This window comes from Olsenella profusa DSM 13989 (assembly GCF_030811115.1).
Classification (GTDB): Bacteria; Actinomycetota; Coriobacteriia; order Coriobacteriales; family Atopobiaceae; genus Olsenella_F; species Olsenella_F profusa.
Window position 1 is genome coordinate 2,291,426 of the sequence record NZ_JAUSQK010000001.1, and the last position, 57,301, is coordinate 2,348,726.

At 64.6% G+C, this 57,301-nt stretch carries 53 protein-coding genes and 1 pseudogene (2 of these 54 cut by a window edge); 14 read left to right on the top strand and 40 right to left on the bottom strand.

Translation table 11 applies throughout. The features are described 5' to 3' along the window. The 7 genes from araA to J2S71_RS10700 form a co-directional block, all read right to left on the bottom strand. On the bottom strand, positions 1–1,079 hold the 5' portion of the coding sequence (araA, locus tag J2S71_RS10670; RefSeq protein ID WP_307391706.1) for an L-arabinose isomerase. The gene continues 418 nt to the left of window position 1, outside the view; the window shows 1,079 of its 1,497 coding nt (coding positions 1–1,079); it begins with the start codon at positions 1,077–1,079; its stop codon lies beyond the left edge, outside the window. Positions 1,080–1,147: 68 nt separating this feature from the next. Next, positions 1,148–2,137 (bottom strand): ABC transporter permease, encoded by a 990-nt coding sequence (locus J2S71_RS10675; protein ID WP_307391708.1) that lies wholly within the window; start codon positions 2,135–2,137, stop codon positions 1,148–1,150. 12 nt (positions 2,138–2,149) lie between these two features. Continuing rightward, a complete protein-coding gene (locus J2S71_RS10680) occupies positions 2,150–3,643 on the bottom strand; it encodes a sugar ABC transporter ATP-binding protein (RefSeq protein WP_307391711.1) in 1,494 nt (497 codons plus the stop codon). A gap of 16 nt (positions 3,644–3,659) precedes the next feature. After that, on the bottom strand, positions 3,660–4,565 hold the full coding sequence (locus J2S71_RS10685) for an ABC transporter permease (RefSeq protein ID WP_232204470.1): 906 nt from the start codon (positions 4,563–4,565) through the stop codon (positions 3,660–3,662). A 147-nt stretch (positions 4,566–4,712) separates the two neighbouring features. Continuing rightward, complete coding sequence (locus tag J2S71_RS10690) at positions 4,713–5,897, bottom strand: sugar ABC transporter substrate-binding protein (RefSeq protein WP_307391715.1); 1,185 nt, start codon at positions 5,895–5,897, stop codon at positions 4,713–4,715. A gap of 394 nt (positions 5,898–6,291) precedes the next feature. Continuing rightward, the gene (argF, locus tag J2S71_RS10695; RefSeq protein WP_307391718.1) at positions 6,292–7,284 is read right to left on the bottom strand and encodes an ornithine carbamoyltransferase; all 993 of its coding nucleotides are present in this window, start codon (positions 7,282–7,284) and stop codon (positions 6,292–6,294) included. Positions 7,285–7,406: 122 nt separating this feature from the next. Continuing rightward, positions 7,407–8,657 (bottom strand): arginine deiminase, encoded by a 1,251-nt coding sequence (locus J2S71_RS10700; protein ID WP_307391721.1) that lies wholly within the window; start codon positions 8,655–8,657, stop codon positions 7,407–7,409. A 152-nt stretch (positions 8,658–8,809) separates the two neighbouring features. Here J2S71_RS10700 and rlmD point away from each other — a divergent pair, with 152 nt between their 5' ends. From rlmD to J2S71_RS10725, 5 genes are all read left to right on the top strand, one after another. Then, complete coding sequence (gene rlmD, locus J2S71_RS10705; protein WP_307391723.1) at positions 8,810–10,150, top strand: 23S rRNA (uracil(1939)-C(5))-methyltransferase RlmD; 1,341 nt, start codon at positions 8,810–8,812, stop codon at positions 10,148–10,150. Positions 10,151–10,291: 141 nt separating this feature from the next. After that, positions 10,292–10,477 carry a ferredoxin gene (locus tag J2S71_RS10710; RefSeq protein ID WP_021726252.1) on the top strand — a complete coding sequence of 62 codons (186 nt, stop codon included), beginning with the start codon at positions 10,292–10,294 and terminating at the stop codon, positions 10,475–10,477. A gap of 69 nt (positions 10,478–10,546) precedes the next feature. Further along, a complete protein-coding gene (locus J2S71_RS10715; protein ID WP_307391727.1) occupies positions 10,547–11,158 on the top strand; it encodes a Maf family protein in 612 nt (203 codons plus the stop codon). Beyond that, positions 11,151–12,122, top strand: a complete 972-nt coding sequence (locus J2S71_RS10720; protein ID WP_307391730.1) for a P1 family peptidase — start codon at positions 11,151–11,153, stop codon at positions 12,120–12,122. The genes J2S71_RS10715 and J2S71_RS10720 overlap by 8 nt, the downstream gene beginning before the upstream one ends. Positions 12,123–12,327: 205 nt before the next feature. Further along, positions 12,328–13,353 (top strand): glycosyltransferase family 8 protein, encoded by a 1,026-nt coding sequence (locus J2S71_RS10725; protein ID WP_307391733.1) that lies wholly within the window; start codon positions 12,328–12,330, stop codon positions 13,351–13,353. A 20-nt stretch (positions 13,354–13,373) separates the two neighbouring features. Here J2S71_RS10725 and J2S71_RS10730 read toward each other — a convergent pair whose 3' ends face one another. Beyond that, entirely contained in the window at positions 13,374–14,408 is a 1,035-nt protein-coding gene (locus tag J2S71_RS10730; protein WP_307391737.1) for a glycosyltransferase family 2 protein, read from the bottom strand. Between the two features lie 47 nt (positions 14,409–14,455). After that, complete coding sequence (gene glf, locus J2S71_RS10735; protein ID WP_307391740.1) at positions 14,456–15,655, bottom strand: UDP-galactopyranose mutase; 1,200 nt, start codon at positions 15,653–15,655, stop codon at positions 14,456–14,458. A 173-nt stretch (positions 15,656–15,828) separates the two neighbouring features. Between glf and pta the strand changes: the two genes are divergently transcribed. Further along, a complete protein-coding gene (gene pta, locus J2S71_RS10740) occupies positions 15,829–16,809 on the top strand; it encodes a phosphate acetyltransferase (protein ID WP_307391743.1) in 981 nt (326 codons plus the stop codon). 82 nt (positions 16,810–16,891) lie between these two features. On the opposite strand, the gene J2S71_RS10745 is transcribed toward pta, so the two are convergent. The 8 genes from J2S71_RS10745 to pckA all read right to left on the bottom strand — a co-directional run bounded on the left by J2S71_RS10745 (position 16,892) and on the right by pckA (position 27,706). Continuing rightward, positions 16,892–18,715: a [FeFe] hydrogenase, group A gene (locus tag J2S71_RS10745; RefSeq protein ID WP_307391746.1), complete on the bottom strand. Its 1,824-nt coding sequence runs from the start codon at positions 18,713–18,715 to the stop codon at positions 16,892–16,894. After that, complete coding sequence (locus J2S71_RS10750; RefSeq protein ID WP_307391749.1) at positions 18,709–20,532, bottom strand: NAD(P)-binding protein; 1,824 nt, start codon at positions 20,530–20,532, stop codon at positions 18,709–18,711. The genes J2S71_RS10745 and J2S71_RS10750 overlap by 7 nt, the downstream gene beginning before the upstream one ends. A gap of 184 nt (positions 20,533–20,716) precedes the next feature. Beyond that, on the bottom strand, positions 20,717–22,264 hold the full coding sequence (locus tag J2S71_RS10755) for a bifunctional metallophosphatase/5'-nucleotidase (RefSeq protein ID WP_307391753.1): 1,548 nt from the start codon (positions 22,262–22,264) through the stop codon (positions 20,717–20,719). 3 nt (positions 22,265–22,267) lie between these two features. After that, a complete protein-coding gene (gene phnE / locus J2S71_RS10760) occupies positions 22,268–23,080 on the bottom strand; it encodes a phosphonate ABC transporter, permease protein PhnE (RefSeq protein ID WP_307391756.1) in 813 nt (270 codons plus the stop codon). Between the two features lie 10 nt (positions 23,081–23,090). After that, positions 23,091–23,960, bottom strand: coding sequence for a phosphonate ABC transporter, permease protein PhnE (gene phnE / locus J2S71_RS10765; protein ID WP_021726053.1), 870 nt, complete (start codon positions 23,958–23,960; stop codon positions 23,091–23,093). After that, a complete protein-coding gene (gene phnC / locus J2S71_RS10770; RefSeq protein WP_021726068.1) occupies positions 23,947–24,747 on the bottom strand; it encodes a phosphonate ABC transporter ATP-binding protein in 801 nt (266 codons plus the stop codon). The genes phnE (J2S71_RS10765) and phnC overlap by 14 nt, the downstream gene beginning before the upstream one ends. A 93-nt stretch (positions 24,748–24,840) precedes the next feature. Next, positions 24,841–25,914, bottom strand: coding sequence for a phosphate/phosphite/phosphonate ABC transporter substrate-binding protein (locus J2S71_RS10775; protein ID WP_021726095.1), 1,074 nt, complete (start codon positions 25,912–25,914; stop codon positions 24,841–24,843). A gap of 178 nt (positions 25,915–26,092) precedes the next feature. After that, the gene (pckA, locus tag J2S71_RS10780; RefSeq protein ID WP_021726187.1) at positions 26,093–27,706 is read right to left on the bottom strand and encodes a phosphoenolpyruvate carboxykinase (ATP); all 1,614 of its coding nucleotides are present in this window, start codon (positions 27,704–27,706) and stop codon (positions 26,093–26,095) included. A gap of 147 nt (positions 27,707–27,853) precedes the next feature. Here pckA and J2S71_RS10785 point away from each other — a divergent pair, with 147 nt between their 5' ends. Further along, positions 27,854–28,735, top strand: coding sequence for an aldose 1-epimerase family protein (locus J2S71_RS10785; protein ID WP_307391762.1), 882 nt, complete (start codon positions 27,854–27,856; stop codon positions 28,733–28,735). A gap of 88 nt (positions 28,736–28,823) precedes the next feature. Here J2S71_RS10785 and J2S71_RS10790 read toward each other — a convergent pair whose 3' ends face one another. The 6 genes from J2S71_RS10790 to rnd form a co-directional block, all read right to left on the bottom strand. Then, positions 28,824–30,002, bottom strand: a complete 1,179-nt coding sequence (locus J2S71_RS10790) for an acetate/propionate family kinase (protein ID WP_021726022.1) — start codon at positions 30,000–30,002, stop codon at positions 28,824–28,826. Between the two features lie 68 nt (positions 30,003–30,070). Continuing rightward, positions 30,071–30,439, bottom strand: a complete 369-nt coding sequence (locus tag J2S71_RS10795; protein WP_021726103.1) for an HIT domain-containing protein — start codon at positions 30,437–30,439, stop codon at positions 30,071–30,073. Between the two features lie 11 nt (positions 30,440–30,450). Continuing rightward, positions 30,451–30,723: an exodeoxyribonuclease VII small subunit gene (xseB, locus tag J2S71_RS10800; protein WP_021726147.1), complete on the bottom strand. Its 273-nt coding sequence runs from the start codon at positions 30,721–30,723 to the stop codon at positions 30,451–30,453. Next, positions 30,716–32,095: an exodeoxyribonuclease VII large subunit gene (gene xseA / locus J2S71_RS10805; protein WP_307391764.1), complete on the bottom strand. Its 1,380-nt coding sequence runs from the start codon at positions 32,093–32,095 to the stop codon at positions 30,716–30,718. The genes xseB and xseA overlap by 8 nt, the downstream gene beginning before the upstream one ends. A 1-nt stretch (position 32,096) precedes the next feature. After that, positions 32,097–32,759: a zinc metallopeptidase gene (locus J2S71_RS10810; RefSeq protein WP_232204466.1), complete on the bottom strand. Its 663-nt coding sequence runs from the start codon at positions 32,757–32,759 to the stop codon at positions 32,097–32,099. Between the two features lie 140 nt (positions 32,760–32,899). Next, positions 32,900–34,084: a ribonuclease D gene (gene rnd / locus J2S71_RS10815; RefSeq protein WP_307391768.1), complete on the bottom strand. Its 1,185-nt coding sequence runs from the start codon at positions 34,082–34,084 to the stop codon at positions 32,900–32,902. A gap of 58 nt (positions 34,085–34,142) precedes the next feature. Between rnd and J2S71_RS10820 the strand changes: the two genes are divergently transcribed. From J2S71_RS10820 to J2S71_RS10840, 5 genes are read left to right on the top strand one after another with little or no spacing between them, the layout of a single operon-like run. Further along, positions 34,143–35,105 carry a diacylglycerol/lipid kinase family protein gene (locus tag J2S71_RS10820; RefSeq protein WP_307391771.1) on the top strand — a complete coding sequence of 321 codons (963 nt, stop codon included), beginning with the start codon at positions 34,143–34,145 and terminating at the stop codon, positions 35,103–35,105. A 2-nt stretch (positions 35,106–35,107) separates the two neighbouring features. Then, the gene (locus J2S71_RS10825) at positions 35,108–35,845 is read left to right on the top strand and encodes an acyl-[acyl-carrier-protein] thioesterase (protein ID WP_021726038.1); all 738 of its coding nucleotides are present in this window, start codon (positions 35,108–35,110) and stop codon (positions 35,843–35,845) included. 31 nt (positions 35,846–35,876) lie between these two features. Then, the gene (locus tag J2S71_RS10830; RefSeq protein ID WP_307391776.1) at positions 35,877–36,380 is read left to right on the top strand and encodes a hypothetical protein; all 504 of its coding nucleotides are present in this window, start codon (positions 35,877–35,879) and stop codon (positions 36,378–36,380) included. Then, entirely contained in the window at positions 36,373–37,221 is an 849-nt protein-coding gene (thyA, locus tag J2S71_RS10835; RefSeq protein ID WP_040651659.1) for a thymidylate synthase, read from the top strand. Before J2S71_RS10830 ends, thyA begins: the two co-directional genes overlap by 8 nt. A gap of 15 nt (positions 37,222–37,236) precedes the next feature. After that, positions 37,237–37,761, top strand: a complete 525-nt coding sequence (locus J2S71_RS10840; RefSeq protein ID WP_021726073.1) for a dihydrofolate reductase — start codon at positions 37,237–37,239, stop codon at positions 37,759–37,761. Between the two features lie 40 nt (positions 37,762–37,801). Here J2S71_RS10840 and J2S71_RS10845 read toward each other — a convergent pair whose 3' ends face one another. The 13 genes and pseudogenes from J2S71_RS10845 to J2S71_RS10900 form a co-directional block, all read right to left on the bottom strand. Next, positions 37,802–38,047, bottom strand: a complete 246-nt coding sequence (locus J2S71_RS10845; protein ID WP_307391783.1) for a hypothetical protein — start codon at positions 38,045–38,047, stop codon at positions 37,802–37,804. A 331-nt stretch (positions 38,048–38,378) separates the two neighbouring features. Then, complete coding sequence (locus J2S71_RS10850; protein ID WP_021726055.1) at positions 38,379–39,155, bottom strand: phosphotransferase family protein; 777 nt, start codon at positions 39,153–39,155, stop codon at positions 38,379–38,381. Positions 39,156–39,185: 30 nt separating this feature from the next. Continuing rightward, positions 39,186–41,804 carry a bifunctional acetaldehyde-CoA/alcohol dehydrogenase gene (gene adhE / locus J2S71_RS10855; protein ID WP_021726082.1) on the bottom strand — a complete coding sequence of 873 codons (2,619 nt, stop codon included), beginning with the start codon at positions 41,802–41,804 and terminating at the stop codon, positions 39,186–39,188. Between the two features lie 292 nt (positions 41,805–42,096). Continuing rightward, a complete protein-coding gene (locus tag J2S71_RS10860; RefSeq protein WP_021726165.1) occupies positions 42,097–42,846 on the bottom strand; it encodes a PLP-dependent transferase in 750 nt (249 codons plus the stop codon). A 33-nt stretch (positions 42,847–42,879) separates the two neighbouring features. Beyond that, positions 42,880–44,646: a threonine--tRNA ligase gene (gene thrS / locus J2S71_RS10865; protein ID WP_021726255.1), complete on the bottom strand. Its 1,767-nt coding sequence runs from the start codon at positions 44,644–44,646 to the stop codon at positions 42,880–42,882. Positions 44,647–44,832: 186 nt separating this feature from the next. Next, positions 44,833–45,528, bottom strand: coding sequence for a DUF4013 domain-containing protein (locus J2S71_RS10870; RefSeq protein ID WP_307391787.1), 696 nt, complete (start codon positions 45,526–45,528; stop codon positions 44,833–44,835). 225 nt (positions 45,529–45,753) lie between these two features. Further along, positions 45,754–45,819, bottom strand: a pseudogene (locus J2S71_RS12370) (zinc-ribbon domain-containing protein); the annotation flags it as partial. A gap of 395 nt (positions 45,820–46,214) precedes the next feature. Continuing rightward, positions 46,215–46,646: a zinc ribbon domain-containing protein gene (locus J2S71_RS10875; protein WP_021726019.1), complete on the bottom strand. Its 432-nt coding sequence runs from the start codon at positions 46,644–46,646 to the stop codon at positions 46,215–46,217. A gap of 81 nt (positions 46,647–46,727) precedes the next feature. Then, entirely contained in the window at positions 46,728–48,137 is a 1,410-nt protein-coding gene (locus J2S71_RS10880; RefSeq protein WP_307391791.1) for a bifunctional folylpolyglutamate synthase/dihydrofolate synthase, read from the bottom strand. Then, the gene (locus tag J2S71_RS10885) at positions 48,134–49,003 is read right to left on the bottom strand and encodes a bifunctional 5,10-methylenetetrahydrofolate dehydrogenase/5,10-methenyltetrahydrofolate cyclohydrolase (protein WP_307391794.1); all 870 of its coding nucleotides are present in this window, start codon (positions 49,001–49,003) and stop codon (positions 48,134–48,136) included. Before J2S71_RS10885 ends, J2S71_RS10880 begins: the two co-directional genes overlap by 4 nt. A 1-nt stretch (position 49,004) precedes the next feature. Continuing rightward, complete coding sequence (locus tag J2S71_RS10890) at positions 49,005–49,652, bottom strand: cyclodeaminase/cyclohydrolase family protein (RefSeq protein ID WP_232204460.1); 648 nt, start codon at positions 49,650–49,652, stop codon at positions 49,005–49,007. A 194-nt stretch (positions 49,653–49,846) separates the two neighbouring features. After that, the gene (locus J2S71_RS10895) at positions 49,847–51,514 is read right to left on the bottom strand and encodes a formate--tetrahydrofolate ligase (protein ID WP_021726030.1); all 1,668 of its coding nucleotides are present in this window, start codon (positions 51,512–51,514) and stop codon (positions 49,847–49,849) included. A gap of 258 nt (positions 51,515–51,772) precedes the next feature. Then, positions 51,773–52,543, bottom strand: a complete 771-nt coding sequence (locus J2S71_RS10900; RefSeq protein WP_021726061.1) for an alpha/beta hydrolase family protein — start codon at positions 52,541–52,543, stop codon at positions 51,773–51,775. A 206-nt stretch (positions 52,544–52,749) separates the two neighbouring features. Here J2S71_RS10900 and J2S71_RS10905 point away from each other — a divergent pair, with 206 nt between their 5' ends. Further along, complete coding sequence (locus tag J2S71_RS10905) at positions 52,750–52,968, top strand: hypothetical protein (protein ID WP_307391799.1); 219 nt, start codon at positions 52,750–52,752, stop codon at positions 52,966–52,968. On the opposite strand, the gene J2S71_RS10910 is transcribed toward J2S71_RS10905, so the two are convergent. Together J2S71_RS10910 and J2S71_RS10915 are read right to left on the bottom strand one after the other, a co-directional pair. Continuing rightward, positions 52,961–53,626: an NAD(P)/FAD-dependent oxidoreductase gene (locus J2S71_RS10910; RefSeq protein ID WP_307391802.1), complete on the bottom strand. Its 666-nt coding sequence runs from the start codon at positions 53,624–53,626 to the stop codon at positions 52,961–52,963. The genes J2S71_RS10905 and J2S71_RS10910 overlap by 8 nt on opposite strands. A gap of 40 nt (positions 53,627–53,666) precedes the next feature. Further along, positions 53,667–53,879, bottom strand: a complete 213-nt coding sequence (locus J2S71_RS10915; RefSeq protein ID WP_021726193.1) for an NADH oxidase — start codon at positions 53,877–53,879, stop codon at positions 53,667–53,669. 377 nt (positions 53,880–54,256) lie between these two features. On the opposite strand from J2S71_RS10915, the gene J2S71_RS10920 reads away from it, so the two are divergent. Continuing rightward, complete coding sequence (locus J2S71_RS10920; protein WP_307391805.1) at positions 54,257–55,114, top strand: radical SAM protein; 858 nt, start codon at positions 54,257–54,259, stop codon at positions 55,112–55,114. 69 nt (positions 55,115–55,183) lie between these two features. Here the strand turns inward: J2S71_RS10920 and J2S71_RS10925 are convergent, their stop codons facing one another. Beyond that, positions 55,184–55,759 (bottom strand): 5-formyltetrahydrofolate cyclo-ligase, encoded by a 576-nt coding sequence (locus J2S71_RS10925; RefSeq protein ID WP_307391808.1) that lies wholly within the window; start codon positions 55,757–55,759, stop codon positions 55,184–55,186. Positions 55,760–55,890: 131 nt separating this feature from the next. After that, positions 55,891–57,301 carry the 3' portion of a valine--tRNA ligase gene (locus J2S71_RS10930; RefSeq protein WP_307391812.1) on the bottom strand. Its footprint extends 1,295 nt past the window's final position, so the window shows 1,411 of its 2,706 coding nt (coding positions 1,296–2,706); its start codon lies off the right edge, out of view — the gene reads right to left on this strand; its stop codon occupies positions 55,891–55,893.

Consider the following 57,301-nt stretch of genomic DNA (forward strand, 5'->3'; position numbering starts at 1 on the left):
ACGGAGGGATCGACCTCTGCCATGTGGGACTCGAGGATGCCCTCCTTGCCTCTGACCAGGTTGTAGGTGTAGTCCTCCATCAACGCAGAGCCGCGCCCACCCTTCATGCCGGCCGTCATGACCTTCATGAGGCGAACCATGGCGGGCGTCTTCCAGTCGCCCTCGGGGCCAAAGCCAAACCCCTTCTGCATGAGACGCTGTATGGCCAGGGACGGGAGCTGCCTGAGGGCTCCAAGGTCACCGAAGTGATCGGAGAAGGCGTTGTAATCGTGCTCCGTCAGGAAGCGCTCGATGCCGATCTCCTGGGCCGCCTGCACCTCGACGTGACGGCGGAACTCCTTGAGGTCGCGACCATCGAGCACAAGGTCATAGGTCTCGTAGTACTCGTCGGCAAGGGCCCTTGCCTCGGCATCGGAGACGGATTCGACGTAGGGGGCGAGGTCGTTCACGGGCCAGGCGTCAACGGTCCATCCCAGCTTGACCTCGGCCTCGACCTTGTCGCCGTCGGTCACCGCCACGTTGCGCATGGTGTCCGCAAAGCGGCACACGCGGATGGCACGGCTCTCGTTGACGCCAACGGCGACGCGCATCCAGCGGCCCAGGTCCGCCTGGACGTCACGATCCCTCCAATGTCCAAAGACCACCTTGTGCGCCCAGCGCATGCGGGCAAAGATATGGCCCAGCTCGCGTTCGCCGTGAGCTGCCTGGTTCTCGTTCATGAAGTCCATGTCTATGGTGTCCCAGGGAATCTCCTCATTGTATTGGGTCGCAAACTGGCAGAGGGGCTTCCTCAGGTCCTGCAGGCCGTGGATGTAGGACTTTGCCGGCGAGAAGGTATGCGCCCAGGTGATGATGCCGGCACACGAGTCATCGGCGTTCGCAGCATCGAAGGTGGCCTGGATGACGTCGGAGGTCAGCAGGTTGGGCTTGAGCACGACCTCATAGGGAACCTCGTCGCTGGCATTGAGGGCACCGACGACCTCGGCGGAGTGCTCCGCGACGTGGGCGAGGACCTCATCGCCATAGAGATCCTGCGTGCAGGGGCAGAACCAGAACTGATACCTCTTGATGCCAAGCATGACAATACCTCCTGGTGACAGATGCATACGAGATGACATCACCCGTCTGGGCGATGGGCGACAGATGGCTACTTGATGACCTGGTTGGCCTCGCGATCGGAGAAGAGGGCAAGAAACACCAGAAAGACGATGCCCATGACGAGCTGCTTGGGAGCAGCCTCAAGCCCCATCATCGACAGGCCACGGTCGAGGATGCAGTATGTGAGGACACCGACGACGATGTTGGAGAAACGTACCTTCGCACCACCCGAGATGGGCAGGCCGCCCAGCACCAATGCCAGCATTATCTGCGTCTCCATCATGCTGCCGCCTGTGGCGGTCACCGAGCCGTTGCGAATGGCGAGGACGAACGCCGCGAAGCCGGTGATGGCACCCGCGGCGATGTAGACGAGGGCCTTGGTGCGCGGCACATTGACACTCGCAAAGCGTGCGGCGGTCTGTCCAGCACCGATGGCCTTGAGGCTGGCCCCCAGGGGGGTGAAGGTAAAGGCCAGGTAGAAGACCACGAGGCAGCCGATGGTGATTGCCAGGAGCAGCGTGGGGTCATTGAGTTGGCTCTGCAGGTAGCCAGCGCCCTGAGCGGGCGAGTTCGTCGTCAGGAAGGCGACCACGCCACGAAGCAGGAACATGGTGCAGATCGTGACGATAAACGATGCTATCTGGCGACGCACGTGGAAGTAGGCGTTGACGGCGCCGATGAGAGCACCGGTCGCCACGCCACCCACGACGGCAAGGATTGGGTTGACGTTGGACAGTGTGCACACCACGATGCAGGACACGCCGATCATGGAGCCCTGTGAGAAGTCGAGCGATCCCATGGACATGATCATGAACACGCCGATGGAGGCGATCATGAGCGCATAGGTCGAGTTGAGGATGAGCCTCACGTTCTTGGGATGAACGATGGAACCCCCCGTCGCCACGGCAAAGAATCCGAGGATGAGCAGAAAGCCCAACAGCGGCAGGACGGAACGGACGTTGATCCGCGAGAGGATGCCCCCCTTGCCGTCCTGGGGGTCCCCGGCGACGGTCACCGAGGCGGTCTTGGTGTCAGTCATCTCGTGTGCCTCCTAAACCATCAGGGAGATGAGGTCTTGCTCGGTCATGTCCTTGGAGCGTGCGAGCTCGCCGGCGACCCTGTGGTCCCTCATCACGAGAATGCGATCGCACATGCCGATGAGCTCCATGATCTCCTCGGAGATCACGAGGATGGCCTTGCCCTCCCTGCGCATCTGGTCGAGCAGGTCGTATATGTCGGCCTTGACCTTGATGTCTATGCCGCGCGTGGGAGAGTCGAGCAGGAGGACGTCGGACTCGGCGCCCAGCCAGCGGGCAAGGACCACCTTCTGCCTGTTGCCACCCGAGAGCGCCGAGACGAACTGGCTCACGTCCACCATCTTGACCGACATCTCCCTGGCATACCTCTCGGCGAACGCGCGCTGCCGCGTGCCAAGGAGGGGCAGCCCCATCTTGCGTAGGGAGGGCAGCGTGATGTTGTCCTGAATGGTGTCGGCGATGAGCAGAGACTCGTTGTCACGGTCCTTGGAGGCATAGGCGATGGAGTGGTCGATGGCAGTGTCGATGCCGTCGACCGGTGTGCCGTCTGCGAGCGTGACCTCGCCGCTGCGGTCATAGGAGGCACCAAAGAGCGCCTTGCCGACCTCGTGCATGCCGCACTCGGAGAGGCCGCCGATGCCCAGGATCTCTCCCCTGTGCAGATCGAGCGAGACGTCCTCGAGCTCGCCGGGGACGCTCACGTTGCGCATCGAGAGCGCCACGTCGCTCGCCAGGGACTCGCCATAGTCCTCTCGATAGTAATGAGCGCTCATCCGGCGACCGACCATGAGGGTCTTGAGATCGTCCTCGGTGACGTCCCTGGCCGACACGGTCTTGACGAACTCCCCATCGCGCAGGATGGAGATCGTGTCGGACATCGCCAGGACCTCGGTCATGTCATGGCTGATGAAGATGACCGTACGGCCATCGTCACGGATGGAGTTCACGATGTCGAAGAGCTTGTGGCGGCCGTTCTGGCTGAGGGCCGTCGTCGTCTCGTCCACGACGAGCACCTTGGGCTTGAACCAGGTGGACTTCACGATCTCGACGAGCTTGCGGTCCTCGAACGCATAGTGCTCGATGGGGTCGGCTGCCCGTATGTGGCTCAGCCCATAGTCGTCGAGCAGCTCCTGGGCCCTTTTGAGCATGGCGGCGGCGTTCTTGATGCCACCCTTCATGAACTGTCCCTCGTCGCCCAAGAACATGTTCTCGGCCACGGTCAGGCCGTCGAGGGTGCCCTGCTCCTGAACGATGACGGCGGCACCGTGATGGTTCGCGTCAACCTGGTTCTTGGGAGCGATCCTCTCCCCGTCCAGCTCGAAGCTGCCCTCCCCGATGGGGATGATGCCCGTGAGCATGTTCGTGAACGTGGACTTGCCGGAACCGTTCTCACCGATGAGCGCGTGGATCTCTCCCTTGTGGAAGTCAAGAGAGACGTGATCCACGGCATGGGTAGGGCCAAACCGCCTGTCGATGCCCACCGCACGAAGCATGACGTCGTGTGCCATGATGCGTCCTCCCCTCCTACTTGACGACGGCGCCGTTGCGACGCCTGGTGGTGAGCGTGACGATGACCAGGAGCGTGGCGCCGGTCACGATGTTGTTGACGGTGGTGGGCATGCCAAGCGCGACGAAGCCCGCAAAGATCATGGCCACGATGTACTCGCCGATGAGGATGGAGATCACGGGGTGCCCGTACTTCCTGAATGCGAGGCCGAAGAACGTGCCCATGAGCGGCTGGAAGTTGAGCGCCTGGGAGAGCATGCCCGTCAGTGGGGTCTGTGCCGTACCGTAGCCCAGGTACAGGATGGACATGATGCCCATGAAGGTACCGCACAGCATGAAGGCGATCGCCTTGTAGCGATCCACATCGACGCCCATGTTCCTTGCGACGAGCTCGTTGGCGCCGATGGCGTTGGTGTAGGTGCCCACCTTGGTGTACTTGAGGATGAACCAACACAGCAGATAGGCAGCGACGGCCACGATCAGGTTCCAGGGGTAGGCGCCAAAGAGCTTGAACGAGTCGGAAAGGCGGGTGCCGTTGATGTTGGCGACCCACACCGAGAGGCTCTCATAGATGAGCGAGAGGCCCGTCGTGACGATGATCGAGGGGATATGCATCTTGATGTATGCCAGCCCGTTGAGGGTGCCTAGGACGAGACCGGTCAGGATGGGGATGACGATGATGGCCACCCATCCCAGCTGGGGAATGAAGGCGATGGCCAGCAGCTCGGAGAGTACGAGCATCGAGCCGATCGAGAAGTCGAAGAGGCCCATGACGCAGATGAAGTACAGACCACAGCCACCGATGGCGTAGATGAGGGCCGACTGGAGGTATGACATGAGCTTGTCGGGCGCACCAAACGTATCCGGCGCGGCGACCTTGAAGACGACCCAAAGCAGAAGCGCAATGAGAAGCAGCAACCCCACGCCATGCCACTGGCTCTGCCGCGGCCTTTTGAGCAACGTTTGCATCAATAATCCTCTCACCTGGTGGATATGCGAGAGAGCGCCCAGACGGGAACCATGTGGACTCCCTCTCGCCCCGCATGCCCCCAAGGGAACGGCAGGGATGTGTCATGCGCTATGACGCTGCCTGACGTCATCGATGCTGAGGGTCGTGGCCCACTTGTTGAGGTCATCGAAGCCCATGTCTGCGAGCTGCTTGATCTCGTCGTCGGAGTAGGGCGCGGCGTCGACGAAGTACTTCTCGTACTCGTGGTACTCGTCAACGCTGGAGACGTACACATAGGGGAACTTGATCTCGGCACCAAACTCGCCCTCCTTTTTGGCGAGCTTACCCTTGCAGGCCTGGTATGTGAGCAAAAACGCATAGAGGGGATCACAGAAGTGGCCGCCGGACTCGGCGAAGATGCCACCGCTCTCGAGCTGGTCGGCGAGGTCGGAGAGGAAGTCCGTCGACACGACGGAGATCTGGCCGGTTCTGCCCATGTTGGCAAGCTGGCCGATGGAGCCAACCAGAGGATCCCCACCCCCGCCGGCGACGATGAGGCCGTCCATGGTGGGGTAGGTGTTGACGAACTGCTCGGTGACCTTGGCGCCCTCGGCGGAGGACGTGTTGGCGTAGACGGGCTCGGTCATCGTGGCCCGATCGTCGGGATGGGTGTCGTTCCACTCGTCGAGACCCTCCTTGTAGCCCTGCCAGCGCAGTTGGAACGTGGCGTCGCCAACCGTCCAGCCCTCGAGGCAGATGGTGCGGGCGCCGGTGCCGTTGGGGCCGCCCTTCTCGGTCAGGAGGCCCATGAGCGTCTTGCCATTGAGCACCTCGTCCTCATGGACGGCGCCCACATAGTACTTGGAGTCCTGTGCCGCCTTGTACACATCGGGAGAGGCATCCTTGGAGATCATGCGATAGAACTGCGTGACGTACATCTCGTTCTCGTTGCAGGTGTTGATGACGGAGGTCATCTCGGAGTCTGCGGAGTTGCAGATGACGATGCCGTCGCAGCCCGCCGCGGCAAGCGTCTCGGCGGAGGCGGTGACCTGCTCGGAGACGTGGCCCTGGTCGACGATCGTGGTCTCGACGCCCAAGACGTCGGCGGCCTTCTTGATGATGTCGACGGACAGGGAGCCAAGCGCATCCGTGGAGCTCCAGGTGGAGACGCCAATCTTGATCTTCCCGCCCTCGCCGGAGCCACCAGAGCCCGTGCCGCCGCAGGCGGTCAGCAACGATGCCACCCCGAGGCCGGCTCCCGCAACGCTCCAAAACTTGACGAAGTTGCGCCTAGACAGACTGCTCATGACGAGACCCCCTTCTATTCCCTGCTCGCGCAAGGCCCATTGGCGCATTGCCCGTATGACATCCGTCAGTGCGCCATCAATCCGACCCATGCCGGGACGCATTCCCTTGAGAGGATTCTCTTCTTATCGTCACTGGAGAAGTTGAACGAGTACTGTGAACGGTAATAAAACAGTTATGAACGGATTCAATCCGTTTAACAGGAGTTTTTCTAAACGCATTATCATATTGTTCAGTAAATGCCTGCTACATGATAATAAAATATTTATATCTTTGTTTATATATACGGCCATGCGCCGCCCAAGCAGGGAACACCTTGGGTGGGCGCGCATGGTCAGGCCCCCGTGCCCGCATCCGAGAGGAACCCGCAGGGCAGGCGCATGCCTTAGGCCGCGCCTACGTGAGCGTCGCACACATCACGGCCTTGATGGTGTGCATGCGATTCTCCGCCTCGTCGAAGACCTTGGACGCACGGGACTCGAAGACCTCGTCGGTGACCTCCATCTCGGTGATGCCAAACCTCTTGGCCACCTCGGCACCCTTCGTGGTCCTGGTGTCATGAAACGCCGGCAGGCAGTGCAGGAAGATGCACCCATCGTGCGCCTGCGCCATGACATCGGCGGTCACGCGGTAGGGCTCCATGAGGGGGATGCGCTCGGCATAGAGCTCGTCCGGCTCGCCCATGGACACCCAGATGTCAGTGTAGATGGCATCGGCATCGCGAACACCCTCATGGACGTCCTGCGTGAGCAGGATGGCGCTGCCCTGCTCCCGTGCGATCGCCTGGCAGGTGGCCACCAGCTCCGGTGTGGGCATGCTCTGCTGGGGACCACATGCCACGAAGTTCACGCCCAGCTTGGCACAGGCCACCATGAGCGAGTTGCCCACGTTGTTGCCCGCATCCCCCATGAAGGCGAGCGTGCGACCGCGCAGCTCGCCAAGGCTCTCGCGCATGGTGAGCATGTCCGCAAGCATCTGGGTTGGGTGGAACTCGTTCGTGAGGCCGTTCCACACGGGGACGCCGGCATATGCGGCCAGCTCCTCGACCGTCGCCTGCTCGAAGCCACGATACTCGATGCCATCAAACATGCGCCCCAGCACCCGGGCCGTGTCGGCGATGGACTCCTTGTGACCGATCTGCGATCCCGCGGGGTCAAGGCACACGCTGCCCATGCCAAGGTCATGGGCAGCGACCTCGAAGGAGCACCGCGTTCGTGTGGACGTCTTCTCGAAGATGAGGGCCACGTTCCTGCCCTCGAGACAGCGATGGGGCTCGCCCGCTCGCTTCATGCGCTTGAGGTCAGCAGAAAGGTCGAGCAGGTACTCTATCTCCGCCGTGGAGAAGTCCAGCAGCTTGAGGAAGCTGCGTCCCGTGAGTTTCACGCCCATATGATAGCCTCCCATCCTGTGAAGCGACCGCCGTCGCTCGCATGCCGATAGATGCTCAGTATGCACCCAAAAGGACGTTCCCTCCGCCTGAGGGTGACGTTCGGGTGGCCGTCCCCTGGTGCTCAGACGTCCGCGCGCGCCAGCGGCATGCTCATGCAGCGTGGGCCGCCCCTGCCCCGCGAGAGCTCGGCCGAGGGCACCTCGATCAGCTCGAGCCCGGCCCTGTACAGCGCCTCGTTCGTGACGGTGTTTCGCTGGTAGACGCAGATGCGCCCCGGTGCGACCGCCAGGGTGTTGGAGCCATCGTTCCACTGCTCGCGCGCCGCGGCCACCGGGTCTCCCCCACCGCATCTGATGAGCGTGACGCAGTCGAGCCCCAACGCGTGGGCGAGCACGCGCTCCAGGTGATCGTTCATCTCCTCGATGCGCACCTCGCCCCGGCGTACGCCACGCGTGAGCCTGAACACCTGGAGGTTGCCGAGAATCGCGGGATGAACCGTGAACTTGTCGACGTCTATCTGGGTGAACACGGTGTCCAGATGCATGAATGCGCGCGACACCGGAATGTTGAAGGCATAGATGGCCTCTATCTCGCAGTGCTCGGCAAGCGCCCAGAGCATATGCTGGGCGAGGTCGTCGATGGCCGCTGCCTCGGTGCGCTGGGAGATGCCGATGGCAAGCGTGCGAGGCCCCAGGTTGAGGATGTCACCACCCTCCATGTGGTATGTGGCGTCGCGGCGATACCACAGCGGGGCATCGCGATAGTCGGGGTGATCCCGGAAGACGAACCTGCCCAGCAGCGTCTCGCGACGCCGGGTCTTGGAGTACATGTGGTTGAGCGCAACGCCCCTCCCCACCACGGCGAAGGGATCGCGCGTGAAGTAGGCGTTGGGCATGGGCTCGATGAGGAGGTCCGTCTCGGTGTCCCGGTCGTACCCCACGATGCTCGCGAGCGTCGTGCCTGCATGGCCAGACAGGTCAAGCTCGTTCTTGCGCAGGCCGGCGATGCACCGGTCCACCAGGGCGCGCGTCGTGGGGAGGGCATCCAGGTACTCGTGCACGGCGGCGCGCACGCGCCCGCCCTTAAGACCCGACTCGTCGAGCCAGGCGTCGGTGAACTCGCCACGCGACCCCGCCGCATCAAGTGCCTCGGCGCACAGGTCCTCCAGGTAGACCACCTGTGCCCCCCCGGCACGCAGCAGCTCTACAAACTGGTCGTGCTCCTCGCGTGCCACCTCGAGGAAGGGAATGTCATCGAAGAGCAGCCTGTTGAGGTCGCGCGGCATGAGGTTGAGCAGCTCCCTGCCAGGCCTGTGCACAAGCACCCTCTGTAGACGCCCGATCTCGTTATGCACGTACAGCAGGTTGGCCATGCCCGTCCCCTCTCGCTTTCGTCGCAGACGCCTTGCTCGTTGCCCCATTGTATGTGTGTTTGCCCGGCCTCACCCATCATGCATACGGGGCGGGGGCGCGGCGCCTGTTAGAATCAAAGGCCGATCATGCCGGCCCGACAGGGAGGGGGCGTATGGACACCTCGAGGCTCACCATCGAGCGCGCCACCTATGGTGCGGACTGCATAGGGCACACCGAGGAGGGCAAGACCGTGTTCGTAGCGGGAGCGATCCCCGGTGACGTGGTGGAGGCGCGCCCCACGGACGATGGCAGGAGCTTCTCCAGGGCAGTCGCCGAGCGCATCCTCGAGCCCTCGCCCAGCCGCGTCGAGGCCCCCTGCCCCCTTGTGGACGTCTGCGGTGGATGCCCCTGGGGCCACATGGCCTATGGCGCCCAGCTTGAGGCCAAGCGTGCGAACGTGATGGACGCGCTCACGCGCATCGGGCACATGGACGCGGCGCGCGCGGAGAGGCTCGTCGCCCCCTGCGTCGCCCCGGCGGAGCCCTGGGGCTACCGCAACAAGGTCGAGCTGGCCTTCGCGCACAGGAACGGCAGGGCGCTCATGGGGATGCACGACCGCGCCGGCACGGACGTCGTCAAGGTGAGCGCATGTCCCCTGCTGCAGGGGGATTCCGCCAAGCTTGCCAAGGCGGTGTCCGGTGCCGTCTCCTACCTGGCCAACTCACACCGGCTCTCCTTCGAGCGCATCGGCATCCGCAGCTCCGCGCGCACGCGCGAGGTCGAGGTCGCGCTCTGGACCGAGCCCGGGCCCTTCCCGCGCGCACAGGTGGCAAAGGTGGTGCACGAAGGCACCGGGGCCACCTCCGTCGTGCGCGTGCTCACCAAGGGGTCGGCCAAGGCGCGACGCATCGTGGGCGTGGAGCGCCTCTGGGGCAAGGGCTCCTGGGGAGAGCTCGTGGGCGAGGAGCGCATGCGCGTAAGCGCACCTTCCTTCTTCCAGGTGAACACACGGGGGGCGGAGAGGCTCGTGGACCTCGTGCTCGCGGGTCTCTCCCCTCGCAAGGACGATGCGGCGATGGACCTCTATGCTGGTGCGGGCACGTTCACGCTGCCCCTGGCGCGTCGCGTGGGCTGGGTCGATGCCGTCGAGTCATACGGCCCCGCCATACGTGACCTCCGACGCAACCTCGAGGGTGCGCACCTTGGGAACGTGGACGCCGTGGGCGGTGACGTCGGGCGCGAGTTTCCCGACACCGATGCAGACGTCATCGTGGTCGATCCCCCACGGGCAGGCCTGGCCGCCGATGTCGTGGCCAAGCTCTCGAGCCAGCCCGCACGCGCCATCGCCTATGTGTCCTGCGACCCGGCAACGCTCGCACGTGACCTCGGGCGCTTCGAGCGGGCGGGCGCATTCGTGCCCCGCTCGGTGACGCCCGTCGACCTCTTCCCCCAGACCTTCCATGTGGAGACGGTCACGATACTCGGACGGATACGAGGCCGACGCTCCGCCTAGGCGTCTGCGCGGGTGGCGGGGGCGTCTCGAAAATGCGTCATCTGCCCAATTGCCACTAGCGTTTTGCACCCATTAATAGTAAAAAGGTTCAAGACAGGCTTGGGTAAGGGGCCCAAGTATCGTAAGTGAGAGGAAGCTATCATGAAGGCTACCGTGAGCGACGAGTGCATCGGCTGCGGTCTCTGCGAGTCCACGTGTCCTGAGGTCTTTGTCATCGGTGACGAGGGCATCGCCGAGGTCACCGTCGATGAGGTTCCCGAGGAGAACGAGGACGCCGCCCAGGAGGCATGCGACAACTGTCCCGTTGGCGCCATCGAGCTTGCATAGCTCATCCGAGCACAGACTGTCACCGGCGGGCCCGCATGCGGGCCCGCCGCCCTATGAAGGGACATGCCCATGATCCTGGCGTCACGGTCACCCCGGCGCAGCGAGCTGCTGGGGCGGATCGGCATCGCACCCATCGTGCGCCCAGTGGACATCGACGAGACGCGCCGGGAGGACGAGGCGCCACGTGAGCTCGTGGTGCGGCTGGCACGGGGCAAGGCGCACGCCTGTCGGGATGGCATGGCAGGACCCGTGAATGACGTGGTGCTTGCCGCCGACACCGTCGTCTGGACCGATGGCACCGTCCTCGGCAAGCCCCGGGACACCAAGGACGCCAGGGCCATGCTGCGCAGTCTCTCCGGCAGGAGCCACCACGTCTCGACCGGCGTCGCCCTCATAGCGCCAGACGGCCGCGAGACATCCTTCGTGGAGACCACGACGGTCACGTTCCATGAGCTCACCGAGGGAGAGATCGCCGCCTATGCCTCCTCGGGCGAGCCTCGGGACAAGGCGGGCGCCTATGGCATCCAGGGCCTGGGCTCGCTCCTCGTGAGGGGCATCGAGGGCGACTACGACAACGTCGTCGGTCTACCCCTGGCGCGCGTCGTGCGCGAGCTGGATCGGCTCTGTCCCACTGCACCTACGCTCTGCGAAACTGCCCTCACAGGAGGCCGCCATGCCTAGCGACGTCACCAACATCACCCAGATCCCGCACATCCATGCTGCCCATGCGACCAACGGACAGGCAGGTACCGGCTGCACGGTCATCCTCTGCCCCCAGGGTGCCATGGGTGGCGTGGACGTGCGGGGCGGTGCACCGGCCACGCGCGAGACCGACCTGCTGCGTCCCGAGGAGACCGTCCAGGAGCTTCACGCGATCGTGCTTGCGGGTGGCAGCGCCTTTGGCCTTGCGGCCTCCTGCGGTGTCGCCGAGGAGCTCGAGCGTCGGGGCATCGGCCTCGACGTGGGCGTGGGCAGGGTCCCCATCGTGAGCGGTGCCTGCGTGTTCGACCTCGCTTGCGGCAGTGCCACGGCATGGCCGACGGCTGCCATGGGCGCGGCGGCGACGGCGGCCGCGCTCGATGACACGGCACCCCTCGCCTCCGGCAACGTTGGTGCGGGCGCGGGCTGCACGGTCGGTAAGCTGGCGGGACCCCTGCGCGCCATGAAGGGCGGGCTGGGACAGTCCGTCCGACAGGCCGGCAGACTCGTCTGCGGAGCCGTGAGCGCCGTCAACGCCTGCGGGAGCATACGCGACCCCATCACGGGCGCGCCCATCGCAGGCATGCTTGACGAAGAGGGAGCGAGCGTACTCGCTCCGATGGACGCGTTGGCCACCGCGCTGGACGCCACCCCTCCCCTGCGCACGAACACGACCATCTCCTGCGTCATCACCAACGCCCGCCTCACCAAGGCCAAGGCCACCAAGGTCGCCCAGATCTCCGCCGATGCCTATGCACACACCATCTATCCCACCCACACCACCAACGACGGCGATGCCATTTTCGTCATGGCGACGGGTGAGGTGGAGGCAGGCGTGGACACCATTGGCATCCTCGCGACGCAGGCACTCGAGGGCGCCATTGCCGACGGGGTATGCAGCGCACGGGGGGCCTTTGGGCTCAAGGCGGCATGCGACCTTCCCTAAGGTGCGCTCCTGGCCTCTGGCACCCATGGGCTGTCTGGTAGAATGAGGGGCCGTGCGAGCCCGACCATCGGGCTCGTCCCCTGTTCCCGAAACGAGCAAACGAGGCGCATGCAATTGATGGAAGACGCCGCCACGGCAAGCATCCGGACACCCCCCCCCTGCCACCAGCGCCGATCAGCTTGGTCTGGGCTTTGAGGACGTCGTCGTGGTGTTTGCCAGCAACGAGTACTTTGCGCCCTACATGTCCGTCGCGCTTCAGTCGCTCGTTGAGAACGCAAGCCGTGAGCGTACCTATGACGTCATCGTCCTCACGCGCGACATCGTGCCCTCGACCATCGCCACGCTCCAGCGGCATCTTGAGGCATACGATAACGTCCATGTGGGATTCCTGGATGCGGAGGTCGCGCTCCGGGGGACACGGCTTCCCTGCCACGGCCACTTTCGCCCCGAGACGTTCTTCCGCCTACTCGCACCATGGCTGCTGCCCAACGTCGGCAAGGCCGTCTACCTTGACAGCGACCTGGTGGTGCTCGATGACATCGCCAAGCTCTACGACACGAACGTCGAGGGGTACCTGCTTGCCGCAACGCGCGACGCCGACATGATGGGACAGATCTGCGGCTACGACGGCACCGTGGAGCCCTACCTCTCCCAAGAGCTGGGCCTTGCGGACCCCACCCGCTATTTTCAGGCGGGGGTCGTGCTGCTCAACCTCGAGGCGTTCCGCTCCATCTTCGCCATCGCCGACATGCTCGAACTCTCCTGTCAGCGCATGTGGCGCTGGCTCGACCAGGACATTCTCAACATGCTGGCAGATGGCGAATACGTGCAGGTACCCATGAGATGGAACACGCTCATGGACTGGAAGCACCTCCGCCGCGAGCACATCATCGCCCAGGCGCCCGAGGATGTGCGTGCCCAGTACGAGGAGGCGCGTTCCAGCCCCGCCATCATTCACTACGCCGGGCCCGACGACCGCCCGTGGGACTATCCCGGCTGCGACATGGCAGATGTCTTCTGGGACTTTGCCACCAGGAGCGCCTTTGCGGCCGAGCTTGGCCTCCGCCTCGAGCACTCGCGCGAGAGCATGGAGGGACGCGCCAACCGGGCAAAGGTCAATGTCATCTTCAAGGGCGTCTTCCCAGCGTTTGACTACCTCTGTCCCCCGGGTACCAAGCGCCGCACCAGCCTCATCAAGGCCTACGTGGCCATCGGCGGAGACATCACCTAGCCAGGCACGGCGCCCGCGCCCTAGTTGAACTTCACGAGTCTCTGTGCCAGGCGGTACACGTTGACCGTCGCCCTCCTGCCTGCAGCGGTGGGCAGGTTGGTGACCGTACCCACGAAGCCATGGCGCGCACGGCGATACATGCGCCTGTCATAGGCCCTCAGCTCGTCCCACAGCCTCTGACATTCGTCCATGGCGTCAGGATGATCGGAGAGGCGCGAGAACACCGAGCAGATGGCCATGATGATGGTGAAGTAGCCCACCATGTAGCCCTTGAGCTTGGCACAGTCGATGTCATCATAGAGATGGTACGCATGCATCATGAGACGGGCAACGCGCCAGTAGTGGTCGATCCTGCTCGTGAGCACCTTCTCGTTGACCGACTGGTCCTCACGGCCGATGAAGTAGCGGTAGAGGTCGACGTCCAGATAGTACAAGGTCCTGCAGCGCGGCAGGGGGACGTAGGCATAGATGTTGTCCACATAGAACGTGTGGGCCGGCATGGGAATGCCCCCGTCCCGCAGGACGTCGGCACGGTAGCAGAGCGCGTGCATGAGCAGGTACTGCGTCATGCGGAAGTGCCCGATGTCGTTCCAGCCGAAGACGCGGTGCACGGGCAGGGCAAAGCCGTAGCTCACGACCTTCTGGGTGTGGTCCTCCACATGCTCGTACACGTAGTTGCTGATGATGAGGTCCACGCGCTCCTCGTGCCGCTCGAAGTGGCGAATCTTCTCCAGCAGCGCCTTGAGGGCGGCGCCATCGACCCAGTCGTCGGAGTCAACCACCTTGAAGTACGTGCCCTCGGCGTTCTCGAGGCCCTTGAGCACGGCCATGCCATGGCCGCCGTTCCCCTGGTGCACGGCCTTCACGATGGTGGGGCAGCGCCTCTGCCAGTCCTGCGCCTTGGCAAGGGTGTCGTCCTTGGCCGACCCGTCATCCACGACGATGACCTGCACGTCCTCCGCATAGCCTGACCCCTCCAGGATGGAGCCGATGCAGTGGTCCATGTAAGCGGCAGAGTCGTAGCAGGGGATGGCAAAGCTGATGATCTTGTGCATGGAGAGAACGCTCCTACGGAACGGGGTCGTGTGAGGACGGTGACGGGCTAATGGCTCTGGATGAGATCATCCGAGAGCTCGAGGGCGGAGGCAACGACACCGTCCATGTCGTAGTAGCGATACTCCGCAAGGCGTCCGACCACATGGAAGTTCACAACACCCTCGACGCGCTCGCGGTAGCCCTCGTAGAGCTCAACGTTTGCAGGCTCGTTGATGACATAGTAGGGCGTCTCGCCCATACCCGGCAGATACGTGCGGGAGTACTCGCGCATGATGGTCGTCCTGCCCGGCACCTCCTGGCCCGTCATGTGCTTGAACTCCGTGATGCGCGTGAAGTTCTCCGAGACGGTGTAGTTGACGGTGCCAACGGGCTGGAACTGATCGACCGGCAGGGTCTCGAAGACCATGTCGACCGTGCGATACGGCAGCGCACCCGCATCAAAGCCAAAGAGCTCGTCGAGCGCACCCGTGTAGACGAGCTCGCCGCCATAGACCCTGTCGCAGAGCCTCACCTGCGTGCCGCTCACCGAGACGAGGTCGCGCACGTCCACATCGAGGAAGACGTCGATGAGGTCGTGATCGAGCATGCGCTCGAAGAGCCTGGTATAGCCCTCCGCAGGCATGCCCTGGTGGGGGGCCTGCGGGAAGTAGCGGTCGTCATCGCCCACGAACACGGGCACGCGCCCCATGACGGCAGGGTCGATCTGGTCGGGCGTCTTGCCCCACTGCTTCATGGTGTAGCGCAAAAAGACGTTCTCGTACACGTAATCGGCCACCTCGGAGAGCTCGGGGTCGTTCTTCTCCCTGAGATCCATGATGGGAACCTTCTTGTTCTCGCCAAAGGTGGCAACGAGCTTCCGGTAGAGGTGCTCGCCCCTCTCGTCGCCAAACACGATCCTGAGCGACTGATGGTTGAAGGGCACCGGAACGAGCGTGCCACGCACGCTGGCACGCACCTTGTGATCATAGGCCGTCCACTCCGTGAAGCGTGAGAGGAACTCATGGACGCGCTCGTTGGTGGTGTGATAGATGTGCGGGCCGTACTTGTGGACGAGTATGCCTGCCTCGTCCTTGAAGTCGTACGCATTGCCCGCGATGTGGTTCCGCCGCTCGAGGATGGCGACCTTGTAGCCACATGCCTCCGCGAACCGGCGCGCGCAGACCGCACCCGCATAGCCTGCACCGACAACGACGGCATCGTAGGCCAGGGGATCGAAGCCTTCGGGCAGACCGTGAGAGATGCTCATGTGGATGACTCCTCGGATGTTGGCGGCACCACTGACGGTACCACAGGAAGAATACCTCGGGCAATTCTACCACGCGCACATATAATGGGCCCTGTGAGCCATAAACGGCCCCGCACCGCCCAGTGCCACGGCATCCGTGGCGGGTCATTCACGACATCTCGAGGAGAGGATACATGAGCAGCTTTCTGGAACGCATGAAGTCGCAGGCCCAGGCCATACGGAAGACCATCGTCCTGCCCGAGGGCGAAGACCCCCGCACCATCGAGGCCGCCCGGCAGATCGTGGCAGGGGGCCTGGCACACCTCATCATCCTTGGTGACCCCAACACAATCTCCGTCGCGGGCGCCACCGTCATCGACCCCACGACCTCCGATCGACACGAGGTCTATGCCCAGAGGTTCGCCGAGCTGCGCGCCAAGAAGGGCGTCACCATCGAGCAGGCCCGCGGTCAGATGGACGACGCCACCTACTTCGGCACGATGATGGTCAAGATGGGCGACGCCGACGGCCTCGTCTCGGGCGCCTGCCACTCCACGGCCAACACCCTGCGTCCCGCCCTCCAGATCCTGAGGACGGCCCCTGGCACCAAGCTCGTCTCCGCCTTCTTCGTCATGTGCACCCACTCCGAGTACGGCGAGCATGGTACCCTGATGTTCGCCGACTGCGGCCTCAACATCGACCCCACCGCCGACGAGCTCTCCGAGATCGCCCTTGCCACGGCCCACACCTGGAGGCAGTTCATGTCCGTGGAGCCCAAGGTGGCCATGCTCTCCTTCTCCACCAAGGGGTCGGCCAAGGGAGAGGTGCCCACCAAGGTGCAGGAGGCCACCGAGCTCGCCCATCAGAAGGATCCCGGCCTCGCCCTCGATGGCGACCTCCAACTTGATGCCGCCCTCGAGCCGAACGCTGCCGCCCTCAAGGCCCCTGGCTCCACCGTTGCCGGTCACGCAGACGTCCTCGTCTTTCCCAACCTCGCGGCGGGCAACATCGGCTACAAGCTCGTACAGCGCTTTGCCAAGGCCGACGCCTACGGCCCCATCCTGCAGGGCATCGCCAAGCCCGTCAACGACCTCTCCCGTGGATGCTCCGCCGAGGACATCGTGGGCGTCGTGGCCATCACGGCCGTCCAGGCCCAGATGGCCGAGGGGGCATAGGCAAGGCGCTCACACATGCGCCCATGGACGGGGGCGACGGACGGTTCCGTCGCCCCCTGGCATGACGGGCGTCTGGGGCCAGCTATTCTGCGGTGGGCGCCTCCTCTGCCTGGCGGATCCACTCCGCGGGCATGAGCCAGCCGTGCTGATCCGTATGGAGCAGCTCCTCGGCCCGCTCGCTGAGGGGCTCTCCGAAGTACTCCTCGTAGCACTGGACGATGGAGGGGTTCTCGTAGGAGTTTCGGTACGTCTCGTGACGGTCGAGGCCATAGAGGACCTGGCCGCGTGCGCCGGCAAGCTCCTCGCCCTCGTGGATGGGCTGTCCGCCACCGCCGACACAGCCACCGGGGCAGGCCATGACCTCCACGAAGTCGTAGGAGGCCTCACCGGCGACGATCGCGTCGCACAGCCTGCGGGCGTTCCCAAGGCCCGAGGCAACGGCGACGCGCACCTCGGTGCCCGCCATGTCAAACGTGGCCTCCTTCCATCCCTCGAGGCCACGCACGTCCTCGAACATGTCGCTCTTGGGCGCCTCCCCCGTCACGACGTGGTAGGCGGTCCTGAGGGCGGCCTCCATGACGCCGCCCGTGGCACCAAAGATGATGCCGGCGCCCGAGCCGTAGCCTAAGGGCTCATCAAACGGTTCGGGCTTCAGGGCGGACACATCCACATGATCGGCCCGCAGCATGCGTACGATCTCGCGCACCGTGAGCGAGCAGTCCATGTCCGGATCACCGCAGGCATCATTGAGGTTGGGATAGGCGACCTCGGCCTTCTTGGCCAGACACGGCATGATGGAGAGGCAGAAGATCCGATGCGGGTCTATGCCAAGCCGCTCGGCGTAATAGCTCTTGACCACGGCACCGAACATGCCCTGAGGGCTCTTGCTGGTCGAGAGGCCATCAACGAGCTGGGGATAGTGCGCCTTGCAGAAGCGCACCCACCCGGGGCAGCACGAGGTGAACATGGGGTAGCCGGAGCCCTCGCCCGAGGCGTTCCTCCGCATGTGCACGAGCAGCTCGGCGGACTCCTCCACGATGGTGAGGTCGGCCGAGAAGTCGGTGTTCACGACGTAGTCGAAGCCCATGGGACGCAGGGCCGCCACGAGGTGCTCGATGGTGGCCTGCTCGTCATCAAGGCCCCAGAAGTCACCCCAGCTCGTGCGCACCGAGGGGGCAATCTGCACGATGGTGGTCACCGTGGGATCCGCAAGCGCGTCGTACACGCGCTCCACGTCGTCGCGCTCGCGTAGGGCGCCCGTGGGGCAGTGCGTGATGCACTGGCCGCAGAGCGTGCAGTCCACGTCGTTGATGTCGGCGCCACGTGCCACGTCCACGAAGGTGTGGGTGGCGCGGTTGGTGATGTCCCACACATGCGAGGACTGCATCTTGTCACACACTTGGATGCAGCGCATGCAACGGATGCACTTATCGTTGTCGCGGATGAGCGGGAAGCCCTGGGGCCATGGGGAGTGCATGAGCATCTGCTGCCGTGGCTTGCCGATGACGCCCAGGCTCGTGGCGATGTCCAGGAGGTGACAGCTGTCCGACCTCGTGCACGTGGGGCATTCGACGTCATGCTGGGAGAGCAGGAGCCTCGTGTTCTCGCGGCGCGCGAGACGCACCTTGGGTGAGTTGGTGTGGATGACCATACCCTCGGCCACATAGTTGTTGCACGAGGCCACCAGACGCTCTGACCCCTCGACCTCCACCATGCAGATGCGACATGAGCCAATCTCGTTGATGCCCTTGAGAAAGCAGAGCGTGGGGACATCCTGCCCTGCCTGGCGACATGCCTCGAGGATGGTCGCGCTGCGCGGCACCGTCACCCGCGTACCGTCAACGACAAGCGTGACCGGCTCCTCCGCCTCGCCCTCGTTCATGTGTGATGTGAGCTGTGTTACCACTCGAACACCCTCCCCCCGCGGAACGCACCATAGCCAAAGTGGTCGCAGTGCAGGCATCGCGATGCCTCCTGCATGACCTCCTCCTTGGAGAGGCCCACCTCTATCTCGTCAAAGTCGCGCACGCGCTCGTCGGCCTCCCTGAGGGTGGTCTCCGACCGGCCACAGGGACCCACATCCCGAAACTGTATGGGAGGGATGTCGAAGTCAAGCTCGATCTTGTGATTGAAACCGAGGTAGTTGTCGATGTTGCCTGCAGCGATCTTGCCGGCGTTGATGGCCCGGATGACCGTCGCAGGGCCACTCTGGCAGTCGCCACCCACATACACGTCGTCGAATCCCGGCGCCGAGGCGTCGCTCTTGGTGACGAACCTGCCGTGCTTGGTCTGAAAGCCCCCCTCCTCGAAGGGCGCGGAGTCGATGGCCTGGCCGATGGCGACGATGACGCGTTCGCAGGGCAGCGTCACCTCGGAGGCATCGGCAGGGCGTGGCGCCGGCCGCCCACCCTTGAAGGCACCAATGACCTGTGGCTGCACAACAAGGCCACACACCGCACCCGCCTCGTCGGTCTCGATGCGCACGGGTGCGTTGAGTTGCAGGAGCTCACAGCCCTCCGCCTCGGCACCCCCGATCTCCTCGTCCTGGGCGGTCATGTCCGCCACGCGGCGACGGTAGACGATCGTGACCTTGTCAGCCCCACAGCGCACCGAGGAGCGTGCGGCGTCCATGGCCACGTTGCCACCACCGATGATGCACACGCGCTGGCCGGAGAAGTCCGGCGTCTCGTCGTCCCCTATGGCGCGCAGCATGTCAACGGCAGAGGCAACGCCTTCAGCATCCTCGCCGTCGAGTCCAAGCTTGCGATCAGCATGCGCACCAATGGCGATATAGACGGCATCGTAGGCGTCCCTCAACGCAGCGATGTCCGTCACCCGTGTCTCACGCACCACATCGATGCCGCGGCCGAGGATCCATTGAATCTCGCCGTCGAGCTGCTCGCGCGGAAGACGATAGGCCGGGATGCCATAGCGCAGCATGCCGCCCAGGTGCTTGCGCTGCTCGAGGATCGTGACATGGTGCCCCATGAGCGTGAGGTAGTAGGCACAGCTGAGGCCGGCAGGCCCGCCACCAACGACGGCTATCTCCTTTCCGGTCCCCTCGGCCATCCGAGGCATGTAGCTCCCCTCCATGTGCTCGCAGGCATAGCGCTTGATGGCACGGATGTTCATGGGATCGTCAATCATGCCACGGCGGCAGTTGATCTCGCAGGGATGCTCGCACACGAGGCCGCACACAAGCGGCAGCGGATTGTCCTTGCGGATGAGACGCACGGCATCCGTATTGCGACCGGCGGCGACAAGGGCGATGTAACCCGGGATGTCCACGCCTGCGGGACACCCGGAGACACAGGGCACGAGGCTCGACTGCTCGAAGCCGCACGAGCGACGGGTGATATGGTGCATGAAGTCGTCATGGAAGCCCTTGACCGCCCGCAGCGCCATGGCACCGGCCTCGAAGCCGATGGCACAATCCGCCGAGAGGTAGACACTCCTCGAGAGGCGCTCGATCTCCGTAAGCGTATCCATCGTGGCCGAGCCGTTGAGCACGTCCGACAGCAGGTGCCTGAGTGTCCTCAGCCCCACGCGGCAGGGTGTGCACTTACCGCAGCTCTGCGTGGAGCACATGTCCACGAACGCCATCGTGAACTCCACCGGGCAGGGCGCCAGCGAGCTGACGGCCAGCCTCCGTCCCAGCGCCGCGTGCAGCTCATCCATGATCTGCTGCTCTTCGCTGCGCTCCATGACATGCATGCGCGCCATGGCACTCCTCTCCCCTCCGGTGGCCCACATCGTCCCCACGGTGCGCGGCCCCCTATGGAGGCGCGCGCCCCGGAAGACGTACGCCAAGAGAAGATGGTAGCCCCACACATGGGCTGGAGGGGCGGCTTCACTTCCCGAGGCGGCTAGAGGAAGCGTGTCATCGGCAAACGCGACGGTAGATGCCCTACCACACGAAGCGCAGGCCCCGGTGACGGGAAGGCTCCCAGGGCGAGTGCCCCTCGAGGAAGCGGGCGAGCAGGTCGGGCACCTCGACGGCGACGGTGCCCACGACCGGGCACTCCCCCAGCATCCCGTAGCTACCCGTGCCCGTGGCACGGTAGTCGTTGCAGGCGAGCCGCATGACGTCGGGCACAGGGCCACCATCCGCCAGTGCGAGCGAGACGATGCGTTCTCCCACGGGGCGACTCAGGTCCGCCACGGCACTGATGCCCTCATAGAGGTCGAAGTTGTAGTGCTCCTCCTTAGGACGCAGGAAGAGGTCGCTCACGCGTGGCGAGCCTGACTCGTCGAGCTCCAGGTAGGAAGCGCAGCGCTCGAGGGCACCCCTGAGCGCCTCCCGGGACACGCTCAGCACCATGAGCAGGTTGGAGAAGGGGTAGGCCACGCAGATGGCGCGCTGGGTGACCACCTCGCCCAGGCCCACGGCCCCGTTGGGCAGCGCCGTGCAGGACAGGTCCGCACCCGTGGCATCAAGTTGCGCCGCGTTGACGAGCGTGGCCACGCGGCTGCCCGAGAGCGCCACATCCAGCTTCCCCTCGCAGGGGATGGCCTCGACCAGCCTGCCCACGGGCTCATCAAGCCATCGCTCGACATCCTCCTCGAGGGAGGAGAGCGCACGCACGACGCGCCCGTCCACGGAGGCTCCCGCAGGCACCAGGTGGGACGTCCAGCTCATGCCCGCCCCATCATCCCACGTACCCCGCACGTCGACGTAGTGCAGCGCGTTGGCTGCCGGCTGCACCGCCCAGGTGGAGCCAATCCGCACGCCGGGAACGGCCATATGTTGGTGCCCCGTGAGCAGGAGGTCGAAGCCACAGCCGCGCGCCATCTCGCAGGCCAGGTTCTCGCGCGTGGGAGAGAGCCGGCGCCCCGTCTCGAGATCCTCCTCGAAACCCCCATGGTAGATGCAGATCGAGACGTCGCACGCGCCGGCAAGCTCGTGCGCCACGCGACGCGCCGCCTCCATGGTGTCGCCCACCACGAGACCGTCGAGGTTCCCGGGACGCTCCCACACGTTCACGTAGTCCGTGACGATGCCCGTGATGCCCACGACGAGGCCGCTCTCCAGCGTCCGCATGACCCAGGGCACGATGGGGAGCTCCCGGCGCGCGTCCGTGACATTGGCGCAGACACACTGGCCATCCATGTCCTGGAGGTAGCCCGCAAGGATGTCGCGGCCAAAATTGAAGTCGTGGTTGCCCAGGGTGAAGACGTCCACGCCCAGGGCGTTGAACGCGCGTGCGGCGGGGTTCGTGCCCAGGGCGCCCCGCTGCATCCACCGTCGCATGAGGGGCGTGCCCTGCAGGCTGTCGCCCCCATCGATCACCAGGGTGTCGCCGCGAGGCACGCCGGATGCCTCCGGACCCTCCCATGCCGAGCGTGCAATCGCCGAGACGCCCGCACCCAGGCGCGCGCCCGTGGCATAGTCCACCGGCAGGAGGTGCCCATGGGTGTCCGAGGTGAACACCACGCGCAGGGATGTGCGGCCCATGGGCTACGCCCCCCGCGTGAGCCTGGTCCTGATGCGCGTGGAGACCCACTCCACCACGAGGATGAGCACGACCAACCCCACGAGGATGGATCCCGCCTGGTTCCACCGGTAGCTGTTCATGGCAAAGATGAGCGGCGCGCCGATGCCGCCGGCACCCACGAGGCCCAGCACCGTGGCGTCGCGGAGGTTCATGTCAAAGCGGTAGATGGCCGTCGAGACAAAGCTCGAGGCCAGCTGGGGAATCACGCCGAAGCGAATCTTGCGCCAGGTGGTGCAACCCTCGGCGTCGAGCGACTCCAGCACGCGCCTGTCGAGGTCCTCGATGGACTCGATGTACATCTTGCACACCATGCCCACGGAGCACAGCGACATCGTGAGCAGGCCCGCAAAGGCCCCCGGACCGGTCACGCGCACGAACATGAGGCCGTAGACGAAGGGTGGGATGGTACGCACGGCCATGATGAGGAGGCGGGCGATGAGGGCGATGGGCCGGGAGACGAGATTCGACGAGGCCAAGAACGCCAGTGGGATGGAGATGATGGCCCCGACGACCGTGCCGAGGAACGCTATGCAGATGGTCTCGAGGAGCAGGTAGGGAACGCCCTGCGTCGTGAGGTTGAACAGCAGGGACGGGTCAGGGTGCGCGATGCCGCCCAGGATGTTGAGGGCTATCTGCGTGCCGTTCTGCCCCGTGCCCGCCGCCTCGACGGCGCTGCCGCTCCACACGAGCAGCGCCACGACCACCAGCGTCACGGCAAGCTCGAAGACCCACGGACGCGGGCGCTCCTCGTAGGCGCGCCGGATGCTGTCATTCATGGGCCACCCCCTAGCTCAGGCGCCTGCGCGCGGCACGGCTGACGGTCTCGATGACGAACACGGTCACGAACAGCGCCACGATCACCATGCCCACGTCGGGATACATGCGCCAGCCGAGACGCTCGTTGAGGAGCAGGCCCAGGCCGCCGGCGCCCACATAGCCCAAGATGGAGGCATAGCGCACATTGCCCTCGAAGCAGTAGAGGCAGTTGGAGAGGTAGGACGGCGCAATCTGCGGCAGGATGGCCCACCGACAGGCGCGTACCTTGCCCGCGCCCATGGCCTCCATGGCCTCGAAGGCGCCCATGTCGACGACCTCGATCTCCTCGTAGAGGATCTTGCCCACGTAGGCAAAGGTGAAGACCGCAATGGCCGTCGTGCCCGCCAGCGTGCCCAGGCCAAAGATGTAGGTGGCGATGAGCGCCGTGACGATGGTAGGCAGCGTGCGGATGATGCTCAGCAGCAGGCGCATGATGGCGACGACCACACGACTGTGCACGATGTTGGTGGAGGCTGCGACGGCAAAGGGGATCACGAGGACCGAGCCGACGAACGAGCCCAGCAGCGACATCTTGATGGTGTCGAACAGCGGCTGCCACACGTCACCCATGTACGACCAGTTGGGGGGAGCCATGGCCCTCAGGATGTCGAAGAAGGCGGAGCCCCTGGCGGCGAGCACCGCGGGGTCGAATTTGGTGACCCGTATGGAGAGCACCGAGAGCGCCAGGATGAACAGGGCGGCCAAAGGAACCCTGCTCGCCCGCTTGGTGACCGTGGAGCCGTTGGGCAGCGTGATGGTCGTCGGCCTGAAGATGTGGTCGAAGGCCGTGAGGCGGATGCCGCCTGAGATGGTGGGCCCCCCGCCCCTACTCGTTCCCATCGGCGCCCTCCCCTCCCTCGGGGATCCTCTCGTCCAGCAGGTGGGCCGCCTCGTCCGCACCATAGATCCTCGCGAGCACGGACTGGTTGACGTCCCTGGCGTCACCCCAGTACACGACCTCGCCCGCACTGATGCCCAGCACGCTGTCGCAGTACTCCAGGGCCAGGTCCACATGGTGGATGTTGAGCAGGACGGTGATGCCCATCTCCTGGTTGATGCGCTTGAGGTCGCCCATCACGCGCCGGGCCGTCATGGGGTCGAGGGAGGCCACGGGCTCGTCGGCCAGGATGATCGTGGGATCCTGCGTGAGCGTGCGCGCCAGTGCCACACGCTGCTGCTGGCCGCCGGAGAGCTGGTCCACGCGGACGTAGGCCTTGTCCAGGATGCCCATCTTGTCGAGGGATTCCAGCGCCCTCAGCCTCTCGTCCTTGGTGAAGATGCCCAGGACGGAACGCCACCAGGGAACGTCGGGCACGAATGCCGTGAGCACGTTCTTGATGACAGTCGTGCGCGTGATGAGGTTGAACGACTGGAAGATCATGCCGATGTTGCGCCGAAACTTCCTGAGCGAGGCGCCGTGCAGGCTTCCCACGTCGGTGCCATCGACTACGATCGTGCCCTGGCTGATGGGGTTCAGGCGGTTGACGGTGCGGATGAGGGTCGACTTGCCCGCGCCCGAACGGCCGATGATGGCCACGAAGCGCCCGTCCTCGATGGTGAGGTCGACGTCCTTGAGCGCCTCAAAGCCATTGGGATACCTCATATACATGTGGGAGAACTCGATCATGTGCGTCCCATTCGATGATGGATGGCGGATGTGCCAGGCGTGCACGAGAGAGGCCCGGTGGGCTGGACGCCGCGCCGGGCCTCGGGTCGCATGCTAGTTACCCTGGGATTTGAGCTGCTTGATCAGTTCCTGGGCCTCGCGCTCCCCATCGTAGTCGGAGTCCTTGGCCTCCACGTAGCCCTTGTGGCTGTAGATGGCGATGACCTGCTTGCCCTCGTCAGTGTTGCCGATGTCGATCATGACCGTGGAGAAGGCCCGCTTGAAGTCATCGGTCATCGTGGGCGAGGACTTGCTGCAGCTCACCGTGTCGTTGTGGATGGCCTGGGTGACGCCAATCACGTTGGTCTCTTCCCAGATGCTGGCGCTCCGACCGTAGTCGGACTGCCACTTGGACTCGTAGTCGCGCCTGCCGTCCGCATAGACGCAGAGCACGTCGACCTGGCCCGAGGCAAGGCGCGCGAACGCAGAGCCGTAGGAGTCGGCCTGTACGGCATGGGGCAGGTCGAGGATCGTTTTCTGGTAGTTGTCCTTCAGCCAGAGGGACGGGTAGATATAGCCCGCCGACGACGAGGAGTTCATGATGCTCCAGTTGGCATCCGCAAGGTCATCCCAGGTGAGATCCTCGCCATCGTTGACCTTGGCCCCAAGCGCGACGCCCTTGTCGGAGGGGCCGGCAATCATGAGGGCACGATAGGACGCGACCTGCTCGGAGGTTGCTTGGGTCGGCTTCTGGTCGTTCCAGTCCTTGGCGTCGTCGGCATCGATGGACAGGCCATCGCGCGTGGCGGTGAGGAGCACCTCACAGCCATCGGAGTAGAGCACGTACGTGCCGGCGGGAATGAAGCCCACGTCGGTGGTGCCCGAGCTCAGCGCCTCCCCGACGGCCTCATAGCTCGTGCCCACCGTGATGTCCACGTCGTTGACGGTGTAGCCCTGGTTGGAGAGCCCGTCCTTGAGCATCTGCTTCAGGGGCTCGGTAGTCGTGATGATGTCATCGGGATCCTTCGAGGGCACGAACCCGATGTGCAGCGTGTCAATGGACCTGGCGTCGGCGCCCGACGGGGAGCCGCCGCAGCCTGCGAGCGCAAGGGCCGAGAGGGCTGTGCCCGCGCCGGCAATGCCAACGAACTGACGCCTGGTAAGGCTGGAGGATGGGCCGTTGGACATGGGTCTCCCTTCAGAGCGCCCCAGTGGGCGTGGACATGGTCGCGGCCGTAGCCGCGGTGGGCCTATGGATCCACCATCCACAGAATACTCGCCAAAAAGCCGCACGCAATCAAGAAAGAAAAACCACGCCATCGCCGACCAGACCAAAGGGACAGGAAACGGCGCGCGCGCCGAGGCGCTACGCGGCGGAAGGGGGCTGGGCGTCCGGGTGGGGACCAGCCGCGCGCACCTCATCGGCCATGTCGGGGTACTTCTCGGCGGCGTTGTCCACGAACATCTGCGCGAGGGAACGCGCGGACCTGTCGTATGCCCCCTTGTCCGCCCACGTGTCCCGCGGGTTGAGCACGTGCTCGTCGACGCCCTCGATGTGCTGGGGGACGTCGACGTTGAGCACGGGGTCGTGCACGTACTGGGTGTTCTCGGCCGAGCCGTTGAGCGCGGCGCTCACCATCAGACGTGTGGAGGCGAGATCCATACGCTTGCCCGTGCCGTAGGGACCGCCCGTCCACCCCGTGTTGATGAGGTACACGCGCGTGCCCACACGATCCATCTTCCTACCGAACATGTCGGCATACAGGAGCGGCGAGAGCGGCATGAAGGGCTCGCCAAAGAGCGTCGAGAACGTGGGCGTGGGCTCGGTGACGCCGCGCTCGGTGCCTGCGACCTTGCTCGTGAAGCCCGAGAGGAAGTGATACATCGCGCCATTGGTGTCGAGCCTGCTGATGGGAGGCAGCACGCCAAACGAGTCGCAGGTAAGGAAGATGACGACGTTGGGGTAGCGGCCTTGGCCCATGATCTGTGCGTTATCAATGAAGTCGATGGGATAGGCGACGCGCGTGTTCTCCGTGATCGCGTCATCGTAGTAGTCAGGCCTGCGCGAGACGGGGTCGACGACCACGTTCTCGCAGATGGAGCCAAACCGGATGGCGTTGAAGATCTCCGGCTCCGTGACCGCGGAGATGCGGATGGCCTTGGCGTAGCAGCCACCCTCGAAGTTGAAGATGCTGTTCTCGGCCCACCCATGTTCGTCGTCCCCTATGAGCGTGCGCTGGGGATCCGCCGAGAGCGTGGTCTTGCCGGTGCCCGAAAGGCCAAAGAACACGGCCGACTCACCGGTACGCGGGTCCATGTTCGCAGAGGAGTGCATGGGCAGCACGTTCTCCTCGATGGGCATGAGGTAGTTCATGACCGAGAAGATGGACTTCTTGATCTCTCCGGAGTACTTGGTGCCCGCAATGAGGATCTCATGCTCCTGGAAGTTGAGCAGCACCACGGCCTCGGAATGCGTGCCATAGACCGCAGGATCGAGCTTGAGGCCCGGAGCCACCAGCACCGAGAAGTCCTGGGGATCGAAGTCCACGAGCTGGCGACGAGAGGGACGAACGAGCAGCTGACGGGCGAAGAGTGCCTGGCTCGCCCGCTCGCACACCACCAGGAACGTGCGACCCCACCGTCGATCCGCCCCTGCGATGGCATGGACGATGTAGAGGTCGCGCGCCTCAAGGTAGTCACAGACGGCCTCCTTCACCTTGGCATAGCCCTCCTGTGAGAAGGGCTTGTTGACCGACCCCCAGGCGATCTGGTCGTGTACGTCGGGCGTGTCGACGATGAAGCGATCCTGGGGCGAGCGGCCCGTGTAGCGCCCGGTCTTGACGGCGAGCGCACCCGTCTCCGTGAGGCTGCCCTCGTTCGACGCGAGCGCCTTCTCCACCAGGACCGCCGGCGAGGCATCCACCAAGATGGAGCCATGGCATTCCCCGAGTCCACACGCCTTGAGTTCGTCGTGAATCATTGGACCTCCCTGAGTGATTGGTTCCTTCTCTAGCCTTATTAGGGTAACCCGATTGCGCCACAAGCGCACAACTTGTAACAATGCTGCGTTCTCACGTACCCCGCTGGCAACTCACGGTAAGCTAGATCCACCAAAGAAAGGAGCGCCATGGCCGAGAACGTAACCATCGCAAATGGGAGCCTCTCCGCGGAGGTGAGCCCCCATGGGGCCGAACTGCAGAGCATCCGTCTTGCGGAAGACGAGTTCCTCTGGCAGGGGAACGCCACCTGGTGGCCCCGTCGATCCCCTGTTCTCTTCCCCATCGTGGGGAGCCTGCGCGGCGACAATGCCCTGAGCACCGCAGGCAAGGTGTCGCTCAAGCGTCATGGGCTCGCACGCACCCTCGATCACACAATCGTCTCCTCCTCCGAGGATGACGTCAGGTTCGAGCTTGTCAGCACCGAGGAGACCCACGAGCTCTACCCCTATGACTTCCGTCTCAACGTGAGCTATGCGGTTCATGCCGGCACACTCGAGGAGCGCTTCGACATCGTCAACACCGGCACGGTCGCCCTCCCCTATGCCGTGGGAGGACACCCCGCCTTCAACGTGCCCACACCCCAGAGCGAGAACGACTTCTCCTCCTATCGCCTGGAGTTCGCCCGTCCCTGGACCTATGCCACCCCACGCATCGACACCAAGACGGGCCTGCTGGACTTCTCCGACCGCCTGCCGCTCCTGGATGACAGCGACACGCTCGCACTCACGCACGCACTGTTCTCCGTGGACACGCTCGTCTTCGAGGATGTGCCCGAATGCACGGTCACCCTGCTCTCCGATGCGGGTCATGGCATCGAGGTCTCGTTCGAGGACTTCCAGTACCTGGGTGTCTGGTCCGCCGCGCACGATGCCCCCTTCGTGGCGCTCGAGCCGTGGACGGGCTGTGCCACCGCCACCGACGAGGACGACGTCTTCGAGCACAAGCGGGGCATGAGCTCGCTCGCCCCCGGCGAGACGGCGTCCCATGCCTTCACCATCCGTCCGTTCTAGGCAACGCGCCCAGAGGCATGCGAGGCCCGCCCGGCACTGGGTCGGACGGGCCTCGGCCCTGTGCGTGCCTTCATCACGCACAGGGCCGCTAACCAAGCAGCTCCTCGACATCGAGGGCGATCATGAGCTCCTCGTTCGTGGGAACCACGAGCACCTTGACCGCGGAATCGTCCGCAGAGATGGCATAGGGCTCATCGGAGCGGACGGCATTGCTGGTCTCGTCGACCCTGACGCCGAGCCACGCGAGCTCCCGGGCGATGCCCATGCGCATAGTTGATGAATTCTCACCAATGCCCGCGGTGAAGACCATGGTGTCAAAGCCATGCATGGCCTGCGCCATTTCGGCGATGAGCTGGCCCGTGCGGTAGTAGAACATGTCCAGTGCCAACGTACAGTTGGCATCCCCCCTGTTCATGCCCTCCTCGATGTCACGAGAGTCGGAGGAGACGGCAGAGAGGGCAAGCAGGCCGGACTGTTTGTTCATCATGGTGTCGATCTCGTCGATGGAGTAACCGCCCACGCGGTTGAGGTAGAACACCGTGGCGGGGTCGATGGAGCCGCAGCGGGTGCCCATGATGAGGCCATCGAGCGGCGTGAGCCCCATGGTGGTGTCCATGTCATGACCATCCTGGATGGCAGAGAGCGATGCCCCGGAACCCAGGTGACAGGACACCAGCTTGTGCACGTCCCCCCTCAGGAACTCGCTCGTGCGCCTCCAGATGTAGCGATGCGAGGTGCCATGCGCACCATACTTGCGGATGTGCAGCTTGTCCACCACATGGCGCGGCAGGGCGTAGCGCCAGGCCTTCTCGGGCATGCCGTAGTGGAAGGACGTGTCGGCAACGATGACGTTGCCGATGGAGGGGAACATTTCGCGGCAGATCTCGATGACGTCGGCCTCCACATAGTTGTGCAGCGGCGCCAGGGGGGCCACCTCGCGCACCCAGCCCAGCGTCTCGTCCGTGACGACCTTGGACTCGGGGAAGTACCAGCCGCCCTGCACCACGCGATGCCCGATGCCCTCGATCTTGCCCTCGTCAAAGCCAGCGGCATCGAGAATCTCGAACACGTGCTTGATGGCATGCTTGTGATCGGGCAGCGCGACCTCGAGCCTCTGCCTCTCGCCACCGTCCTCCTCATGCCCCACGAAGGAGCCGTCGATGCCGATGCGCTCGCAGTTGCCCTTCGCGTACACCTCCTGCGTCTTGGTGTCGAGCAGCTGATACTTGAGCGACGAGCTGCCTGCGTTGATGACCAGTACCCTCATGACTCTCCTCTCGCGGGCTGTGCCCCCCGTGCCTGCGTAGACGTGGACATGATAGCCCTCCGTGACCCTTACTCCACAGTGCCCGCGCCCTCTGGACCACCATCGGTCATGATCCGCCCGCCAAGGACGTGCATGTGGAGGTGATGGATCGTCTGGCCGGCATCGTTGCCGGTGTTGGTGATCACACGGAACCCCGTCTTGTCCACACCCGTGATGCGCGCGACCTCGCCAACACCATGTACGAGCGCCTCGAGCAGGTCGGCAGGGACGCCATCGGTGATGTTCTCATAGTGATTCTTCGGAACCACGAGCACATGCACGGGCGCAAGGGGGTGGGCATCCTTGAAGGCCGTAACCCTGTCGTCCTCGTACACGTACTCAGACTCGATTTCGTGATTCGCGATCTTACAGAAGATGCAGTCGTCCTTGGTGGCCATGGCAACCCTCCCTACTCGTCGACGAACGATGCCGCAGGCGCCGAGGTGGTGTCGGGAACGTCAGCCGACACGTCGTCGTCACCCGTAAGCACCTGCACCTTCTGCTCGGCCTCGGCGAGCCGTGCGCGGAGGCTGGCAAGGAGCTCCACCCCCCTGCCGTAGTAGGCCAGCGAGTCCTCGAGCTCGAGGTCTCCGGATTCCAGCTCGCGAACGATGCGCTCGAGCTCCACGGACGCCTCCTTGAAGCTCATGTCCTCGATCTTCCTGTCAAACGTCTCAGCCACGATGGCTCCCATCTCCCGTGCTGACGTCCCCGTCGGCATTCCCTGTCTTGATACCACTCACCTGTGCCGCAAACGAGCCCTGCCCCAACAGGACGAAGACCTCCTGGCCCCTAGCGAGCGACGCGGCATGCGACACCACGCGGCCCCTCCCATCCCGCACGATGGCATAGCCGCGAGCGAGCACCTTGAGGGGCGAGAGCGCCTCCAGCGTGCCGGCACTGCGCGCCATCACCGCCTCGAAGGGACGCAGGATACGGCCGGGAAGCGCTCGCAGGTGCCGTTCGCTCTGGGCAAGGGCGGCACCCTGTTGCCTCAGCATGCGGGGCATGGCACCCTGCAGCCGCTCGGCCGTCTGCGCGAGGTCGCTCTCCCGCGCGTGAAGCTGCGCGGCAGGGTCGGTCAGACAGGGGCGTGCGGCATAGGCGTCAAGCCGTGCGGCACGGGAGGAAAGCCCGCCCCGCATGGCCTTGGCAAGCTCGGCCGAGAGCACCCCCACGCGCTCCTTCCCGAGCGCCACCGTCTGTCCAAAGGCATGCGCGAGGCGACTTGCGCGCGTCTGCGTGATGCTCACCAGCTCGTCGAATGCCGGCGCAACGGACTCCGCTGCCGCCGTAGGCGTGGACTGGCGCCGGTCGGAGACCATGTCACAGATGGAGGTGTCGGGCTCGTGACCGATGCCTGTGACCACCGGAACGGGGCAGGCAGCAACCGCACGAGCCAGTGCCTCGTCGTTGAAGGTCATGAGATCCTCGAAGGAGCCTCCGCCACGCACCAGCAGGATGCAATCGGGGTGCGCGGCGGCGGCCACATCAAGCGCGCGCATGATGGTTGCGGGAGCCTCGGACCCCTGAACGGAGCAGCCCACCTCCAGAATCTCCACGAGGGGGTTCCTGCGTGCGAGCGTGCGCCTGACATCCTCGATGACGCTGCCCGAGAGGGACGTGACCACGGCCACGCGCGTGCAGAAGCGCGGTATGGGGCGCTTGCGTGCCAGATCCATAAGCCCCTCGCGCTCAAGCTTACGCGCGAGTTTGGCAACCTGCTGACGCAGACGCCCCTCGCCTTCCTGGGACAGGCTCTTGACAATGAAGGAGAGACGGCCCGATCCCTGGTAGACGTCAAACGAGCCCGTCAGCTGAATCCTGAGGCCATCCTTGAGCTTGAAGCCACAGCCTGCATAGATGCCACGCCACACGATGACCGACAGGGATGACTCAGCGTCCTTGACCTCAAAGTAGCAGTGTCCCGAGCGTGCGTTGGGTCCCCTGAACCCACTCACCTCGCCGATGACCACAAGGGTCGGGATGGCGGATACGGCCCCCTTGGCGATGCGCACGGCCTCGCTGACGCTGAGGACTCGCTCGTTCGCCATGCTAGCTCCTCCTGTTGACGCGGCCCATGTAGTAGAGCAGCTGCATCACGGACACGAGAGCCGATGCCACATAGGTGAGGGCCGCCGCGGTCAGCACCTGACGGGCGCCCCGCTGATCGATGCCACCACCATTGCTGCCGAGAAAAGCGACGGCCCGACGGGACGCGTCAATCTCCACCGGCAGCGTGACCAGCTGGAAGAGCACCGTGAACGCGAAGAGGAACACGGCTAGGCGCATGAGTCCCAGGAAGTTGAGGAGTATGCCCGTCAGAAGAACGACGCCCCAGGCATTACTGGTGAAGTTGACGACGGGCACGAGGGTCGTGCGGATGCGGCCGGGCAGATAGCCACGGGCCGTCTGAACGGCATGGCCCGCCTCATGGCAGGCAACGGCCACGGACGCGACGGAGCCGCCGCCGCTGTTCTCGGGCGAGAGGTGCAGCATGCTGTCACGTGGGTCGAAGTAGTCCGTGAGGTGGCCGGCGACGCTGCCGATGCCCACGAAGGACGCGCCCTCCGCATCCAGCATGCGACGGGCGACCTCCGCCCCCGTCTGCCCCGATGAGGCGGGAACCGCTGACCAGCGCGCGTACGTGCGCTTGATGTATGCCTGGGTGAGACCGCCCAGAACGAGAGAGACGATGATGATGAGCCAGTAGCTCATGTCTCCGTACAAGAGAGAGGTATGCATGGAAGGCCTCCTGACGTAGAGATACTGGGTGATGTGTACCCCCTGCGCAGCGCAGACCACCCATACAGGGAAGATACCATGCATATGCTACAACAACGAACCATGACCCTAGGCTAGAGGAGCTCCACGCGTCCCTCCTTGACGGTGAGCCCCGTCTCGCCCGCAAGAAGCCGCTCCAACTGCCTGCCCACCAGCTCGTAGCGCCAGCCGGACGTGCGGATGCGCGCCTCACTGCGCCCCTGCATGAAGTCCAGGAGGTCATCCTTGGTGGCAATGACCTGTGACGCAATGCCACTCTTGTTGGAGACGACCCTGAGCATGGCATACATGAGGTCGAGCACGCCCTCCACCTCCTGGGAGGGGCGCTCGTGGTGGCTCCTCTTGGGATATGTCTCGGGACGTGCCTTGGCACCGCGCTCGATGGCGGCAAGGGCGCCCTGGGCGTCCCTGCCCTTGAGCTGCTCGGCACCGCGAATGCGTCGCAGGCGCTCGGGCGAGTGCGGCAGGCGTTTGCAGGCCTCCACGACGACCTCGTCGGAGACGACCCACTTGCGCGGCATGTCCCGCTGTGCCGCAAGCTCCTCACGCCAGGCACAGAGCTCTCGGGCAACGGCAAGCTGCTTGCGCGTGAGCGAGTTCACACGCTTGAGGTGCGTGTAGGCCTTGCGAGGATCACGGACGTAGTGGCTCGCATCCGTCACGAGCGCCATCTCGGGCTCGACCCACGAGAGCCGCCCGCGGCGGGCGAGGTCCTCTACCATGCGCTCGTGGATGTGCGGCAGATACCGCACGTCATCCTCGGCATATTGCAGCTCGTCGGCATCAAGTGGACGGCGCGACCAATCGGACAGCGACTCCGCCTTGGGCAGATGCACCTTGCAGTAGGACTCGACGAGCGCACCGTAGCCAATCTGCTGACGCAGGCCCAGGAAGGCCGCCGCCACCTGCGTGTCAAACACCGGCGCACACTCGATGCCCAGGGTGGTATGGATGACTTCCAGGTCCTGCGTACACGCATGGAACACCTTGATGATGTCGTCATCAGCCAGGAGGTCGGCAAGCGGGGCAAGGTCATCGAGGAGGATGGGGTCGATGCAGGCGCATTCCTCTCCCGTCCCCACCTGGACGAGGCAGAGCTGGGGGTAATATGTCCGTTCCCTGATGAACTCCGTGTCGACGGCCAACACCTTGTGATGCCGCGCCCTCTCGCAAAATGACGACAGTCCAACAGGATCGGATATGTACACGAGGTCTCGATTCGGTCTGTGAGCGGCGCAGGGGCCGCCATGGAGTATCATGGGAGCACGCGCTGTGTGCGCAATGCCAACTATCATAGCGAATGAAGGGTACCTGCGTGTGCGGAGCCTCATCGTCCACAACAATCGCTCTGGCTTTGGCTCGGATGCCATCTTCGAGTTCGAGCGCTTCCTTGTCCGCCCGGGCGACGAGTGCGTGCTGCGGGTGTTGGACGAGGGGGAGGCCATCGAGCACGCGCTGCGGGATGCCTCCTCGTTTGACCTCGTGATCCTCTCAGGGGGTGACGGGACGGTCGCGAACGCCCTGGACGTCCTCGCAGGACGCGACATTCCCACCTGCATCTTCCCGTCAGGCACGGCCAACCTGCTCTTTGCCAACCTTGGCAACGCCATGGAGCCGCAGGCCATGGCGCATGCCTGCCATGAGCTCACCTGCTTCCGAGGCGACCTGGGCACGATGAGCTGGCACACGGATGGTGGCTCCGATCATGCCCGGGGCTTTGCCCTCATGGCGGGCATGGGCTTTGACGCGCAGCTCATGAGAGCGGCACTGCCCAACAAGCGGCGTATGGGCGAGGCTGCCTACTTCGCCGCCGCCTTCTCGAACCTCCATCCAACCATGCTGCACTTCACCATCGACTGCGATGGCACCGTCTGCGAGCGTGACGGCATCTCCTGCATGGTCGCCAACAACGCTATGATGCAGGGCGAGATCGAGATCGTCTCGGACTGCCGCATGGACGATGGGAAGCTTGACGTCATCGTGCTCGAGGCATCGGAGGCCGCAGGGCTCCTGCGCCCCATCTTTGCGGGCGTGCTCGACCGTACGGGCAAAAGCATCGGCCGACCCCACATCGAGCACTTCAGGGGCAGACGCATATCCGTGCAGTCCGACAGCTCCATGCCGATGCAGATTGATGGCGAGGTCATCGAGGGATGCACGCACGGTTTCTCCGCACAGGTGCGTCCTGCCTCAACACGCCTGACCATCGACCATGCCAGCCCCTATCACACCAGCGCGCGCCTCGTACGTGGCACCGTCGACGTCCACGGGGGGAGGTAGCGGTGTACTCCTTCGAGAGCAGGATCCGCTACAGCGAGTGTGACGAAACGGGCAGCCTCTCCATACGGGGGATGATCGACTACCTCCAGGACTGCTCCACCTTTCATGCCATCGAGCTGGGGTTGGGACCCGAGCACATGAGGCGGAACCACTACAGCTGGCTCGTCGCCGCCTGGCAGATAGAGATCGAGGGCCTGCCGGCCCTGGGTGAGACCATCACCACGGGCACATGGTGCCCAGGCCTCAGGCGCTCACAGGCCGTGCGCTGCTTTACCATCACCTCGTCCTCGGGCACGGTACTCGTAAGGGCCGACTCGTTGTGGTTCGTGTTCGATACCCAGAAGGGCATGCCCATACGCGTGCCCCCGAGCCAATTGGCCTACGTCTCCGGCGAGCCTCGCATAGACCTACCGCCCACACGGCGCAGGGCGCAGGTGGAGGGTCCCTTCGTCGAGCTGGCCCCCATCGTGGTGTCGGAGCGGCTGCTTGACACGAATCGTCACGTCAACAATGCGAACTACATCCAGATGGCGCTCGACGGCGCAGCGCATGCCGATGGGTATCACATCCCCCACCGCATCTACGCGCAGTACAGAAGCATGGCTCTTCTCGGTGACACCATTCACCCGCGCCTCTATGGTACGGCCGGCGACAGAACCGTTGGGCTCATGGACAAGAGGGGCAACCCCTATGCCATCGTGAATCTCGAGAGGTGGCGCGACACCGTCCACAAGCGATAAGATGACAGGAACCACAAAGAAAGGAAGCGTCATGGACCCCACGCCCAACCAGCAGCAGCCCCAGCAGGCCCCGTACCAGCAGGCGCAGGCGCCACAGCCGACACCCCAGCAGCAGGCCCCGTACCAGCAGGCGCAGGCGCCACAGCCGACACCCCAGCAGGCAGCCTACCAGCCGCCCCGCACGCCCCAGATGCCCACACAGCCCATCTCCGCCACGGTCCCACCCAACAGCACCGGCTCAAACAGGCGGGCGTACGCCATCATCGGCGTCGTGATAGCCGCACTGGTGGTATTCGTCGTAGCACTGGCCATGACCTTCGGCAGCCAAGTGACGCCTTCCCGTCCCACCGGCAGGAACGGCGAAAGCACGACCACCACCCGTGACAAGGGCACCAGCACGAGAGACAAGAGCAGGGACAAGGACGACAGCGGTGCCCCCAAGAAGCGCAACACCAGCCCCTATGGCACCAACAATGGCGACAACTCCCGACAGCACCAGGACGCCAGCCTGACCTTGGAAGACTTCCTTGAGTAGGGCCGATGACATCTTCGGGCGGATGTGCACGGACATCATCGAGCATGGTGTCACAACCGAGGGGCAAAGGGTCCGTCCTCACTGGCCCGACGGAACCCCTGCCTACACCATCAAGCGTTTCGGCATCTGCAACCGCTACGACCTGAGGGAGGAGTTCCCCGCCCTCACCCTCAGGCGTACGGCCCTCAAGAGCGCCATGGACGAGATCCTCTGGATCTACCAGCGAAAGTCCAACGACATCCACGACCTCAACAGCCACATCTGGGACGAGTGGGCAGACGAGACGGGCTCCATCGGCAAGGCCTACGGCTATCAGGTGGGTCAGGTCTCCCATTACCCCGATGGGGACTTCGACCAGATGGATCGCGTTCTCAAGGACCTCCGCGAGAACCCCTATAGCCGTCGCATCATGACGAATCTCTACACGTTCTCCGACCTCTCCGAGATGCACCTCTACCCCTGCGCCTACAATGCCATCTACAACGTGACGCAGGAGCCCGGGGTCGAGAAGCCCACCCTCAACATGCTGCTCGTGCAGCGCAGCCAGGACGTGCTCGCCGCCAACAACTGGAACGTCTGCCAGTACGCCCTCCTGCTCATGATGGTGGCCCAGTCCGTGGACATGGTGGCCGGCGAGCTGGTGCACATGATCGCCGACGCCCACATCTACGACCGCCATGTGGACATCGTCAGGGAGCTCGTCCGGCGACCGCACCACCCCGCTCCGCACGTGGCCCTCAACCCCCTGGTCACGAACTTCTACGACTTCACGACCGATGACCTCATCGTGGAGGGCTACGAGCACGGCCCGCAGGTGAGGGACATTCCCATCGCCATCTAGCATCGAGGAGAGACCATGAGGGCAATCGTCTCCGTGACGAACGATTGGGGCATTGGCCGAGATGGGCGGCTGCTGGTGCCCAACAAGGCGGACATGCATCACTTCGTGGAGCTCACACGTGGCTGCACCGTGCTCATGGGACGCATGACGTTCGAGGGCCTTCCCAAGGGGCCCCTCAGGGGAAGGCGTAACGTCATCGTCTCCCACAACGGCACCTACGAGCGCACCGGGTTCCCGCGAACGGGCTCGGGTGACGTTCCTGGCTATGAGGTGTGCACTTCCTTCGAGGACGCCTTGACGGCCGTCGCGGGCGACGGCGCCGACCGGGTGTGGCTCATAGGGGGCGAGAGCCTGTACCGCGCCCTGCTCCCGGCCTGCAGTGAGGTGGAGGTCACCAAAAATGACACGTGCATCCCCGCGGACGCCTTCTTTCCCGACCTCGACGAGGATGCCGCATGGGAGGTCGTGCGGCGCAGCTCGGGCGGCACTACGGATGACGGCGTCACGTTCGAGTACGTCACCTATCGTCGCGGCGCATGACGCCCAGACACATCCACGAGCAAGAAGGGGGCTCCCGGCATCAGCCGGAAGCCCCCTCATGCCACGCGTCGTGCCCCCTCTTCGATCTCCTTGATGGCCTCTCAGCGGCATCCTTGTCCTTGACGTTGGCGTTAGTCACTGACGGCGAGACCGTCACCTTGTCACCATCCACCTTGACGTCCTCGATCTCATAGTCGAAGTGCTTGAGCACATGACCCCTCAACTCGTAGGGGTCGATGTCATGCCGCTCCATCCCATCCAGATCGGACTGGCCGACATTACCCATGTAGGGCCTGAGGTTCTCTCCTCGGTGGGGTTCTTACATGCGTCACGTCCTTCGTGGAAGACTCGATGAGCTCCTGGTCGTTCTGACAGGTAGAAACCCACGGTCATGTCGGCAGCGACGGCGGCGGCGCCGGCCACGGTCACCATGCGTCGCATCATGCTTCGTGCGTTCATGTCTCCTCCCCCATGCATATGGCAGAGAAAGCCTCTTGTGCGCATAGAGTACTTCACGAGACGGTATCGCCACCCCTTCGAATGAGAGGGTGACACCGGCGCGGCGTGGGCCGGGTCCTGTGGGACCCGGCCCGATAGCGCTAGGGTGATGCCCGGCCTCACTCGTAGTCGTTTGACTCGCTCACCATGGAGCGCAGGAACTCCTCGTTCCCCTTGCGGCCACGCGAGAGCTCGGCGGCGGCCACGACGGGCAGCCAGTAGCGAACCTTCTGCTTGGGCATGTCCGCGTACCTGGAGTACGCATCGAGATAGGCGTCCGCAAGGGCAGGGAAGGTGAGCTTGAAGAGGATGTAGGTCATGGCCGCATCCGCCTCGGGCAAGCCAATAGTGACGTGCGTCCAGTCGCAGACGCAGACGCCCTGCTCCCCCACGACCACATTGGAGGGATTGAAGTCGCCATGACAGATGGCCCTGCCGGAGCGCAGACGGTCGGCCCTCATCTGCAGATCGTAGCGAGCACTGGGGTCGAGACCCTCCACGCGCCCGATCATACGCACGACCTTCGCGGACTGATGGGTGAGCGCGGCGGGCACGGGGGCTTGCTGAACCTTGATCTGGAGGTCAACGAACTGGTCGAGCAGCTCGCCCTCCCTGGGCGTACCCCCTGCATCCAGCAGCTGCTCCGCGAGCGTCGTGCCCTCGAAGCAATCCGTCGCAAGTGCCCAGCTGCCGTCCTTGAGACGAGACACCTCAATGACCTCGGGCGTCTCAACCGGAAGGTCACCCTCGGCAACGCGTGCGAGGTTGAGCGCCTCGCGGAAGACGTCGCTGGCGGGCTTGGTGGGAACGAATGCCTTTACGATTCTGTCGCCATCACGATAGACGACCTTGTTGTGTCGGGTGACAAGCTCAACCTTGTTGCCTGATAGCTCCATCCTGTGCTTCCTCCCAATTGAGCGTAGCGGTTAATCCTCGTAGGAACTTGCGGGGCGATCATAGTAGGCATCAAGGTAGAGTTCCTTGATCTCGCTCACAAGTGGATAGCGGGGGTTGGCGCCTGTGCATTGATCGTTGAATGCCTGGAGACTCATCTCGTCCAGCGTCTTGAGGAAGTAGTCCTCGTCCACGCCATACTCCGCGATGGTGTGCTTGACGCCCACGTAATCGAAGAGCTCGCCGATCTTGTCGAGGAACTTCTCGAAGACCTCGGCATCATCCGTGCCCGTGACGCCACAGTAGCGCGCGGCCTCGGCATAGCGGGCCAGGGTCTTGGGATGGTCGTACTGCGGGAAGGTGCCCATCTTGCAGGGGCGCTCGGCCGCGTTGTAGCGCATGATGCGCCGCAGGATGACCGCGTTGGCCCAACCGTGCGGAATGTGGTGGAAGGCACCCAGCTTGTGGGCCATGGAGTGGTTGACGCCCAGAAACGCACTGGCAAAGGCAAGGCCACCCAGGCAGGAGGCATTGGCCATGTGGTCGCGTGCCTCGACGTCGTTGGGGTTGTCATACGCGCGAGGCAGATAGTCGAAGACGAGCCTCATGCCGCGCAGGGCATAGCCGTCCGTCATGTCAGAGGCCATGACGGAGACGTAGGCCTCAAGGCAGTGCGTGAGCACGTCCACGCCGGAGGCGGAGGTGAGGCCCTTGGGCTGCGTCATCATGTTGTCGGTATCCACGATGGCCATGTTGGGCATGAGCTCGTAGTCGGTGATGGGCCACTTCACGCCCGTCTCGGCATCGGTGATGATGGCGAACGGCGTGACCTCGGAGCCCGTGCCGGAGCTGGTGGGGATGGCGACGAAGAAGGCCTTCTTGCCCATCTTGGGGAAGTCGTAGACCCTCTTGCGGATGTCCATGAAGTCCATGGACATGTCCTCGAAGCGCTCGTCGGGGTTCTCGTACATGGACCACATGATCTTGCCGGCGTCCATGGCCGACCCACCGCCGATGGCGATGATCACATCAGGGGCGAAGGCGCGCAGCTGCTTGACGCCCTCGAGCGCGTCCTGCAGCTTGGGGTCGGGCGAGATGTTCCAGAAGCTGGAGTGCACGATGCCCATCTTGTCGAGGGGTTCCTCGATCTTGCGCGTAAATCCGCTCTCGAACAGGAACTTGTCCGTGACGATGAAGGCGCGCCTCTTGCCATAGACCTCCTTGAGCTCGCGGAGCGCGACGGGCATGCAGCCCTTCTTGAAGTAGACCTTCTCGGGGGTGCGAAGCCACAGCATGTTCTCACGCCTCTCAGCGACGGACTTTATGTTCAGGAGGTTGTTGACGCCCACGTTGCCGCTCACGGAGTTGCCGCCGTAGGAGCCACATCCCAGCGTGAGCGATGGGGTGAGCATGAAGTTGTAGATGTCGCCGATGCCACCCTGGGCTGCCGGGGTGTTGATGAGGATGCGGCAGGTCTTCATGGCGCTCTCGTGCTTGGCCATCCTCTCGCTCTCGTGCGTGTCGATGAAGAGCGAGCTGGTATGGCCATAGCCGCCGTCGGCAATGAGGCGCGAGGCCTTGGCCAGAGCATCGTCGAAGTCGGATGCACGATACATGCCCAGGATGGTCGTGAGCTTTTCGTGAGCCCACGGCTCGGAGGGGTCGACGGAGGTCACCTCGCCAATGAGCACCTTGGTGCTGGCGGGCACGGAAACCCCTGCCGCTTCGGCGATGTAGGGGGCCTTCTGGCCGACCATCTTGGCGTTGACGCCACCGTTGACGATGACGGTGTTGCCGACCTTGGCAATCTCGTCGCCCTTGAGGAAGTAGCAGCCACGGCGTTCGAACTCGGCCTTCACGGCATCGTACACGTCGTCCAGGACGATGACGTTCTGTTCGGTGGCACAGATCATGCCATTGTCGAACGTCTTGGAATGGATGATGGAATTGACGGAGAGCTGAATGTCGGCGGAGCTGTCGATGATGGCGGGGTTGTTGCCCGGCCCCACGCCCAAGGCGGGCTTGCCGGAGCTGTAGGCGGCACTCACCATGCCAGGGCCACCCGTCGCCAGGATGCAGTCCACGGAACCCATGAGGGCACCCGTGAGCTCGATGGTGGGAGATGGCACCCAGTCGATGATGCCCTTGGGACATCCGGCGGCCTCCGCCGCATCGCGCACGATGCGCGCGGCCTCGATGGTGCATGCCTTGGCACGGGGATGCGGGCTGATGATGATGGCATTACGCGTCTTCAGGCAGACGAGCGTCTTGAAGACGGCCGTGGAGGTGGGATTGGTCGTAGGGATGACTGCCGCAATGATGCCCAGGGGCTCGGCGATCCTCTTGAAGCCGTAGGCCTTGTCCTCCTCGATGACGCCACAGGTCTTGGTGTGCTTGTAGGCGTTGTAGATGTACTCGGAGGCGTAATGGTTCTTGATGACCTTGTCCTCCATGACGCCCATGCCGGTCTCGTCGACCGCCATCTGGGCGAGTGGGATACGGGCCTTGTTGGCAGCAAGAGCAGCCTGGTAGAAGATCTCGTCGACCTTCTCCTGGCTGAACGTTGCAAACTCAGCCTGTGCTGCACGCATCTCCTGAATGCGGGTAGCCAGCGCCTCGACGCTGTCGATCCTGGTTGCTGTCTGATCCATGTGCTCCCCCTACGTACTCGCGTCTGACACGAACGCCCCCCGTCCCTGACATATGCCCCTCTTGGAAGCACGCATGACAGACACCAAACGGGAAGACGAGCCTACGAACAACAGGCAGTGCGGCAGCGTGGCACCGTTATCGACCGCTTGCCGAGGAGAACCGCACGCTCAATTCTCTTTGGGCACCACTCGCGGAAAAGGCGACCAGTGACTGCCACATTTCATTATAGGCCATAGTCTCGGCTCCGTCGGTGGATTTGGGAGCGAACCTCTGGTGTGGGGAGACATCGCCTCACGCATGCGCCCACTCGCGTGCAAGCTTGCGTTCCAGATCCATGACCTGGAACTTTGCATTCTCTGGTACGGCGATGATACGACGCCAGCCATCCTCGTTGCGCAGCCGGAAATCGACGAGGGGGCCAAAGCCGCCCGTGAGCTGGGACGAGGCAACGGGGAAGCTGGGGTCCGTCTTCAGACCGGGGTAGCGCACCTCCCCCACGCATGGATGGCAGCACAGATACGACGCGACCGCCTGCGCGGCATCACCGGCCGCACGCCGGCGCGCGTCGAGTGCATGGAGCGTGTCCGCAGTGGGGGCGCACCGCCGCGTGGCCCGGGCGTCGAGGCGCGCCGCAAGGCCGGCACAGCCATGGGCACCCTGCCCTGCGTCACGGCTGAGCCCTACGGCGACGAGGGATGCGGCCTCTCCCCCCTCACCAACGGGTGCCAGGGAGACATCAGCCCCCAGGCGGGTGGCGGCACAGCCAAAGAACGTCGTGAGCGTAAGGTCGACCACAAGGGGCGTGCCCGCCGCCGCGCGCTGGCGCGCCAGCGCGCGGACGTCGTGCATCGCGATGGGTCTGCCCGAGAGCGGTGCCACCACATCCCCGGCATCCAGCCCCAGCATCTCGACGCAGGTGGCCACGTCCGCCGCCGGCACGAGCCACACCTTGGCATGTGCGCCCAGCGCCCGCGCCAACAGCCGGTCGGGAGCGGGGCGCGGGGAGTCTCCCGAACCAGCATGCCTCACGGACGCACCCATGGAAGCCCCCTCTCAATCGCTCTGTGTGATGCCCTAGCCGCGGCGTTCGGCGACCTCCGCCGTCACGTCTGCGATGAAGTCGTCCAGGCTGCGCTGCACGGTCTCCCCCGAGCGATCGCGCACGGAGATGTTGCCCGCCTCGACCTCCCTCTCGCCCAGGATGAGCATGTAGGGGACACGGTCGATGGAACGTGCCTCGCGGATCTTGTAGCCGATCTTCTCGTTGCGCCCGTCCACCTTCACGCGCAGACCGGCAGCGCGCAGGCTCCTGCCCACGTCCTCGGCATAGGCAAGGCTCTTCTCGGAGACGGGCAGCACCTTCACCTGGCAGGGCGAGAGCCACGTGGGGAACTTGCCCTCGTACTGCTCGATGAGCATGCCGCAGAAGCGCTCGAAGCTACCGAAGCCCGCGCGATGGATCATGATGGGACGCCGCTTGCTGCCATCGGATGCGGTGTACTCGAGCTCGAAGCGCTCGGGCAGCTGGAAGTCCAGCTGGATGGTGCCGCACTGCCAGGTGCGCCCCAGACAGTCCTGCAGGTGGAAGTCGATCTTGGGGCCGTAGAACGCGCCGTCGCCCGGGTTGAGGGTGTACGCGACGCCCATGGACTCCAGGGCCTCCTTGAGGCCGGCCTCGGCCCGCTCCCAGTCCTCGTCGGAACCCATGCAGTCGTCGGGACGGGTGGAGAGCTCAACCCTGTAGGGGAAGCCAAACTGGTGATAGTAGGTGGTGATGAGGTGCGCGGTGTCGGTGACCTGATCGGTGATCTGCTCGGGTGTGATGAAGAGGTGGGCGTCGTCCTGCGTGAACTCGCGCACGCGGAAGAGGCCGTGGAGCGCTCCCTTGAGCTCGTGGCGGTGGTCCAGCCCCGCCTCCGCCAGCTTGAGCGGGAGGTCACGGTAGGAGCGCGGCCGGCTCCTGTAGATGAGGCAGGCGCCTGGGCAGTTCATGGGCTTGACGGCGAAGTCCTCGTCGTCGATCCGGGTCGTGTACATGTTGTCCTTGTAGTGGTCCCAGTGGCCGGAGGTCTCCCAGAGGCTGCGCGAGAGGATGATGGGGGTCTGCACCTGCTCGTAGCCGTAGGCGTCCTGCATCTCCTGCCAGTACTGCATGAGGGCGTTCTTCACGCGCATGCCGTTGGGCAGCCAGAACGGGAAGCCCGGGCCGGCGTCGCTCGTCATGAAGAGCTCCATCTCGCGACCGATCCTGCGGTGGTCGCGCCTCTCGGCCTCGGCGAGCAGCCTGAAGTGCTCGTCCATCTCGGCCTTGCTGCGGAATGCCACGCCACTCACGCGCGTGAGCATCTTGTTGGCCTTGTCGCCCCTCCAATAGGCGCCCGAGACGCCCGTGAGCCTGAAGGCCTTGAGCGCCTTGGTGTAGAGCAGGTGGGGGCCCACGCACATGTCGACATACTCGCCCTGCCTGTAGAAGGTGATGCGGGCATCGGCGGGAAGGTCGGCGATGTGCTCCACCTTGTACTTCGCGCCACGCTCCCGCATGTGGGCGAGGGCCTTCTCGCGGGGGAGCTCGTAGGTCTCGAACTTGAGGTTCTCCTTGCAGATCCTCCTCATCTCCTCCTCGATGGCAGGGAGGTCGTCCTCGGAGATCCTGGTGCCCTCGGGGAGGTCGATGTCGTAGTAGAAGCCGCCTTCCGTGGCGGGGCCATAGGCGAAGTCAGCCTCTGGGTACAGGCGCTTGATGGCCTGGGCCATGATGTGGGCCGCGGAGTGGCGGATGACATGGAGCTCCTCGTCCTCGGGGATCTCGTCGACGCGGCCATCGTTGAACAGTGCTTTCATATCGACCTCTCTTTGGCCCATACGGGCGGCGACCTGGGCCTCGTGTGGCTCAGGTCGCCGCGACCATACCATGCTCGTACTGCACGGCTAGTCTACAACATTCGCCGCCTTGACCGCTCGCCACCAAAAAGGCGACAAATGGGGCAGGTCGTGCCACGATGCGCGACTATGGGCATGGTGGCACGGTCACATCCATGGCGGTCTCGAGCACCGACGTCGGGCCATGCCCTGGGCCTCGCTGGCCCACTCGGGGGCGTTGCGCCTGACCCAGATGCCGGCTGCTCGGAAGGACCAGATCTCGGCGAAGCCGTTGAGGAACTGGCCGATGAGGCACAGCACGACGAACAGCGCGCCGAGACCGAAGAGGGTGCCGACAGGCGACGCCATGTGAGCGGCACCATAGGTGCTACCACGCAGGGACGTCAGGAACAGGCCGACGGCGGTGCCGTCGCCAAAGAGCAGGACGATCAGGAAGTAGATGGCGTTCACGATGACGACCGGTAGCACGACGGCGGCCACCAGGGAGCCGACGCCCCTCTTGTACGCCGAGAACAGGTCAGAGAGCTGGAAGGCCTGGCCGAACCTACCGAACAACGCCATGCGGACGCAGGCGAGCGTGTAGAGGGCGCTGCCGAAGACGAGGACGGCGATGGGGATGACCCAACCGAGAACGGGAATCGCTGCCAGCGCCAACAGCCAGACGTTCGCGATGCCGAACAGGAGGCCGAGGATGGCGGCGAACAGGCCCGTAAGGAAGGTCCTCGTGCTGAAGTTGCCCTGGGGAAGCTGGGTCGAAACGCTGCCGCGCGCCGCGTCGGCCGACCATTCGAGCCCATAGCCCGTCACATGGAACCCCAGGATGGGCACACACTTCATGACCATGAGCAAAAGGACCCACCTCACCCAATTGGGAGACGAGGTGATGTCGTGCCAGGCGCTGCCGAGGCAGCCCGGCTGCTGCGGAGGCACCATCGGCATGGGCTGCGGCTGGTACTGGGACTGGACGCCCTCCGGCTCAGCTCTGGCCGTGGGAGCAGGCCCGGGTTCAGTCGCAGGAGCCGCGGCCGGTTGGGCCTCAGACGTCGGGACCTCCCTCGCGCCTAGGGGCTGACCGCAGTTGCCACAGAACTTGGTACCATCCGCGACGGGCCTGCCACAGTGCGGACAAAACATGTCGTGTCCCTTCCTGCCAATGTCCAGAAGCCAGGTCAGTCTAACACGCACGGTCTCTCAGGCAGGAGATGGACGAGGACACGTTACGATTCGTCGGGGCGGGGCGCCAGCTTGCACACTGTAGCGGCAGCTACCGCAGCTACCTGCAACGATGGCACAGCATAGGGGACAGCCACCCTACCCGTCACCTTGGCAGGGCGTCACGCCAGGCAATGACGAGCCACATGGCAGGGATGGACCCTCACATAGACCGTACCCGAAAGGCACGCAACGCGATGCATACGTTGTGCGCCTGACACAGGACGCGAGAATGGACGGCTCGGAAACGATGGGCGTGGGGGTGAGGGATGCGTGGGAACGGCTTATGCCGGACGTGCGTACCCACACGCCCTACCCTACTGGATGCGGGTGCGGCAGTAGGGACACACCTTCCAGTCCGCATTGAGGGGCCTATGGCAGGTGGGGCACACGTTGCGCACCTGCGTGTTGCAGACGGGGCAGACCACGAAGTCGCGGTCGATGGGCGCGCCGCACTTGGGGCAGATGCCATAGTGCGAGAGCTGATGCTCGCGCAGGGCGATGTCCAGGTCCTGCTCCTCGCGATCGACGAGGTAGGAGCTGGGGCGCAGGATGACATAGGCAAGCAGGCCCACAATGGGGATGACCGAGATGAGCGCCCAGAGCCACCAGGGCTCTGCGCCGCGACGCTGGGCGTCGCGGATGACATAGACGATGGACAGCACATAGAGCATCACGACCGTTGCCACCATGAGGTAGAGCACCATACGGACCTCAGGGGTGATGAGCTGATCAAGCAGGTCTGACATAGAGCGCGTGCTCCTTTGCTATCGGTTCAGGCGCCGCAGCCTGACATCACGGACAGATAACCTCTTGCGATTGTAGCAAATCTATCGGAGCTGCGCCGCAACCTCACCAGCCAGCGTGATGGAGCCACAAGCCACGAGGGGCGTGTGGGAAAGGGCACGCAGCGCCTCGCTCACCGACGGGAACGCATCGACGGGCTTCCTGCCCCGCGCCACAAAGAGCAGGCCAAGCTCCCGGGCGGGCAGGGCGCGCGGCGAGGTCGTCTGCGTGACATACACCCGCAGGAACGCCGGTGCGAGCAGCTCCGCCATCCCCGCGGCATCCTTGTCGGCGAGCACGGCGCAGAGCAGCGCCGGACGCTCCTGCACGCTCGGAGCCATCTCCTCCAGCGACGAGAGGAACGTGGCCACCGACTGGGGGTTGTGGCAGGCATCGATGAGGAGGGGCGGATCGGGGCGCACGAGCTGGAAGCGCCCTGGCGTGGGACAGGCAACGACACCCTCGTACAGGCGGTCCTGGTCGAGTGCCCGACCCAGGAAACCCTCCGCAAGCGCCACGGCACAGGCGATGTTGGCGGCCTGGTAGGTGGGCTTGAGGGCGGCAAGCCCCGCATAGGTGGTACGCGGCGTCGTCACCGTGAGCTCCACAGGAAAGCCCAAGCGACGCGGACGCCTCGTCACGCGGTAGCTCGCATGGGGAAGCTCGGCGTGCGGGCGAGGCGCACCGGGCCGCATCTCCCCCGTCGCATCCGCAGGGTCCTCGGGGCGAAGCAGCGTGGGCACCACCCCCTCGCAGGCGCACTGCCCCAGGAACACGTCCTCCACCGAGGCGGGTGTCGTCGTACCCACGCCCAGCACGCAGCCTCGTCCCCATTTGATGATGGCGGCCTTCTCACCCGCGATGGCCTCGAGGGTGTCGCCCAGGATGCGCGTATGGTCGAGCCCCACGCCCGTCACAGCCACGGACTCGATGGAGCCCACGGCGCTCGTGGCATCCCAGCGCCCGCCCATGCCACACTCGAGCACGGCCACGTCCACGCCTGCCTCCGCAAAGAGCACGCAAGCTGCCACCGTGAGCGTGTCGAACTCCGTCACGTCATAGGGCCGCTCCCCTGTCGCGCTGCGCCGCGCGTTCACGCGCAGCCCAGCCTCGTGAGCGGCTGCGATGCCGTGGGCGAAGGCACTCTCGCCCACGGGATGGCCGTCTATCTCGATGCGTTCCGTATAGCTCACGAGCTCGGGCGAGGTGTAGAGGGCGCACCGCAACCCCTCTCCTGCAAGGACGGCCGCCGTGTAGCGGGCCGTCGACGTCTTGCCGTTGGTGCCCGCAATCTGCACGGCACGGAAGCACCGGTCGGGGCCACCCAGCTCGACAAGCATGTCCACCACGGTCTCCAGCAGCGGTTGGATGCCAAACGTGAGCGCGGCATGCAGCGTCTCGAGCGCTGCCCCGTAGGTGAGCTCGGGGACCTCAAAGGGAAGCCGATATGTCATGCGCCCATCGTCCCTCCAGCCGCGCGCTCCGCCGCATCGATGACATGGCGTGCCAGGATGGCGGTCGTAAGCGAACCCACGCCACCCGGCACGGGCGTGATGGCCCCCACGATGGGCTCCACGGCATCGAAGTCCACGTCGCCCACAAGGCGCTGTCGTCGCTCGTCCCAGTGGATGCCCACGTCGACAACGGTCTGGCCGGGCCGGGCGCACGCAGCCACAAGCGTGGCGGGGCGCCCCGTGGCAACCACCACGACATCCGCACGATGGCACTCCGTGGCCAGGTCCCTCGTATGGCTATGGCAGAGCGTCACGGTGGCGTTTGCCGCCTGCAGGAGCAGCGCCACCGGCCTGCCAACGACCAGGGAGCGACCGACCACGCACGCACGCACGCCATCGAGCGGCACGTCGTAGAAGCGCAGCAACTCCATGACGGCATCGGCCGTGCAGGGAGCATGGCCCACCCCCGTGCCCGTGAGCACGGCGGCAAGCGATGCGTCCGTCGCCCCGTCCGCGTCCTTGCCAGGCGCGATGAGGCCCGTTGCGGCACGCTCGTCGAGCTGCGGCGGAAGGGGCCTCATGAGCAGGCAGCCATGAACGCCGGCATCCCCGTTGATGTGCGCGATCGTCTCCTTGAGGGCGGCCTGGGAGCAGTCCGCGGGCAGCACCTCGGCGTGCATCCCAATGCCCACCGCGTCGCAGCGCTTGGCAAGGGCACGCTCATAGCCGAGGTCGTCCTCACGCGCGCCCACTCGCACGATGGCCAGCGTGGGATCGATGCCCCCATCTCGCAGCGCCGCGGCACGACGGACAAGCGACTCGATGAGCCTCCTGGTGACGGGCGCCCCCTTGAGCAGACGGGCCATGCTAGGACTCACCCCTCACGTCAGCCGTGATGCCCTCGGCAAGGACGTCGGCGCGGCCCACCCACTTCGCCAGCAAGGCGTCACAGCGCCCATCGAGCTCACGGGCCGCCGCGCGGTCGGAGAGGGACCGTGTGTTCACGTATACGTTGAGGCTGGCCGCCCTGAGCGATGCGGAGCAGAGCACGGCAGCGCAGCCCACATCCGTAAGCAGCAGGCGCGAGCACTTATGGTGGAGCTCCTCGAGGATCCCGATGACCTCCGTCGTACAGTCCATCATCGTGAGCGGTGGCTCGCAGGCACCACGCGTGGCCGCCTCGAGCGCACCGGCGCGACGGGGGTTCCCCCTGGGGATGGACAGGGCCGACGTCACCCTCTGGAAGGCGCGGGCATCGTCATCGACAAGGTCGAGCAGCGCGCAACGAACCTCCTCCGCCTCTCCCAGCAGGCGGCGGACGTCATCCTCCACATCCGCATAGCGTGGCTTGCCCAGTGTGAAGTGGCCCGCCATGGAGGCGAGGGCTGCGCCGAGGGCGCCCACATAGGCAGCGGCGCCACCGCCACCGGGAGTGGGCTTCCGCGCCGCCAGCTCATCGGCAAAGTAGGTCATGCTCTCCCTCGGCAGCACGACCTCGCGAGTATCCTCTGTCAACGCCTCACAACCTCCCAGCATCCCAGTGACCTTGACCTTCTCCATCCCCCGCACATGGCCTGCCCATGGTGCGCCGAGGGGATCGACGCCACGAACATGCAGGCCGGATGTTGCGACATGGGGCTCCGTCACTCTCTAAGAGGCCCTTCTGGGCGAAGCGAGGTGACTCAGCGAGAACGACGGGGCCCAAGGAATTAGAACAACCCGACGATCCCGCCGTCCTCGGTAACGTCGATCCTCTCGGCGGCGGGGGCCTTGGGCAGGCCTGGCATCGTCATGATGCTGCCCGTGAGTGCCACCACGAAGCCGGCGCCCGCAGACGCCCGCACGGTGCGCACCGTGATGCGGAAGCCACGCGGCGCCCCGAGCCTGGCCTGGTCGTCCGAAAACGAGTATTGGGTCTTGGCCACGCAGATGGGCAGACCGCCAAAGCCATTGTCCTCGAGCTGCCTGATCTGCCGCTCCGCCATGGGCGTGTAGTCGACACCATCCGCGTGGTACACCTTGGTCGCAATGGCGGCGATCTTGTCCTTGAGGGGGGCATCGGCGTCATAGGCAAAGCGGAAGTCGTTCGGCTTGTCACACAGGCGAATGACCTCGCGCGCAAGCGCCTCGCCACCCGCACCGCCCTTGGCCCACACCTCGGAGAGTGCCACGCCGACGCCAACCCTCTCGCACTCCTCGCGCACGAGCGCGAGCTCCGCCGTGGTGTCCGTGGGGAAGGCGTTGATGGCCACCACCACGGGCAGGCCAAAGACGTCCCGCATGTTGCCCACGTGCTGGATGAGGTTGGGCATGCCCGCCCTGAGCGCCTCGAGGTCCTCCGTGGTGAGCTCAGCCTTGGGGACGCCTCCATTGTACTTGAGCGCACGCACGGTGGCCACGAGCACCACGGCATCCGGGTGCAGGCCGGCCATGCGGCTCTTGATGTCGCAGAACTTCTCCGCACCGAGATCCGCACCGAAGCCAGCCTCGGTGACCACGTAGTCCGCGAGCCTGAGCGCCGTCGTCGTGGCCTCCACGGAGTTGCAGCCGTGGGCGATGTTGGCGAAGGGGCCGCCGTGCACGAACGCGGGACTGCCCTCGAGCGTCTGCACGAGGTTGGGCTTGAGGGCATCCTTGAGCAGGGCGCACATGGCACCCTCGGCCTTGATGTCGTGCACGGTGACGGGCCTCTGGTCGTACGTGTAGGCAACCACCATGCGGCCAAGGCGGCACTTGAGATCCATGAGATCCGTCGCCAGACAGAACACGGCCATGACCTCGGAGGCCACCGTGATGTCGAAGCCGTCCTCGCGCGGCATGCCGTTGGCCACGCCGCCGAGGCCATCCACGATGTCGCGCAGCTGGCGGTCGTTCATGTCCACGCAGCGCCTCCACACGATGCGCCGCGGGTCGATGCCCAAGGCGTTACCCTGCTTGACGTGGTTGTCGAGCAGGGCCGCGCAGAGGTTGTTGGCCGCGCCGATGGCGTGGAAGTCCCCGGTGAAGTGCAGGTTGATGTCCTCCATGGGCACCACCTGGGCGTAGCCGCCACCGGCCGCGCCGCCCTTGATGCCAAAGACGGGACCGAGACTCGGTTCGCGCAGGGCCAGCATGGTTTGGTGGCCCAGGAGGTTCATGGCGTCCGCCAGACCCACCGACGTGGTGGTCTTGCCCTCGCCCGCAGGCGTGGGGTTGATGGCGGTCACGAGGATGAGCTTGCCGCGCATCGGCCTGTCCGCAAGCGTATGGATGTCGACCTTGGCCTTGTGGCTACCGTAGAGCTCGAGCTGCTCCGGCGTGAGCCCCACCTTGCTCGCCACCTCGGTGATGGGCAGCATCGTGGCTTCCTGGGCAATCTCGATGTCGGGCTTGACCATGACTGGGCTCTCCTCTTCGCTTCATGGCGCGGTTGGCCAACCGCGCCAAAGGTTACCGGGTTTCACGGGACGACTGACCTGGTCCCCATTGTGGCTCACTTGGCACGCGTCCGCTGGCATCATTCTGAAGGAACATCTCAGCGGCCACTCCGGAGCCGACCGGACCTCGCAGCTCCGTGGCAATGCCCGAACATTCCACTCACGACCTGGTCAAATGCGAGCAAGGATCGCATGCCTCCCACAAAGTGTGAGCGGGGCCTAGTGCTGGATGTGCGCAAGCAGCCAATCCGCCGTGGTGTTGACGACCTCGCTGTAGGCTGGCTCCTCAAAGCCGTGGCCGCCGCCATGGATCACGTGCAGCTCGCAGTGGGGGAAGACCCTGGCCGCACGCTCGGAGTACTCAAGGGGCACGTTGGGATCCGCGTCGCCGTGGAACAGGATGACGTCGCGCGGGAAGAAGCCGATGTGATCGAAGAAGTCGTAGTCCCAGCAGCTGCAGAGGAAGGCCTTGCTCACCGTGGCCGACATGATCTGGTAGCCGTCGGGCAGCTGGTCGCGGCTGGGAACCGCCGCATGCACGGCATCGTAGAGGTTGAAGGCAGGATACAGCAGGGCACAACCGTGCACCAGCTCGGCGTTGGCGCGCGCTGCCATGAGCGTGATCGTGGCCCCCAGGCTCGCGCCCATGAGGAACATGTTGTTCTCGTCCACAAAGGGCTCGCGCGAGAGCTCCCACGTGACGGACTCGAGGTCGTGCTGTTCGGTAAAGAGGGACATGCCCCCCGGCTGCTCGCTCGAGCGGCTGTATCGCCCGGAGCCACAGAAGTCAAACACGTAGGTGACCATGCCGCGCTCTGCGGCCGTGCGCGCATAGGGCTCCATGTCACCGTGGTTGGTCGACAGACCATGTGAGAAGACCGCGGTCGCGCGCGGACGGCCATCCTCGATGCCCTCGGGCAGGAAGAGCTTGCCGTAGATGTCTTTGTCCTCCCGCTTGCCCCACCATTCGCGCTCGGTATAGCCAGCCATTTCTACCTGCCCTAATTTATTGATATCTCATTTTCTTACTCTCTTCCATTGTACGTGAGAAGAGCCCTTACAAGCTGTAAAAGATCTGGAAATGACCAAAAGCGCACGGGAATCGTGGAAGACCGCGCCAAATCGATCAAGCGTCCAGCCCGCCCGCCGCATCCGATAGCAGATTACCCCATAACGCGGATGGCGTGGCATCCCTCGTGAACGGCATCAAGGATCTTGCACGGGCGGACAGCATCGCCCACGATGGACACGTCATCATGGGCATCCTCAAGCACATCCTCGAGCTGGTCGCCCGTCCGAAAGCCAGCAGCATTGAGCACAGTGTCACAGGCAATCGTATGGATCTCGCCATCCCTTTCGTAGAGGTGACGCCCGAAGGGCCAATCTCCCCGACCGTGGCGCCGACCATCACGTGAATGTCGCGATTCCCGGCCATCGTGCGCAGGTGCTGGCCGCTGTTGGGGCACCCCTCCGATGCAAGGAGGATATCTGGCAGCATCTCAAGAATGGTGACGCTCTCCGCCGTAGCTGCGATGTCGCACACCGCCTCGGTGCCCGCCAGCCCATCACCGGTGATGACAACGCCCTTGCCAACGCTGGCCCTGTGACCCTGTAAGTGAGATTGTCGACGGCGGGCGCCGCATCCTCAACGCCCTTGATGGGAGGCAGGGCGGGAGAGGCGCCTGCGGCAGGAATAACCTTGTCCCAGATGCCCCCGCACACGTTGTGCTCATCGGCCGAGCGATTGAGGCACAGCTTGACGCCCAGCTTGTTACCTTGCAGGACCTGATACCTGATGAGCTTGAGGATGTCGGTCTTGAAGACGGGACCACCCGCAGCCCAGAGGTTATCCCCCTGTCGGTCCTCCTTCTCCCAAAGTTCGACATAGTAGCCGCGCCTGCGTGCGGTGATGGCCGCCGCAACATCGGCGGGGCTACCACCGATCACGAGCACGTTAGCAGCTTCCTTGATAGCATGCTGCACGTCAAGCTTGTGACCCGGCTTGGGATAGATGGTCGCAATGGCCTGGAGACACTCCTCATAGCGACCCGTATCCACATGCAATGCAGCCACACCAGCCCCCTCGAGAACCCATGCCATCTCCTTTTCCTCGTCAATGGTATGGAAACGGTTCGCACTTGGTGGAAACCATGTTGGCGCCCGCTATGATGAGCCTGACCCCTCCCCTGGCATGCTCCTCAAAGTAGTCGATGCCCTCATCGCGGTAGGAGCCATCGGACTCCCCCGTCGTGCCCATGGGTGACATGAAGATACGGTTCTTGGGCTTCATGGTTCCCAAGCTGGTACGGTCAAACAAGCTGTTCATGTGTTCTCCCTCCCCATGTGGGCACACGCATGGCCCCGCATGATTCCGTTGGCACCATGATGGGGAGGATCATGCGACAGGCTGCAACGGAATGCCGAAATGCGGGAGAATGTCCGCAAGGGGCAAGGCGATGCAGACCACACTCCCAAGCCTGGGTGCGCGTGCTCACAGATTCTTGAATCTATGTGCGCCTCTCATCCACCACCTGGACAAACGTGAGACAAGCTCACGGTTTCACAAAATTCTGTGTACCTGACAGAGCACTCTGCATGCCACTCGTTCCCTCCTGTCGACGTGGGGCATCCGCTTCCTGGGGCGGCGGACGTGCCTGGGTATACTCCCTCCTGACTCACAGGGCCACGTGGCGGGAGGGCATCATGGGCGACATCGCAAATGTTCCCCTCTATTCGAGCGAAGAGGTGTACAGGCCCATCTTCGAGCAGGACAGCGCCCTGCTCGAAGTGCAGATTGGCTGTAGCTGGGGACGTTGCAAGTTCTGCGACTTCCCCAATGACGGCTATCGCGAGCTCCCCCTTGAGGAGATCGAGCTGAAGGCGCAGCAGCTCGCGCCCCATGCACAGGGAAAGGCCCGCATGTTCCTCCTGGGTGCCAACCCCATGCACTACACCGCCGTCAAGCTGCTGAAGATCATCCAGATCGTGCTCAGGTACATGCCCTGGATCGAAGGGTTCTCGATGTACTCCCGCTACACCGACGTGCTGGGCAAGACCGATCAAGAGCTCCAGCTCCTGCATGAGTGTGGCCTCAAGGAACTGCACATCGGCATGGAGACGGGCTACCAGCACCTGCTTGACTACATGGACAAGGGCGTCAGGATCCCCGCCGCAGAGCTTGCCTGCAAGCAGCTCAGAGAGCATGGCATCGACTACACCTTCACGATGATCTCGGGGTTGGGCGGGCAGAACATGTCGCCCGAGCACGCCTACCATTCGGCGGTCTTTCTCAACAGGACGCAACCCAAGCGCCTGTGGATCTCGCGCCTGCTCGTGTGGCCTCACACGCCCCTCGCCGCACTCGTGAGCCGGGGAGAGTTCCACGAGCTCACTCCCAAGCAGCGCCTGGAGGAGCTGCAGCGCCTCACCGACATGCTCGAGCTCGAGGACTGCGAGTTCGTGGACTCGACCGTGCTCGACAAGTACACGCTGCGGGCCTACCTGCCCACCCAGCTACCCTGGCTACGCGGCATGATCGCAAAGCTGCGGGAGACGGGCTAGCGCGAGGCGAGCTGCGTGCGGGATCCCTGCGTTCCGCGGCGCACGACCCTCCACGACGTTGCGGCTTGGCTAGGCCCCCACGACGCCGCGTTCCGTCACGACCTTCTGCACGGGAAGGTCGTGTGGCTCCGTGCACGGCAGGGTCTCGACGAGGGCGGCGCTTCGGCACAGGCCGATGGAGGGGCCCACGAAGTCCGCGAGGAACACGTCGTAGAAGCCGCCGCCATAGCCCAGGCGCTGGCCGACGCGATCGAAGGCGAGGCCAGGGACGAGGACGAGCGTCACGGCGTCCGGTGCCACCTCCCGTGCGGAATCCGCCACCGGCTCCAGCACCCCAAAGGGGCTACGCTCCAGCGCGGCAAGCCCATCGGGGCCATCCACGCGATACCAGCGCATGCTATGTGCCCCCATCACACGCGGCAGAGCGACCACCTTGCCCGCCCGCCACGACGCCTCGATGACGTCGCGCGTCTCCACCTCGGAGTCCATGGAGAGGTAGCACAGCACGACCCTGGCGTCATGGAACTCTGGAAGGGAGAGCACGTGTCGGGCGATGGCGTCATCGATTGCCGAGCGCTCGCGTGGCACCAGCGCATCCCGCTGTCGAAGCAGCCGCCCGCGCAGCTCCTCCTTTGCGCTTGCCATGGTCCCTCCTCTCCCCTGTCAACCGTACCGCATAGGACCCACGGCGGCCAATCATCCGCCCGACATGGTCCCATGGAGCGCAAGGGCCCATCCCACCGAGCGGGGGTGGGCCTCGGCCACGCGCGCGGCGGCTATGCCAGGTCGGCCACCTGGGCCTTGAGCTGGGCGATGGCCCGCTCGAGCTCGGTCTTCTGGCCACGCTTCCTCTGGATGACCTCGGACGCCGCCTTGGCGATGAAGCCCTCGTTGGAGAGGGTCCGCGTCACGCTGGCAAGCTCCCCCTGCGCCTTTTCGAGCTCCTTCTCCAGGCGCCTGGTCTCGGCAGCGAGGTCGACGAGGCCGCCCAGGGCCACAAAGACCTCCAGCGTGCCATCGGACACGGAGACGGAGCCCTGGGGCTTGTCCTGCGCAGCACCGAGCGCGAGCTGGTCCACGTGACCCACGGAGCAGATGAAGCCGCGCTGCGCCTCGAGGGCGGGGACGTCGTCCACGGAGCTGCGCACGGCAACGTCGAGCTCGGCCTTGGGAGACAGACGATAGCGTGCGCGCGTGGAGCGCACCGCAGAGATCACGCGCTTGGCGAGGTCAAAGTCGTACTCGGCCCTGTCGTTCTCAAACTGGTCAAAGTCGTCGGGCTCGGGCCAGGCCGCCAGCATGAGGAAGCGGGCCTCCCCCTCGCCGTCTGCCAACGCGCGACCAAGAACGCTTTCGGGCAGCGCGTCCCAGACCCTCTCGGTCACGAACGGCATCATGGGGTGCAGCAGGCGCAGGGACGTGTCCAGCACGAAGACGAGGTTGCGCTGCACCTGCAGGCGCTCCCTGGACGTGCCGTCCAGCAGGCGTCCCTTGCAGAGCTCTATGTACCAGTCGCAGACCTCGTTCCAGAAGAAGGACTGCAGGCCGCGGGCGTAGTCACCAAAGGTGTAGTCCTCGAGCTCGCAGGTTGACTCGGCCACGACCCTTGCAAGGCGCGAGAGCATCCAGGCGTCCTCGGGGGTCTCGGCCTTGGGCTCGCCGGGCGTGTAGCCGTCGAGGTTCATCCGCACGAAGCGACTCGCGTTCCAGATCTTGGTCACGAAGCCCTTGGCCTGCTCGGTGCGGGGGCTGTCGATGAGGGCATGGGTCCTCTTGTCCAGGTTGGCGTCGAACTTGACGTCCTGATTGTTGGTGATGAGGGTCAGCAGGTTGTGGCGCATGGCGTCCGCGCCGTACTTCTCCATGAGATCCATGGGATCCACGCCGTTGCCCTTGGACTTGCTCATGCGGCTGCCGTCCTTGGCGAGGATGGTCGCGTAGATGTAGACGTCATGGAAGGGGATCTCGTCGGTGAAGTAGAGCGAACTCATGATCATGCGCGCCACCCACAGCGCGATGATGTCGCGGGCGGTGACGAGGACCTTGGTGGGGTGATGGCCCCGCATCTGCTCGGGGTGGTCGGGCCAGCCCTGCGTGGCGAAGGTCCACAGCTGCGAGCTGAACCAGGTGTCCAGCACGTCCTCGTCCTGGTGCACGTGGTGACCGCCGCAGTTGGGGCAGGCGTCG

What these genes read in the sequence shown, in the direction of transcription:
- J2S71_RS10795 (WP_021726103.1), bottom strand. Translation starts at nt 30,439, where the DNA reads ATGGCCACCAAGGACGACTGCATCTTCTGTAAGATCGCGAATCACGAA.
- J2S71_RS10850 (WP_021726055.1), bottom strand. Translation starts at nt 39,155, where the DNA reads ATGGAGCTATCAGGCAACAAGGTTGAGCTTGTCACCCGACACAACAAG.
- J2S71_RS10870 (WP_307391787.1), bottom strand. Translation starts at nt 45,528, where the DNA reads ATGGTCATGAAGTGTGTGCCCATCCTGGGGTTCCATGTGACGGGCTAT.
- adhE (WP_021726082.1), bottom strand. Translation starts at nt 41,804, where the DNA reads ATGGATCAGACAGCAACCAGGATCGACAGCGTCGAGGCGCTGGCTACC.
- J2S71_RS10680 (WP_307391711.1), bottom strand. Translation starts at nt 3,643, where the DNA reads ATGGCACACGACGTCATGCTTCGTGCGGTGGGCATCGACAGGCGGTTT.
- pckA (WP_021726187.1), bottom strand. Translation starts at nt 27,706, where the DNA reads ATGATTCACGACGAACTCAAGGCGTGTGGACTCGGGGAATGCCATGGC.
- J2S71_RS10925 (WP_307391808.1), bottom strand. Translation starts at nt 55,759, where the DNA reads ATGGCAAGCGCAAAGGAGGAGCTGCGCGGGCGGCTGCTTCGACAGCGG.
- J2S71_RS10690 (WP_307391715.1), bottom strand. Translation starts at nt 5,897, where the DNA reads ATGAGCAGTCTGTCTAGGCGCAACTTCGTCAAGTTTTGGAGCGTTGCG.
- J2S71_RS10755 (WP_307391753.1), bottom strand. Translation starts at nt 22,264, where the DNA reads ATGGGCCGCACATCCCTGCGCGTGGTGTTCACCTCGGACACCCATGGG.
- J2S71_RS10880 (WP_307391791.1), bottom strand. Translation starts at nt 48,137, where the DNA reads ATGACATATCGGCTTCCCTTTGAGGTCCCCGAGCTCACCTACGGGGCA.
- J2S71_RS10840 (WP_021726073.1), top strand. Translation starts at nt 37,237, where the DNA reads ATGAGGGCAATCGTCTCCGTGACGAACGATTGGGGCATTGGCCGAGAT.
- argF (WP_307391718.1), bottom strand. Translation starts at nt 7,284, where the DNA reads ATGGGCGTGAAACTCACGGGACGCAGCTTCCTCAAGCTGCTGGACTTC.
- J2S71_RS10710 (WP_021726252.1), top strand. Translation starts at nt 10,292, where the DNA reads ATGAAGGCTACCGTGAGCGACGAGTGCATCGGCTGCGGTCTCTGCGAG.
- J2S71_RS10860 (WP_021726165.1), bottom strand. Translation starts at nt 42,846, where the DNA reads ATGGGTGCGTCCGTGAGGCATGCTGGTTCGGGAGACTCCCCGCGCCCC.
- J2S71_RS10675 (WP_307391708.1), bottom strand. Translation starts at nt 2,137, where the DNA reads ATGACTGACACCAAGACCGCCTCGGTGACCGTCGCCGGGGACCCCCAG.
- J2S71_RS10700 (WP_307391721.1), bottom strand. Translation starts at nt 8,657, where the DNA reads ATGGCCAACCTGCTGTACGTGCATAACGAGATCGGGCGTCTACAGAGG.
- J2S71_RS10720 (WP_307391730.1), top strand. Translation starts at nt 11,151, where the DNA reads ATGCCTAGCGACGTCACCAACATCACCCAGATCCCGCACATCCATGCT.
- J2S71_RS10920 (WP_307391805.1), top strand. Translation starts at nt 54,257, where the DNA reads ATGGGCGACATCGCAAATGTTCCCCTCTATTCGAGCGAAGAGGTGTAC.
- glf (WP_307391740.1), bottom strand. Translation starts at nt 15,655, where the DNA reads ATGAGCATCTCTCACGGTCTGCCCGAAGGCTTCGATCCCCTGGCCTAC.
- J2S71_RS10790 (WP_021726022.1), bottom strand. Translation starts at nt 30,002, where the DNA reads ATGAGGGTACTGGTCATCAACGCAGGCAGCTCGTCGCTCAAGTATCAG.
- rlmD (WP_307391723.1), top strand. Translation starts at nt 8,810, where the DNA reads ATGGACACCTCGAGGCTCACCATCGAGCGCGCCACCTATGGTGCGGAC.
- J2S71_RS10775 (WP_021726095.1), bottom strand. Translation starts at nt 25,914, where the DNA reads ATGTCCAACGGCCCATCCTCCAGCCTTACCAGGCGTCAGTTCGTTGGC.
- phnE (WP_021726053.1), bottom strand. Translation starts at nt 23,960, where the DNA reads ATGGGAACGAGTAGGGGCGGGGGGCCCACCATCTCAGGCGGCATCCGC.
- J2S71_RS10810 (WP_232204466.1), bottom strand. Translation starts at nt 32,759, where the DNA reads ATGAGCTACTGGCTCATCATCATCGTCTCTCTCGTTCTGGGCGGTCTC.
- J2S71_RS10715 (WP_307391727.1), top strand. Translation starts at nt 10,547, where the DNA reads ATGATCCTGGCGTCACGGTCACCCCGGCGCAGCGAGCTGCTGGGGCGG.
- J2S71_RS10915 (WP_021726193.1), bottom strand. Translation starts at nt 53,879, where the DNA reads ATGAACAGCTTGTTTGACCGTACCAGCTTGGGAACCATGAAGCCCAAG.
- J2S71_RS10900 (WP_021726061.1), bottom strand. Translation starts at nt 52,543, where the DNA reads ATGGCTGGCTATACCGAGCGCGAATGGTGGGGCAAGCGGGAGGACAAA.
- phnE (WP_307391756.1), bottom strand. Translation starts at nt 23,080, where the DNA reads ATGAATGACAGCATCCGGCGCGCCTACGAGGAGCGCCCGCGTCCGTGG.
- J2S71_RS10875 (WP_021726019.1), bottom strand. Translation starts at nt 46,646, where the DNA reads ATGTCAGACCTGCTTGATCAGCTCATCACCCCTGAGGTCCGTATGGTG.
- J2S71_RS10750 (WP_307391749.1), bottom strand. Translation starts at nt 20,532, where the DNA reads ATGGCGCGCATGCATGTCATGGAGCGCAGCGAAGAGCAGCAGATCATG.
- rnd (WP_307391768.1), bottom strand. Translation starts at nt 34,084, where the DNA reads ATGATACTCCATGGCGGCCCCTGCGCCGCTCACAGACCGAATCGAGAC.
- pta (WP_307391743.1), top strand. Translation starts at nt 15,829, where the DNA reads ATGAGCAGCTTTCTGGAACGCATGAAGTCGCAGGCCCAGGCCATACGG.
- J2S71_RS10730 (WP_307391737.1), bottom strand. Translation starts at nt 14,408, where the DNA reads ATGCACAAGATCATCAGCTTTGCCATCCCCTGCTACGACTCTGCCGCT.
- xseA (WP_307391764.1), bottom strand. Translation starts at nt 32,095, where the DNA reads ATGGCGAACGAGCGAGTCCTCAGCGTCAGCGAGGCCGTGCGCATCGCC.
- J2S71_RS10785 (WP_307391762.1), top strand. Translation starts at nt 27,854, where the DNA reads ATGGCCGAGAACGTAACCATCGCAAATGGGAGCCTCTCCGCGGAGGTG.
- J2S71_RS10845 (WP_307391783.1), bottom strand. Translation starts at nt 38,047, where the DNA reads ATGGGTAATGTCGGCCAGTCCGATCTGGATGGGATGGAGCGGCATGAC.
- thrS (WP_021726255.1), bottom strand. Translation starts at nt 44,646, where the DNA reads ATGAAAGCACTGTTCAACGATGGCCGCGTCGACGAGATCCCCGAGGAC.
- phnC (WP_021726068.1), bottom strand. Translation starts at nt 24,747, where the DNA reads ATGATCGAGTTCTCCCACATGTATATGAGGTATCCCAATGGCTTTGAG.
- J2S71_RS10830 (WP_307391776.1), top strand. Translation starts at nt 35,877, where the DNA reads ATGGACCCCACGCCCAACCAGCAGCAGCCCCAGCAGGCCCCGTACCAG.
- J2S71_RS10885 (WP_307391794.1), bottom strand. Translation starts at nt 49,003, where the DNA reads ATGGCCCGTCTGCTCAAGGGGGCGCCCGTCACCAGGAGGCTCATCGAG.
- J2S71_RS10895 (WP_021726030.1), bottom strand. Translation starts at nt 51,514, where the DNA reads ATGGTCAAGCCCGACATCGAGATTGCCCAGGAAGCCACGATGCTGCCC.